Raw genomic sequence first — 54,902 nt, 5'->3', positions numbered from 1 at the left:
GCCCCAATCCTCTCACGTTCCCGGAGAAGGCATCCTTTAGTAAATCTTGCCCGGCACCATACAGTTTCATCTCCTTCGCAATTTCGGCAGCTTTTTCGAACGTTTCCCAGGCAAGTCTGTGGATTTCTTCATTATCAACACCTTTTGTGTGGGTCATCAGCAGCTCAAGATCATCTCCTGCATTAAAGACTCTGAAATCAACAATTAACCCACTATCAACAGCATCCTGAAGACTCTTCTCTGCAACCTTCTTCAGCTCATCGGGCACAGTTGTGTGCCCAGCAACACTGCCGACATCAGCCTTTATCAGAGAAACTGTTACTTTTCTCATGACACAATGATGATGCGTAAACAATTTAAACTTTAAGGTTTATCAAACAAAGACGTGATAACCATGCTGGAGCGTGCACCCACTGGGATACCGGGTTTTGATGAATTGTGTGAAGGGGGTCTTCTCAGGGATAGAAGTTATCTCGTATCCGGCCCGTCGGGTTCTGGTAAAACTATTTTCGCCATGCAGTTCCTCGTTAACGGCATAGAGAATTTTAGCGAACCGGGCGTCTTTGTTGCTACTGAAGAAAGACCCCAGCATCTCAGGGAGCATTTCCTCACCTTTGGCTGGGATTTAGAAAAGTATGAAGATGAAAACATGCTTGCAATAGTAGACGCAACTTCAACAAAAATTGGATTGCCATCGGATGAAAGGTATATTGATGTTAGACCCTTTGACACGAGGTCACTACTCGATCAGATAATAACGATTCAGGATGAAATCGGTGCTAGGAGAGCTGTTGTTGACTCAACAACTTCGATTGGGTTCACTATTGGAGACCCGGCAAAGTTCAGGGTAGAACTCCTCAAAATCGCAACAACCATGGAAATTCTTGGGTTGACATCTATCCTTACCTGCGAGGTTGTCGAGGGAGGGGGAGATAAGATAAGTCGCTTTGGTGTTGAAAATTTCGTTGTGGAAGGCACAGTAGTCCTTTACTACACGAGAATTGAAAACACGAGAGTGAGAAGCATCGAGATTTTCAAGATGAGGGGAACGAATCACAGCAGCAAGATTCATCCCTTCGAAATTACCGACAAGGGGATAGTCGTCTATTCAAAGGAAGAAGTGTTTGCTTAGCGCGCAAATCTCTTGATAACAAATTTTTTGAGGTTTAACGGGTCGGAAAAGTGAAATAGGTTAGCCTTTCCACTAAGCTTAGCTATGTTCTTGCAAAGCTCAAGAAATCTCCCTTCCTTTCCGAACATAATTACCTGCAGCCTTGCGTCCACATTTCTGAGTTTTTCAGCTTCCTTGAGGGCACACCTCCATGGGGTTAAGTAGGGGTTAAAACTTGAAGTTGGTTCACCGTCGGAAATAAGAAAAATGATCCCCGTTCCTGAGCTCTCTCTCAGGATATCCCTTGCCTTTTTCAAAGCCAAACCAATGTCTGTTCTGCCCCTCGGTTCGAGGTTGAGGATATCCCCCTCCTTTATTTCCCTGACCCTATGGTTGAAGGCAACAACCCTCAACTCGTCATTGCTACCCCCCCTCTTAATCGCCCTTTTCAGACACATTGCAGCCTCAATCGCCCCAACTATCTTCCTGCCCCTCATGGAGTCGCTAACGTCAATCAGCATGACGTAAACACACTTTTCAGAGTGCTTCGGCTGTCTTGCGACCATCTCTCTCTCCTCAAATTCGATCTCACCCCTTATTGCCGACTTAAGCAAACTCTCAGGAATGTCGAGGTTGTCAAAAGTGTGCAGATAGGGGTCAAACTCCACAAGTCTTTCGCTGGAGAAAATTGAAACACCAATTTTTTCAGTCTCATGTTCGCCATAATGCTTCTTTTCAAGATTCTGAAGACTTAAGGACAATACTTTTTCTCCAAGCACCTTCTCCGCCTTTGCGGTGTAACTTACTATTTTCCTGTGAAATCTGGTCTCGACCTTCTCGATGTATCCGAGGTCTTGCAATTCCTCAATGACTTCATCGAAGAAGTTATCAACAATTTGACTCATGCTCAACTGCTCCCTGCTGAGCATTTCCTGTCTAAGCATCTCTTTAAGCTCTTCCCAAGCCTTCTGCTTTGCCTCCTTAAGATCGGCAATTTTGTCCATCCAGTAGTTGCTTATGTATCCAAAGGTCTTTGTAAACTCTTTGAAGGTTGAAGAGAGCATCTCGAAGTCTTTAACCATCTCCTCGCTTATGTGCTTTTTTATCAATTCAGTAACATCAAACTCGCCCTGATCTCTGTTGTATGGGTTGAATAGGGAGTAGAGCAAGTCGTCAGCTATCTTCTCTATTCCACTCTCCACTCTCTCGCAGAGTCCGCATTCAGGTTTATCTGTCGTAGGCAGTGTAGACATAAACACCATCCGACACTCTCTCAACCAAACCCGTGCATCTCGCAATCGCTTCAAGGGTTATTTCGAATGCCGAATTCACTTCGCTGCTTTTTCTGCAGATTGATGACAGGAAAGTCCAGAGGTTTCTGTAACTCTTAAGCCCGTTCTCAGCATAGACGTCAATCTCCCCCATCTCGGAAAGTTCCTCCATCAAACCGCCAAAGATGTTTCTTGGAATTTCGGAGTAAATTTCTCCGCAAATCGTGTCAATCGAATCATTGACAACTCCGACAATCACGTCGTCCTTGCTAACTTCATCCTCGTAGTCAACTTCAAATCTGCTCTTTAAAGCCAGCTTTACATTAGAGTAATCTTTGCCGTAATCTGCGAACATTACAGCTTCTCTTCCATTTCTCAGAGCCGATGCGGCTACATGGTCAAAGGCTTTGATTGTAGCCCTGCAGCTTGGTTCAACCTCTATCCTTGCCGAATACCTACAATTTCTGCTTCTCATGCATCTTACAGCACCAGCGAGAATCTTGAGATGCCATTCCGGAATGATATCTTTCCTTATAGCCATATTTTTAAGTCCAATCGCTATTTCCTCTTCAAGCGTCTCTGGTGGGCCTATATCAATCTGCTCCATTCTGTCGAGCAGCGGCTCCTTGATGTCAGACACTCCCCTGTAGTTTGCCGGATTGGTTGAAGCTATGACAAGGGTATCTATCTTCATTGGGATTATGTCACCTTCTGGTGTTGTAATCTGCTTCTCCTCCAGCAGTTCATGAAGTAATGTCTGCAGAGATGATGGGATGGAGCCAAGTTCGTCGAAATAGGCAATACCCCGATGTGCCTTAAGCACCCTTCCGGGAGTGAAAACTTCTGGATGATCCAAATCGTAGCCTTCCTTTATCTTCTGCAGACTGATTCCACCTATTAGTTGTCTTGTTGTCATCATCGGGTCTCCTGCCACTCTTATCCACTTTTTGGGTATGAAGGTGAGTTCAACCTCCTCTTCCTCCAGCAGCTTTTTCTTACATGAAAAGCAGGTGGGCTGTGTGGGATCGTCATGGATTCTGCAACCTTTAATCGCCAGTATTTTTTCTGGTAGAAGCTTGGAGATGGTCTTGGAAAAGGTCGTTTTTCCATATCCCTTCTTTCCCTTAAACAGTATATTTGAACCGCTCATCAGAGCAGTCTTAACCATATCTTTTTCGATCTCTTTCCCAACGATTTCTGCAAATGGGTCTATACCTTTCTTCTCAAACTCAATTAGCTTGTCCCGGATATACTCCGATACGCTCTTTGAGTGGTAATTTATATATTCCTCGCTCCAAATGTCAATTTCCTCTCCTTCCAGTATGAATTTTGGAGAATTTCTTTCCGTAATCTTAACTTCTTCGAATATATACTCCATCGTTAAAGAATGGCATTTAGTTTATTTGATTGTTTTGGTTGTTGCGAGTTTTGGGACAAAACTACCCCACCACCCTCACTGCAAATAAGTTGTGCAACAGCCCGACAGCAAACAAAGCCATCTCTCTCCTGTCCCCCCTTCTCTGCCTTATCAACCATCCAAACCTTCTCTTATCAGCAGAGAATCCTGCTTCACTCAAATTCCTCTTAAAATACATCTTCAAAAACCTGTATGGCATTTCAACAATCCTCTCGATAACCCTCAACCACTCAAATCCTATTCTGGCAAGATTTCGCTTTGGAATGACGTAAACAGCAGTCTCAACGTCAAACATCCTCAGAACCTTTCTGAAGCTGTAAATATCTACCGAGAGAGATCGAGTTGATCTTTACATCTACGTTTTTGAGCATCTTCATCGTTTTCTCAAAGGCGTCCTTCTCCGATCTGTTTGAATAACCAAGTCCAACGTATATTCCTTCTCAATATTGGTTATCCTAAAGACGTCGTAATTTGAATTAAAAGTAAAAGATTAAGTGTCTGTTTTCTGAATGGGATTTATGGAAAGACAGGTGGTCAGGGGATTTATAGACGGTGCCCTTTCTGTACTCGGGGTTGTAATAGGAGCTTCAAATGCTGAAATTAGCATTGTCATTTCTGCCGGAATTGGTGGAGGCATAGCAAATGCAATTTCAAATGCCTTCGGTGCATTCTCTGCTGAAATGGTTGAAGAGGAAATAAAGCTCAGCGAAGTTGAGAAATCAATGCTTTTAGACCTCAGAAAAACGGAAATTTACAAGGAGATCAGAAAAAAAGTCATGTTGAGGGGGATTATAGATGGAACATCAACTGCATTCGGCAGCTTTCTTCCTGTATTTCCTTTCATTCTGTCACTGATAGTTGGATACAGCGTCAACCTCGCTTTAGCCCTTTCTGTTGGATTGACAGCGACATCACTTTTCATAATTGGTGTGTACTATGGAATTGTGTCGAAGAGAAACATCCTCATTTCAGGAGCCAAAATGGGCCTGATGGGAGTTGTAACAGCCATTGCAACTTTTGCTATCGAGAGAGGTTTAAGACTTATCTGATGGTATTCTGTGGATCTTGACAGTATGGGGCAATTTAATAACCTGACTCCTCAATTTAACCCTCTCTATCTCCTCTGCAATTTCATCCGGAACTTACAGAATTTCCTGCAAACTTCTTTGTCACCCCGAATCCAAGATTCATACTCAAATTTGAACTAAAAATATTTAAGTATTTCTATGAATATACTAAATACGAGAAGGATGAAGTTAAGAAACGTGACTTCGTGTTGAAAGAAGAAGTTGAGGTTGTTTTTGAGAAGAGGGTTACTCCTTTCGGCAATTCAGCAAAGGTTGATGTTCCAAAGAGGTATATCGGGTGGAGGGCCTATGTGATCGTTGTCAGGGATTAAGGGAATTTTGTCCCAAAACCGGTTGTTGCGGGAAAAAGTATTAAATCATAAAATCCACCAGATATCATGGTAATTGGAGTGACAATGGTAAATGTGGCTCCAGGAAAGGAGAAAGAAGTTTATCTTGAGATTAAAAAAAAGAAGGATGTAAGAGAGGTCTACCACGTCTTTGGGGAATTTGACTTTGTTGTAATCATTGACACTCAAAGTTTGTCAGACTTGAACAGGCTTGTTGATGAGATACGGGGAATTGAGGGTGTTACAAAAACCCAAACCGTCGTTGGAGCGGAGATATGACGGAGAGCAAGCACAGAGAGATTAGCGTTGCGGAGTTCTTCGAGAAGAACAAGCACATACTCGGCTACTCCAACCCCGCCAAGGCTATCATCACCGTCGTCAAGGAGGCTGTTGATAACGCCCTCGATGCGTGTGAGGAGGCGGGGATACTACCTGACATCTTTGTCAGAATATCAAAGGTTGACGATCACTTCAGAGTCGTTGTTGAGGACAACGGACCGGGAATTGAGAGGAAACAAATACCCAAAGTTTTCGGGAAGTTACTATACGGGTCGAGATTTCACGAAATAAGACAGAGCAGAGGTCAGCAGGGGATAGGAATATCCGCCGCGGTATTGTATGCTCAGCTAACAACTGGAAAGCCGGCAGTAGTGATATCGAAAACAGCCGATGATGAGAGGGCAACTAAGATGGTGCTGTACATCAATACGAAGAGAAACGAGCCAGAAATTGTTGAAGAGTGTGAGGAAGACTGGTATCTTCCAAGCGGGACAAAAATCGAGCTTGAAATTGCCGGAAATTACGTGAGAGAGAGAAAGCAAAGTGTCCTTGAATACCTGAAAGAAACTGCGGTTATAAATCCACACGCAAAAATAACCTTTGTAGAACCAGATGGAGCTATACACGAGTTTGGCAGGGTTACCGATGAAATTCCACCCTCACCAAAGTCAATCAAGCCCCATCCCCATGGTATAGAGCTTGGAACCCTTATGAACATGCTCAAGGCAACAAAGGCGAATACGCTTAAAAAATTCCTTAAGGAGGAGTTCGTAAGGGTTGGAGACAAGATAGCGGAAGACGTTCTTAGAAGGGCAGGATTTGGCGGAACTGAGAAACCACAGGAAATGGGGAGAGATGAAGCCGCTAAGCTTCTCGAAGCCTTCCGCAGCACGGATTTTCTGCCACCCCCGACTGATTGTCTGTCTCCAATAGGGGAGAAGATGATTTCAAGGAGCCTGATGGCACAGTATTCTCCGGAATTCGTTTATGCTGTAACAAGGAAGCCGAAAGTTTACTCTGGTCATCCGTTCCTCGTGGAGGTCGGAATCGCGTATGGGGGGGAGATAAAGACAGAGAAGGTGATGCTGCTAAGGTATGCGAACAAGATTCCCTTACTCTATCAGCAGGGAGGATGTGCTTTGACAAAAGCAGTTGAGAATGTGAACTGGAAGACCTATGGTTTGATGCAGAATAAGGGGGAACTGCCCTCAGCCCCTGCCGTCATCCTCGTCCATGTTGCCTCGACAAACATCCCTTACACTTCAGAATCGAAGGAGGCTGTGGCAGCAATCCCAGAGATAATTGACGAAACACGTTTAGCTCTGCAGGAGGCAGGGAGGAGGCTTAAGGAGTATATAGATAGAAGAAGCAGACAGCAGAAGAAGAAAAAGAAGGAGGAGATGATAAGCAAGGTTTTACCACTCATCGCTCGTAAAGTCTGCGAGGTTCTGGAGAAAGACCCCATCGAGGTGGACAAGATAGTCGCGAGGATCATGGGGTATCTACACATCGAGAGGGATGTGGCGGAGCAGAACGGAATCAAGGAAGTCGTTCTGAGAGTATCGAACTTCACGAAGTCCAAGAAAGAGTTAAAGGTGTTTGAAATGTGCTCTGGGGAGGTAAAGGCTGATGGTGCGAAGATAACGTCCTCCGGATATACAACAGTCTCATGGATCGTGGCACTGAAGCCCGACGAGGAGGTCGAGCTGAGATATTCCCTCAGGGGTAGAATACTCAACAGAAAACCGCTTGTTGAGGGTGTGGAAAAGGATATTCTAAGTGGTGCAGAGATTATGGCTCTGGAATGACTCAGCAGGTAAGATGAGCTGCCAGAATTACCTTTCTATTCTTTTTCAGCAATTCGTTGTAAACTTTGACCGCCTCACCCGTCATCGCCACTATGACCTCCTTTCCCCTCTCTTTAAAAGCCCTTACCACTTCATCGTCAACTCTAACCCTTCCATTCGCCCCTGTACCGAAAATTATAACCTCAAAGTCAAGATCGAGTATGCTGGCAACATCCTCAAGCTGAACTCGGTGCCCCTCCTTTCTCCACCATCCATCCCTCAGATAGCCTGAACCCACTATAACATCAGAAGTGTATTCTTTTCCATCAATCCTTATCCTGCCGAAGGAGTAATGCTCAACCTTCATGGTTTTCAACTCACCCACACTTCATATAATCCTTTAACCTGTCCCGCCTGCAACCCTCGCCGCTATTACCTCAAAAATGATTTTGGCAGCTAAGGTTTGGGTGATTTTATTCTGGTCTGGAACAACTTCACATACGTCAAAACCGACAACTCTGTCAGCAATCCTTTCAACAAGTCGCAAAAAGTCTAAAGGGGCTAAGCCAAAGGGCTCAGGAGTTGATACTCCGGGAGCAAAGGATGGATCGAAGACATCCATGTCTAATGAAAGGTATATCCTGTCGTAGCTCTTCAAAAGTTTCAATGCCATCCCAATGTCATATCCCCAAGAGTAAATCCATTTCACATTGTCTTCAGCAAACTCCTTTTCCTCCTTTGTCCCGCTTCTCACTCCAAGAATTATCACATCCCTACCGCTCTCAAGAACTCTTCTTATTGTGCATGCATGGTTGTATCTGCTACCATCAAACTCATCTCTCAGATCGAAGTGGGCATCGAAAACAACATAACAGGCATCATCGAACTTTTGTGATGCTGCAACGCTCACGGTGTGTTCGCCGCCGATTGCAATTGTAAAAGCCCCAATTCCAGACGTAAGTTCGTTAACTCTCTTTAGTATATTCTCAAAGGGTCCATCGCAGTTGACATTTCCTGCATCGCATACTCTAATCAAACTCAGCTCAACATCAAAAAGATTAGAATAGCTTTCAAGATTCCAGCTTGCCTCCCTTACAGCATTCGGGGCAAATCTCGAACCTGACTTGAAAGATTGTGTGGCGTCGTATGGTATTCCGAATATAACGTATTCAGCTTCTTCCAAATTCGAATTGGAAATTGAGAAATAGGAGTCAATGTGCATTACGCCATTCTCTCAATCTTTCTCTTTCCGAGAGACTCAAGATACATCACTTCTCTTCCCGGTTCTATTTTGTCCTTGAGCTCCTCTGGGATCTCAAGTTCAAAGGTCTCGTAGGTTTCCATGTCCATTAGCTGGGCTACGTTACCCGTAACGCTGATGATCTGAGCCCTCTTCCGTTCGACTATCGGAACGTAGATTTTTGCTGTAACGGGCTGAACTATACTCCTCTTCTGCGAGTCGAAAATGCCGATAGCATCAATTCTTGCCTTTGCAGCACCATGTTTACCGGGCTTACTCACAGACATGCTGATAATTTCACAAGGCTCGTCATCAATAACCACGTATCCCCCCTCTCTGAGCTGTCTAACCTCAACCTGCTGCCTCATATTCAACCCCCTTCGCTGCTTTCTTTTGTGTAAATTTAAACTTTTCCCATATGTTATTAAATCCCAATCAAATTAGTATCAGTATGAGTTGGAGAAAAGTGAGAAGGATCGTTCTGTTTTACTCGATGGTCGCCACCGGAATTGTTACAGCAATAACTGGTCTTGTCCTATACTTCTGGCCCCATGGCCCTAAGGCAGGGCAGTTAATAATTTTCGGCTTTCAAAAGCAGTTCTGGCAGGACATCCATACCTATCTTGCCTTGACGGCAGCAATCCTCATCATCCTGCACGTCATCGAGAACAAAGCCTGTGTGAGGATGTACATAAGGGAAACCCTTAAAGGTTGAATTTTTCAATTGCCATCTTGACTACCCTTTCAACACTTTTTTCCGGCTTTATGGTTATCACTGGCACGTCAACAATCTTCTCGACGAGACTGCTGATTATTGGTGCACAAATAATCGCTCTCGCTCCATCTTTCTCAGCTCTCACAACCGCAACTATCGCATCTTCGAGCGTGGTAGCAGGGTAAACCCTAACTCTTTCATCAAACCTCTTTTCCTCCACAACATACCTTGCGGCGATCAGGGCAACGAAGTTTCTTTCCTCATGCAGAGCGGAGAAAATTTTAGCAAGCGTATCGTATCTCGGCTTGTAACCTCTTAGAATCTTGTAAAGCGTTGATTGAGGAATGTCAGCTTTTCTCGCAAATTCTGCAGGCGTCAGACCTTTTTCAGCAAGCACCCTTCCAAGGCATCTCCCAAAATCTTCGCCTCTCGCGATACACTCCACAAGTCTTGATATCATGACCAAAATAGAGTATTAATAAATAAAATTTTTCTGATTTGGATAATATCAAGCCAAATGGGAAAGATTATAATCAAGGAGAGTTATGTTAAGGCATGAGAAGGTTGATTATCCTCGCAGTGGTATTTGCGATAATCCTCGCTGGATGTCAGCAGACTGAAATGGAGAAGAAAAAGGTCAAAGTTGTTACAATGTCTCCTCGTGATATGGTGGAGCAACTTAAGCTTGGGGAGATTGATGCTTTCGTTGCGTGGGAGCCCTTTGTAAGCGAGGCTGTTGTGAATGGTTTTGGAAAAATAATATCTACCTCACACGATATATGGCCGAATCACCCATGCTGTGTTGTCGCGATATCAGACAAATCAAACAGGGATGTTGCTGTTGCCCTTGTCTGGGCACACGTTAAGGCAACAAGATTCATAAATTCAGAGGAGAACAGAGAAAAAGTTCTTGAATATGCCTCAGAATTTACAGGCAAAGATAGGGAGGTTATAGAGGAGGCTCTGGAGAGGATAAGGTTTGTCGAGTATCCAGACAAAGAAGAGTTTGTTAAATACTATCGGGAACTCGAAAGGGGAGGGTATCTGACGAAAAAGCCAAGAGACCTCGGATATGACAGTGAAGATGAATTTTTGAAAGACCTTCTCTACAGCGAGTTTTACAACTATGTCTTAGAAAGGTTGAAGGAGAACGAGAACTGGGTGCCTGAGAAGGTAAACAAGAAAGTTAGAGTGGGATATTTGACAGCCGACTTGCACCAGCTTGCCTTTTACGTTGCGATGAAGGAGGGTTACTACGAGCAGGTTGGATTGGAGGTGGAAGCGAAGGAGTTTGCGAACGGTGTGATGGAGATGGAGGGATTCAAGAATGGGGAAATTGATGCAGGATATCTCGGCGGCGCTCCGGCTACTCTGAAAAGGGTTAATGATGACATCAGCATCAGCATCATTGCGGGGGCGAACAATGAGGGTTCAGCGATCGTGGCAAAGGATGCAAAGAGCTTGGAGGAGCTTGCAGGAAAGAAGGTCGCCATACCGGGTTTCGGCACTGTACAGGATTTCTTGCTAAGGATTGCTGCTGAAAAGGCAGGTTTGGAGATAGGCACATGAGACTGAAAAGTGCTGCCTTCTTTATCTTTCTATGGTATGTAGTGGCATTCTTTACTGAACTACCTCACCCCCACGAGGTGGCTGAGAAGTTCTTTTATCTCCTTTTCACTCCCGAACCCGTTCTCGGAAAAACACTCCTTGAACATGCGTGGGCAAGTTTGCTTAGAGTCATTTTTGCATCATCAGTAGCCTTCAGTATTGCCATTCCGCTCGCCATTCTGACAGGCTGGAACAGAAATGTAGGAGAGATTTTAATGCCTGCAATCGAGGCAATTCGCCCAATCCCACCTTTGGCATGGATTCCTCTCGCTTACATCATCTTTGCACCTTTCCCCAACACTGTTCAGATTTCGCAAATTTTCATAGTCTTCGTCGGGTCTTTTTTTCCCTGTTTGATTTCGGTCTTTGACTACGCAAGAAACGTCCCTGAGGAGTTTCTTGAGATGGCGAAGGTATTCAGAGCCAATGATTTGCTCATTCTGAAGGAGATTGTTGTCCCCCACTCTTTGCAGGGTATAATGACAGGAATAAGAATAGGGCTTGGCGTGGGGTGGATGAGCATAATTGCTGCCGAGATGATTGCAACATCGGGTGAGGGGCTTGGATACTTCATCATGACGATGTATCAGGTTGGTGGGAGGGTTGCGGAGATCGTTGCAGGGATGGCCATGATCGGGATAGTGGGGTATCTTATGAACTCGGTGCTGCTCAGGGCTGAAAGATTGGTGATGCCATGGCGTTGAAGGTTCTGAACGTTTCGAAATACTACGGAACTCTGAAGGTTCTTGATGGAGTTACCTTTAGCGTTGATGAGGGAGAGTTCTTGTGCATAATCGGAGAGAGCGGATGCGGTAAAACCACAATACTCAAAATAATAGCGGGGATCGAGAAAGCAGACAGTGGAGAAATCGTTTTTGATTCCGGAGGCAGGATAGGGTTCGTTTTTCAGGATGATAGACTTCTTCCTTGGAAGACTGTTTACGAAAACGTGATGTTTGCGGTAAAGGCTACGGGATTTGAAGTGAATACTCCAGCAGTGAGAGAGACTATAGAGCTTGTCGGTCTCTCAGGATTTGAGGGTTACTATCCAAAGCAGTTGAGCGGTGGCATGAGACAGAAAGCCGGAATTGCAAGGGCATTGGCGGTTCAGCCGGATTTGTTACTGATGGACGAACCCTTCGCCAGTCTCGATGCACGGACAAGGGAAAGGATGCAGGAGGAACTTTTGAAGATAGTTAAAGGAAAAACTGTTGTTTTCGTCACTCACAGCATTGATGAAGCTCTCTTTCTTGCGGACAGGATTGTGGTATTTTCACCACGCCCGGCAAGAGTTGTCAGAACGGTTGAAGTAGACCTACCAAAGCCGAGGGATAGAACTTCGCAGGATTTTGCTGAACTCAGGGTGGAGTTATACAGGAGTTTGGAGTAGCTATACGCCCGACAGTAGATGGTTCAACACTTCGTCCGACCTTATTTCCCTCTCAAGTCTGTTCAGTAACCTCTTTTCCTCTTCCGTGAGTTCAGACTTAGATTTCAATTCGACGTATCTTTCAGCCTTACGGTATTTTGTGTATGCCTCCATCGTCTTACGCAGGAAATGTATTGCTGCTTCACCGCTATTTCCCTTGCCATTTAGCTCCGAAATAAGCTTTGCAATCTTCTGATCTATTTTCCATCTGTAGTCTGTGTAAACTTCATCGGTTACAGTGTAGACAGCATAGCTGCAGCCATCAAACCTCTTTCCATCCTCGTGAACAACCCTGAGATTTTTGTCCAAATACAAATTTTCGTCTTCAGCGTCTATACTCTCTCTGAAGCATACAAAATGTCCTGTTTGCAGTATCTTTTGTCCGGTTTTAGGCTCTGCAATTGCAAACCTGACTCGCTCGTCAATTATCCTGTCGTGGGTGTCCAGAGAATCTATAAGCCTCAAAATTTGATCCGATATGGCTGAGCCAAATGCCATGTAGGGCAGAAGAGCAGGGAAAATCAAACCAACATCGAACTCTTTGAAGACCTTTTCGACAAAATCTTTGTATTTGTCGTATTTATCCAGATCATACACCTGCACTCTCAGCGTTATGTGGTCAGAAGTGAAATCATCTTCAGCCAAGACAACGTTGCTGAAAAAATCACCGTGCCATCCGATTTCAGCATTCTCCTTGATGTAATGCACGGTTGTAATCGTTGGCTCCGTCCCTACCTGATACGTTGTTGCAACAAACAAATCGTTTGTGTCTTTGCTGCCGAAAAGCCTGTTGGCATCGTATTTCTCAAGAACCATTACACCACTTAGAAAAACCGTCACCTGACCTGCTTTTTTTATTAAATTTGACCCTTCAAATCTTTCCACCGGAGATTTTAGTTCAGCCTTCTCTGCAATTTTTTCAGGTGCACCCCACCAGTGTAGTTTCATAACATGCTTGCCACTTGAGCACATTTATCCTTTACGCTGACAAAAAGCTTAATTTATTTTTCAGTAAATTCAGAAATCATGCGAAGTAACTGGCTTGCGTTGATCCCAGTTGGTCTTGGTCTGTTTATGGTTCTTCTCGATGTCAGCGTTCTAAACGTTGCATTGCCGAGAATTGCAGAGGATTTCAACGCAAAGGCTTCCGATGTGCAGTGGATACTCAACGCCTACACAATCACAATGGTTGTTTTGCTCGTTCTCGCAGGTAAGCTCGGCGACATGATGAGGAGAGACTATTATTACATGGCCGGGATGGTTTTATTTGGCCTCAGTAGTTACCTTTGTGCAGAATCTTGGGATGTTGGATCTCTCATCGGTTTTAGAGTTTTGCAGGCCTTTGGAGGTGCAATGCTCAGTGGTAACATTCTCGCAATCATGGTAGAGTTGTTTCCACCGGGTAAAAGGGGAGCTGCAATGGGTCTAAATGCAATTTTAACCGCATCTGCGTTCTCACTCGGTCCGATAATTGGAGGGTGGTTGACAACAAATTTGAGCTGGCACTGGGTTTTTTACATTAATGTTCCTGTTAGCATAGCTGCAGTTGCGATGGCGTGGCTTTTCCTACCTCCAATGCCAGCTAAAACCAAGGAACCAATTGATTTTGTTGGCTTGATTCTGCTATCTGTCGGTCTCGGCGCCTTAACGCTGGGTATAATCAAAGGACAGGACTGGGGATGGTGGAATCAGAAAACGCTTGCATGCTTCATCATTGCTTTTCCCTATCTACTGGCATTCATAGTCAGGGAAATGACGTATCCGTATCCATTGCTCGATGTGAGCTTATTCAGAGTAAGAAATTTCACTGTAGGGATAACGGCGTTGTCTATCCTTTTCCTTGGTCTTTCAGCCAGTCTTTTCATTTTGCCCTTCTTTCTTCAGGGTATTAAGGGGTTGACAGCAGAGGATGCTGGTTACTGGCTCGTCGCCATACCTCTGACAAATGCCGTGGTAGCACCAGTTGCCGGAAGGCTCAGTGACAGGATAAACCCGAAATACATGATGACCATAGGCCCAATTTTTTTCTTCATTGGCTTGTATTTCCTTTCGACAATTGACTATGATACTGAGTATTGGGAACTGTTTCCGAAACTGATGACACTCGGAGTTGGAATCGGTCTTTTGATGCCTCCAGCCTTCAACGTCATCATGGCATCAGTGCCACCCCACAAGGCAGGAATGGCTAATGGTGCGGTGAGAACTATAAACACCCTTGCTCAAGCTCTCGGAGTTGCAATTGGAGGGGTTCTGCTGACGGAGAAAATGAAAGACCTCATTCCGGGCTACGGTAATCAGCTGCCCGATCCGGGAACGATGGGGATGCTGAAATTCTTGGCAGTAATGGGCAACCCTGTTCCACTCGTAGTGATGTCAGACTCCTTCATTGAGAGTCTTCATTATCTATTCCACTCAGTTCTATGGCTTCCAATTGTCAGTCTTATTGTTATTGTGCTGTTTCTCAGTGGAGAGGAGCATCTGAGGAGGGTAGCCGGTTAAATGATGGTGGAAAAATTAAGGCGAAAGGAATGACAAAGAAAAAAGTCGTATTATTGATTTTTGCTGCTGCGATAACTCTGTCTTTCCAGTCCACGTATCTGCAAGTCTCAGGTGAAAGAGGTAGCTGTATAATTCCCTCTTCTGATTTTTCGGTATCATTCGTTCATTCAGTCGAACTCTCAAAGGAAATTGACTTCTACAGGGTTTGCGAAACCTCCCTTTTTCTTTACAAAACGCTTGTAAAGTCTGCAGGATGGGGACTGCCAAGCACCGAGAAAAACTTTTCAATAGTGCGCTACAAAGGAGACGAGTGGTTTGAGTACAGAATTAAAAGGCACGTGGATGTGCTCAGGATTTCAACAAGTCCGGTTAACCGATTTACCTTGGAGAGCGATAACCTCAACATAAGTTTGGAAAAATTCGGGGATTTCGTTGAAATAAGGGTTGTTAAGAAGAACCCTCTGATGGCCATGTTTCATAGGTGGTGCGATGGATGAGGAAAGTATAGATGTAACGGAACTTGAAAAGAAGTTCCTCCACGAAAGAGAGCTAAAGGGTTTATACACCGTCATAGTTTCGATTGTTGCGATAACATTCTCAACTTTTCATGTCGTTAATGGCTCATTCACCGGACTTCTGCAGCACGACATTGTTAAATCCATCCATCTTGCCTTTGCCATTGCCCTATCCTTCCTTATTTTCCCGCTTACAAAGAAAAGAGTTGAGGATAAAATTCCTATTTACGACTTCATCCTTGCACTGATTGGATTTTACGTAGCTTTTTACCTTGCCATGAATTACAGGGAAATTTTGTTCAGGGCTGCGATAGGATTTACACCCTTTGACTTCCTGATTGCTTTCTTGGCTGTGATTTTTGTTCTGGAAGCCACGAGAAGGGCGATTAACCCTGCTTTAGTTGTAGTGGCCATTGTGTTCATACTCTATGCCAAATTCGGTTCTGGATTGCCCGGTGCTCTCTCTCACCCAGACTATGAATGGACAGAGATTCTGGAGCATCTTTACTACACTAAGGAGGGAATATTTGGAACGCCAATAGCAGTTTCATCAAGCTTTGTAGTGCTCTTCGTCATATTTGGCGCATTTCTCGAAAAATCAGGTGCTGGAAGGTTCTTCATTGACCTCGCCTTCTCTCTAACCGGTTGGATGGTCGGTGGGCCGGCTAAGGCAGCGGTGGTATCTTCAGCACTTATGGGAACAATATCTGGTAGCTCTGTTGCGAACACCGTCACAACCGGAGCTTTCACGATTCCCTTGATGAAAAGAGCTGGATATAAGCCCGAATTTGCCGGTGCGGTTGAGCCAGCTGCATCAACCGGAGGGCAGATAATGCCGCCAATCATGGGTGCTGCAGCCTTTATAATGGCGGAGTTCGTTGGTATGCCCTACATCAGCATTGTGTATGCTGCGATAATTCCTGCCTTCCTATACTTCTTTGGGGTTTTTTCCGCTGTTGATTTTGAGGCAAGGAAGGAGAACCTGAGGGGTTTGAGAAGAGAAGAACTGCCCTCTCCCCTTCAGGTTTTGAAAGGGGGGTGGTATTACCTGATCCCCCTCTTTGTAATCATCTACATGCTTGTGAACGGCTATACACCGATTCTTGCTGCAGTGTATTCTATATATACTGTAATTATAATAATGGTTCTTGAACCTATCCTTAAAAACATTAGAAGGCCGAAAGATTCGAGATACCCCTTTTCAGAACTGCTGAAAAAGTCTTTGTTGAACATTCTATCTGCCCTTGAGCATGGCGGGAGAAGCGCGGCAACGGTTGCGATGGCATGCGCCTCTGCAGGCATAATAGTCGGGGTAGTCACCCTCACAGGACTTGGATTCAAAATCGCAGCCTCAGCCATAGCTCTATCCCACGGATATCTACCAATAATCCTCCTGCTTACGATGGTAGTTTCCCTTGTTTTGGGGATGGGCGTTCCGACGACCGCTAACTACATTATAACGAGCACGATTGCAGCACCGGCGATAATAACTTTTGTGGCAAAGGGGTATGGTATGAGTGTTATTGACTTTCTCGAAGCATATCCTGAGCTTGTTCTTCCTGCACACATGTTTGTGTTCTACTTTGGAGTTGCTGCCGATCTCACACCACCGGTGGCACTTGCAGCCTACGCTGGCTCTGCAATAGCCGGCAGCGATCCTTGGAAGACCGGAATAAATGCCGTAAAAATAGGAATAGGTAAGTATCTCGTGCCTTACCTTTTCATATTCACTCCGGCACTGCTGCTTATTGGTATCAAGACACCTGCAGACATTCTAAACCTTCTTCTGATTGTTATCTCGGTCATGCTGGGTATAATGGCGATAAATGCGGGGACAATTGGCTGCGTTCTCAGACCTATTAGCAGAACACTGAGGATTATTTCCTTAGGTGCGGGGGCACTCCTTCTCATTCCCGACTCGATGTTAAAGATTGTTGGTTTCGTAATTTTTGCAGGAATCTTTTTAAAACAATATTACAGTTTACATGATGAGGTGAATTAAATGAAAAGATGGATTGTTCTGCTGGTGCTGACATCAGTACTTTTTCTTGGCTGCGCTCAACAGCAGGTGGAGACTCCAAAAACGCCGGAAGCAACAACAACTGTGGCTGAAGTGCAGGAAATAACGATTGTAACCGGAGGCTCTGCTGGAACCTATTACCCAATTGGAGGAGCAATGGCTCAGGCCATAACCGAGTACGCTCCGGGAATCAAAGCCACAGCTGTGACGAGCGGTGCTTCAGTTGTCAATGCGAGGAAGGTTGGCAACCTTGAAGCTGAATTTGGTCTCATGCAAAATGATGTAGCCTACTATGCCTATTACGGCATTGAGATGTTCAAGGACGCAAAGGTTGACAAGCTGAGGGGGGTTGCAACCCTTTATCCCGAAATAATTCAGATAGTAACTTTGAAGGAGAATGGAATAAAGACTATTTACGACCTCAAAGGAAAAAGGGTAGCTGTTGGCGCCCCCGGCTCCGGAACGGCTGTTGACGCTTTGCAAATTCTGAATGCTGCTGGAATTGATGAATCCAACACGGAGATAAGGTACCTGGACTTCAAGGAGGTTTCAGATGCTCTCAAGGATAGGACAATAGATGCTGGATTTATCGTTGCTGGAATTCCAACTGCTGCTGTAAGCGACATCGCTGCCGTGAGAGATGTGGCCATCGTAGAAGTTCCTGATGAGATATACCAAAAGCTTAAGGATAATTACCCCTTCTACACCCAGGTCTCAATTCCTGCCGGAACCTACAAGGGTGTTGATGAGGATGTTAAGACCGTTGCAGTTCTTGCGATGCTCGCAACCAATGCTGATCTGTCAGAAGACCTCGTTTATGAGGTTACAAAAGCCATCTTTGAGCATAGGGACGTTCTTGAAGCTGCTCACAAGAGAGCGGCAGACATAACGCTTGAAACCGCTCTTGAGGGAATGCCAATCCCCCTCCATCCGGGAGCAGAGAAGTATTACAAAGAAAAGGGATTAATTTAATTTTTTCCTACCTTATTTTTGACCTGAAGGGAATCAAATCGGCCATAGTTTTAAGTCCTGCCTCACAGCTGGCAACGCAGTCCGCAAGATTCACGATTACCGCTGCTGTGCCGAGGTCTCCCTTAGTCCCTGTTGATCTCCATTTTACGCTGTTATCTCCCTCTATAATTATCTCCTCATACTCCTCTGCCTTCGCATAGGCGTGAAACTCTACCCTTATCCTCTCCTTCCCTTGCTTCAGCGCGCTTCCAAATCCAATAGCTCCGATAACTTTATCGTCCTCTCCAGTTACAAATTTCTGCCCCTCTCTTACTTCATCCGGCTCGAAGCTCAGCGATTTTGATATCAAAAGAACGGACTCGGCGTAGCCCACGTGTCCTGTAATCTCACCGTTTCTCAGCTTTTTTTCAGCATCGTCAACATTGAGACCGATTCCAACCTTCTTCCTGAAGGGTCCTCTCCTCTTCAACGCATCTATACTCCTAACTGCTTTAATTCTCTCGATTTCTACGAATGGGGCTGAAAGAGTGATTACAAGAGCATCGAGTAGAAATCCGGGGTTTATGCCCGTTCCAACAACAGTCTTTTCGCACTTCTTTGCCATTTCGTCAATTTTTGCTGCAAGCTCGGGATATCTGTAGAACGGGTAGCTTAATGTCTCGCATGTGCTCAAAACATTGAAACCTCTTTTTAAACACTCCTCGATTTGTGGATAGACTCTGTCGAGATAGGAACCGGTGCAGATAAAGGCAACATCCCCTTCAAAATCGAGACTGTCCTTCACAATTCCACTGGAGTCAATACCAAAATCGCTAAGTTGCCTTCCTTTGAGCTCGGGGTTGATGTCTACAGCTCCAAGAACATTGTATCCTCTCTTTACACAGCACTCGGCAATAGCCCTACCAATCGGACCGAATCCGTAGATGACGACATCCATAAAGTAGATGGTGAAGAAGATATTAAAGCTTTCAAGTAACTTTTTTAATCTACGAGGAGTTGTGGTTTCATGCTTCCCGCTAAATACTCACCCAAGAATGTGGAATCCGAGATTTTCAGGTTCTGGAAAGATAATGAGGTTTATAGAAAGGTAAAGGAAAAGGGGGGTAAAAAGTTCTACTTTGTTGACGGCCCTCCTTACACAACGGGCAGAATACACCTCGGAACGGCGTGGAATAAGGTAATCAAAGATACTATTCTGAGATACAAGAGGATGAGCGGCTTTGCTCCGACGGATACTCCCGGCTGGGACATGCACGGATTGCCGATTGAGGTTAAGGTAGAGCAAGAACTCGGATTCAGGACGAAGAGAGACATTGAGGGCTACGGGATTGACAAATTCATCGAGAAGTGCATGGAATACGCTCTGAAGAACAAGGATGCGATGACCGAGCAGTTCAAGATGTTGGGTGTGTGGATGGACTGGGAGAGGCCATACATGACGATAAAGGCAGATTACATGAATGCAGCATGGTTTGCGATAAGGAGGGCTTACGAAAGGGGGTTGCTTGAGAGAAAGAAGATGGTAGTTAACTGGTGTTACCGCTGTGAGACCGCACTGGCAGATGCTGAGGTTGAGTACTGGGATGAGGAAGACCCTTCAATCTATGTCAAGTTTCCGGTTAAGGGTGAAAAGGACACCTTCATTGTAATCTGGACAACCACGCCTTGGACTCTTCCAGCTAATATGGCCGTTGCCGTCCATCCTTCCCTTGAGTATGCAAAATTTAGGGCTATTAGAAACGGAAAGGTAGAGTATCTAATTCTCGCAAAAGAGCTCGCTGACAGTGTGCTTGGAAAGGGTGATTACAGCAGCTGGGAAGTGGTGGAGACGTATCTGGGGGAAGACCTTGAAGGGCTTGAGTATGAGCATCCTCTGAGCAGTGAAGTGCCCGCCCAGAAAAACTGGAAGCATCAGGTCTTCTTCGCTGATTTTGTTACAGCAGAGAACACAGGCTGTGTCCACATAGCTCCAGGGCACGGTGTTGAGGATTACGAGCTTGGTATTGAAAAGGGACTTGAAGTCTTCAATCCCGTTGATGATAGAGGGGTGTTCACTGAAGATGCCGGGAAGTATGCGAGGATGCACGTCAGAGAGGCTAACGACCAAATTATTGACGATCTCTATGCAAAAGACCTTCTGCTTGCTGAGGAGAGGGTTGTTCACCGATACGGGCATTGCTGGCGCTGCAAGACTCCCATAATCTACAGAGCGACGGAACAGTGGTTCATAAAGATCACCGGACTGAAGGATGAGATGATCAGGGAAATAGACATGGTTCGGTGGATTCCGGAGTGGGCGGGAAGTGCGAGGTTTAAGGACTGGGTGAGCAACGCGAAGGACTGGTGCATAAGCAGACAGCGTTACTGGGGCATTCCTTTGCCAATATGGATTTGTGAGGAATGCGGCAAAATCAGGGTTGTTGGCAGCATAGAAGAAGTTCCTTGGGAGAATGACCTCGATCTTCACAGACCGAAGATTGACGCTGTCATCTTCGATTGCGAGTGTGGGGGGAAGATGAGGAGGGTTCCGGACGTCTTTGACGTATGGTTCGACAGTGGAGTTGCGAGCTGGGGGAGCATAGGATACCCGCTTAAAAAGGATGAGTTCGAACAGCTTTGGCCTGCTGATTTCATAACAGAGGGACATGACCAGACGAGAGGTTGGTTCTACTCTCAGCTCGGCACTTCGGTGATCTGCTTTGATAAGGCCCCCTACAAAGCCGTTCTGATGCACGGCTTCACCCTCGACGAGCAGGGAAGGAAGATGAGCAAGAGTCTCGGCAACGTCGTTGAGCCTGAAGAAGTGGTCGGGCAGATTGGTGCTGACGGCTTCAGACTTTACGTACTCTACTCAGCCCCTTGGGAAGATTTGCGATTTAGCTGGGAAGAGGCGAGGAATGTAAACAGGATGCTCAACATCGTCTGGAATGCCGTAAGGTTTGCCTACACGTACATGAATCTCGACAACTACAGGTTTGACGGTGAGGCGGGAGAGCTGAAGATAGAGGACAGATGGATTCTATCGAGGCTTGAAAGCTTCTGTAAGGAAGCAAATGACGCGATGGAGAGCTACCAAATACACAGGGTTGTGAGAGCCTTCTTCGAATTCTTTGTTGAGGACTTCAGCAGGTGGTATATCCAGCTCATAAGGCCAAGGGTGTGGGAGGAGAGGGATTCTCCGTCTAAGATCGCTGCATATTCCACGATGTTCAGGGTTATTGACAAGTCAATAAGGATAATTGCTCCCTTTGCACCCTTCATATCAGAGTGGTTCTACCAGCACGTCATTAAGCGATTCAGGGATGGTGAGGAGTCCGTGTTCTTAGAGAGCTATCCTGAGCCTGAGATTGAGTTCATTGACACACAGCTTGAAGAGGCAATGAAGATTGCAAAGGATGTTGTTGAGGCAGCAAGCAATGCGAGAAACAAGGCAAAGAGAAAACTCAGATGGCCTCTGAGAGAGCTTGTTGTTGAGAGCGAGAATGAGAAGGTAAGGAAGGCGGTGGAAGCACTTGAGGAAATCATAAGGTATCAGTGCAATGTTAAGACCGTTAGAGTGGTAACCTCTTTTGAGAAGGAACTTGTCATCAAGCCCAACTACAAAGTTATCGGGCCGCTGCTCAAGGACAAAGTCGGGAAGTTTGCCGATTACGTCTCAACTCTGAAGGAAATCCCAGAGAAGATTGAATTTGAGGGAGTGGAGATTGATGGCAGAGAGGCTTTGGTTGTGGATTACAAGCTTCCGGAGGGGTATGAGTATGCAGATTTTCCCGGAGGCTTCGTTTACATCTACAAGGAACTCGACGATAAGCTGATAAGGGAGGCGTATGCGAGGGAGCTGATCAGGAGAATTCAGGAGATGAGGAAGGAACTCGATTTGGATGTTGAAGAATTCATTGAAACGAGTGTGGAAATTGATCCTGAGCTTGTGAAGGGTTGGGAGGATTACATAAAGAGTGAAACGAGATCAGAGAAGCTGGAGTTCGGAAAGGCTGAAGGATACGTCAGGGAGTGGGATGTTGATGGCAGGAAGGTGAAGATTGGGGTAAAGAGGAAGTTGTAGGATTTACCCGGTGCAGTGGATATGCTAAAATCTTCAGAAGTTCCATAATCCTTGGTTAAAAACTAAAGAAAGCATCAAAAGTTACTGCCTGCTAACCATCATCGGATACTTCACAACAGCAATGCTTGCATCTCTCCCGTGCTGCTCTTGAGCAATCTCAACTGCCTTTTCTACAGTGGGCGTATGCAGGAAGCCGAGGTGTTCAGCCAGCTCTGGCTCCTCTATACCTGCGACTATAACTCTGCCCGCATGGTTGAGCCTTTTCAGCGGGTAGGTGGCCATCAGACCATGAACCGGGTGGAAGGCGTAATTGTAGCGATACTTTGCAATGTACTCGGTATGGTCGGCATAGTATCTCTCGTACCTCTTCATAATCTCGTTTGGCTCCCTAAGCTCACCGAGAATCTCCCAGACTTCAGGATAAGAAGCATGTGCAGTGAGGTCCCACTGGTTCGGGCAGGGGGTAGCCATTATAACATCGCAACCCTTCTTTCCAATGCCCTCGATGACCCCTCCGAGATACCCCAGTCCGGTAGATACGAGTGTAAGCAATGGATTCATTTTCGAAAAAGCTGCATAGGGGCTCCAGTTGGGGACACCATAGCAGACAACATCAACTTTCTTCTCAAGCAAATCCCTCCTTCTCTTTGCCCTTTCCCTCCAAATCTTCATAACTTCCTCTCTACATCTGTCAATCGTTCCCGCGAAGACCTTTGAAACCTGAAAAGGATTGGCCATAACCGTCTCAACTTTGAAAATCTCCCTTTTAATCTCTGATTTGACAACTTCTCCCATTCTGTTTAAAATCTCGTGCATCGGGTTTCTTTCAGCGGACATAGACATAGCATCGGGCGTGTGATGACATCTGATTGTATTCCATGTCGAGAGTCCTACGCAGATGGACTTCCAGCCTCCGTTGAAGGCTGAGGCGAAGACGTTTATGTAGATCGTAAGGTCGGAGTCAATCAGAGCTTTGTTGACCTCAACCGGATAGCCCTCAGCTGTCTCTCCTAATTTTACCGTGTTTTGTTTATCCTCTGCATCATGACACGATATTTGGCCTGAAAAAGCTTCAACAATTTCCTTTCCCAGAATTCTCTCAAGCTCTCCCAGTCTGAACTTTCTATGAAGAGCGTTCGCACATATCAGCTTTATATTGCTCTTCGGCACTCCAGCTCTCTTAAGCTCATCAATAACAGCACGGAAAGCCATAACCCAAACAGGACCAAAGCAGGGAACGGTAGGATCATCAAAGGCTATCGTTATCTTCCAGTTCTTGCGGACAAAATCACTGATTGGTTCAATATCGAGCGGGTTCCTCACCCCATTCTCAACTGCTTTTTCCTGATTATCCGCAGGCTCAAGCTTCGCCAAACCGTAGCCGGGACTTACAAGCTCGGCTGTGTCGGGAAACTCGACCTCAATCCATCTATCACCAAAAACAATTTCTGTTTTCATCACTTATTTAACAATTTTGAATTATAAAATCCTTTTCCAAAATACATGCAATTCTCACTTAAACCGAGAGACCAAAAACTTATTATTTCTCCAAAAAGAGAGTGGGACATGTCACTCAGAGAGAAGGTTGAAGAGGTTATCGAAAAAGATATAAGACCGGCTTTAATGAGGGATGGGGGCAATATAGCGGTAGTTGACGTTGATGAGAGCTCAGGAACTGTTAAGGTTCAGCTTCTCGGTGCATGCGGTGGTTGCCCGATGTCAATGATTACTCTCACATCCTTCGTGGAGAGGTATCTGCGAGCTAAAGTTCCTGAAGTGAAGAAAATAGTCCCAGTGTAATATGATCAGGCTTGTAGAGCCTTTAAAAAAGGTTATTTTAGAAGACACTGTTTATTCCGGTGAAGAGGTTGAAGAAGAATTCTTTGGTGGATTCTGTAGTTGTGGAGGGTTAATGATTCAAAAGCTATGGATTAAAAGCGATAGCAAAAAAATTCTTGTTTGTGAATGTGAAAAATGCTGGAAAAACGAAGCTATAATTTTCAATTCCTATAAATTTGAAACGAGACAGGATGTTGAGGTTCTTGGACGATACGAGTTCATGAATTACCTCAAACAAATTTTGACAGGTTCGGAATTTGAAGCCCTTTTGAAGAAAGCACAAAACAAAGAATTTCAGCCTATAGCATATTCAAATGCTAAAAAGAAACTCTCCAAGATGAACTTCGAAATTGAGGAAATTCTCGATATACTGCGATGAGAGACAGAATAAAGAAGTTCAAAGGCGAGTTAGAACTTTATAGCAGAATGACAGACATAGCCTCAGTTTCTCGAAGGTATTTTGTGATAGGCTTCTTTGATGGCGTTCTAACAATTCTTGGTATGATCATCGGAGCACATATGGCTGGTGAGGCGAGTTCAAGGCTGATTCTCTCTGCTGGTGTTGCAACTGCTTTAGCTCTTGGGATTTCAAGTTCATGGGGTGCTTTTGAGGCTGAAAGGATAGAGCAAAAAATAATGAAAGACAGAAAGGAAAGAGCTCTGCTAATAAACTCCAAAGAGTGCTCTATTGACAGGGCGCATCGGTTTGCGGCTTATGTTTCTTCAATAATTCATGGAGTAGCTCCAATTGTCGCCGCATTCATACCTCTTCTTCCCTACGTTTTTCTTCCGATAGAGGAGGCCTTTACTGTGGCTGTATCCCTCGGTTTCGCAAGTCTTTTCGTTGTTGGGTCAATAATGGGACGGGTTGCAAAATTTAATATCGTGTTGAGTGGGTTGAGAATGCTACTGGCAGGTATCTTCACAGCTTTACTCGTGACCATCCTTAGCCCAAGTCACTTCATCTGAAAACTTTTTTAATTCTTCCCCAACTTAGCTCATGGGAAGAGCGTGGAAGTTTGGAGATGATATTGACACGGACGTTATAATTCAGGGGAAATATTTGGTCATCAACGATGCTGAGGAACTTGCCAAGCATGTTTTTGAGAATTTGAGGTCTGAGTTCGTTAAAGGGGTAAAAAAAGGTGATTTTGTCGTTGCTGGTGAAAATTTCGGGTGTGGGAGCAGCAGAGAGCATGCACCACTTGCTTTAAAGGCTACAGGTATTGAGGCAGTCATAGCTAAGTCATTTGCCAGGATATTCTTCAGAAATGCGATAAACATCGGTCTGAAGGTTATTGAGTGCGAAGATACTGATAAAATTGATGATGGGGATGAGCTTGAGGTGGATTACGGGAAGGGTGTGGTTTACAACAAAACGAAAGGGGAGGAGTATAGAATCAGCCCAATGCCGGAATTTCTGAGGGAGATTCTGGATAAAGGGGGACTGGTAAATTACGCAAGAGATCTGAGGGGGAAGGCATGAAGAAGATCGCAGTAATTCCGGGCGATGGTATTGGAAAAGAGGTCATGGATGCGACGATGCACATACTGGAAAAACTGAACCTACCCTTCGATTACAGCTTTTACGAGGCTGGTGATGGTGCTCAGGAGAGGTACGGTAAAGCATTGCCGGATGAGACCCTTGAAGCCTGCAGAGAGAGTGACGCGGTGCTTTTTGGTGCTGCCGGTGAAACTGCAGCAGATGTTATAGTGAGGCTGAGACAGGAGCTGAACACCTTTGCCAACATAAGACCCGCAAAGGCTTTGAGAGGGATAAAGTGTCTCTATCCCGGTCTCGATATTGTGATTGTAAGGGAGAATACGGAATGTCTGTACAGAGGCTTTGAGTTTGAATTTGATGGTGTAACTGAGGCAGTTAGGGTAATAACGAGGCAGGCATCGGAGAGAATAGCAAGATACGCCTTTGAGCTTGCAAGACGGGAAGGAAGGAAAAAGGTAACAGCGCTGCATAAGGCGAATGTGATGAAGAGGACTTGTGGACTTTTCAGGGATGTTTGCAGGGAAATTGCTGTCGAATACCCTGATATTGAGTTTAACGACTACTACATTGATGCGGCATGCATGTATCTCGTTATGGACCCCTTCAGGTTTGATGTTATAGTTACGACGAACATGTTCGGGGACATTGTCTCGGATTTGGCAGCGGGACTTGTAGGTGGACTTGGTTTGGCACCTTCTGCCAATGTTGGGGAGAAAAACGCGATTTTTGAGCCTGTACACGGAGCGGCTTTCGACATAGCTGGCAGGGGCATCGCCAACCCTACAGCAATGATTCTAACTGCATGCATGATGCTCCGCCATTTTGGATACTCGGATGAAGCGAAAAAGGTCGAGGAGGCTGTTGAAAGGGTTCTTGAAAGTGGAAAAAAGACCCCAGATTTGGGCGGAAATCTTACAACAATGGAGTTTGCTACAGAGGTCGCATCCCTTCTGGATTAGATTTAAATAGTAAAACCTGACTAATTTTTTTCATGAGCTACGAAACTTTAATGACGAGACTGGGGTTTCCGGATTCAGAACGGCTGAGGAAAATTCTGGAATACCTGATGAATGAAGAGGAAGCGAAGGTTGCTGCAGCGCTACCGGGCTCTCCTGAGGAGGTTGCTGAAAAACTGGGAATGGATGTTGACAGGGTGAAAAGCATCCTCGAAGACCTCTTTTTCAAGGGTGTAGTCTTTCCCAAGGATTTCCAGAACAGGAACTACTACAGGTTCGCGAGAGATTTGATTCAGCTTCACGATGCAACTCTTGCATCTGTCCACATGAAAGACCCTGAATACGCACGGATGTGGAAAGAGTTTGGCGAGAAAGAGGCTCATGCAAGAATGGGACAGCTTCTATCCTTAGCTGACTTCAAAGTATGGAGGGTTGTACCTGCGTATGGTGCGATAAAGGACTTACCTGATGTGCTGCCACAGGAGAATATAGTGGAGATGATTAAGGCTCAGGAGAAGATTGCAGTCGTTCCCTGTTCATGCAGAAACGTTACACACCTTGCTGGACAAGGCTGCAATTACACCGATGAGATGGCCTTGTGGCACTGCATCCAGTTTGGTAGAGGTGCTGAATACGTTATAACGAGGGGTTCTGGAAGGGAAATATCGGTAGATGAGGCATTGGAGATAATAATGAAGGCAGAAGAGGACGGTTTAGTTCATACATGGCCAAATACTGGGAAAATAGTGGATAAAAGGGTTACTGTTAACTGCAACTGCTGTGAAGACTGCTGTGAGTTTTTCCTTTCTGCCAAATACGGAAACGTACCAATGGAGACGATGCTGGAAAAAAGCAGGTATGTTGCCTATGTTAATGAAGACTTCTGCATAGCATGTGGAGTTTGTGAGGAGCGCTGCCCCTTTAATGCCATTGAATTAGATGACGTGGCGAGAGTTGATGAAGAGAAATGCTTTGGATGCGGTGTTTGTGTCGTTGGCTGTGAGCAGGAAGCGATGAAAATGAAAGTTGTAAGACCACCCGAGCACATCCCATCTTAACTTTTATTTAATTTCATTTAACGTCCAACACTTGATTCTCTCAGATTCGAGATATCTTGTCAGCGCCTTTGAAGGGTTTCCGTGGTAGAAAACCACCGCCTCTGGATTGCAGTGGTGTATCATTTCCAGCAACCCCTCGTAGTCAAGATGGTCGCTGAGCGTAATTTTTGGCCATCTGTAAAATTTCTGGGCAGTCAGAACATAGCCTCCACCATAACTGGCGAGGTTTCTTGGGGATACTATCAGTGGGCCGCTTTTGCTGGGTTTTATGCCAACGGCACGGCATATCCTCTCAATTTTCTCCTCTGCTCTGAAACCAATATTACCAGTGAGAATCTCAGCAACTCTCTGTGCTTTCCCTATCGGATAGGCTCCAAATACAGCCCCATCGGATGCGGCGTCAAGAAGTTTATCTATTTCATCCTCAAAGACCTGTGATGGAAAACCGTATGTGGCTTCTGTCACCAAGATTTGGCATTCCGGTAACTCACGATAGTCCTTCACATCTCCAGTTATTAGCAATTCAAAATCCCTGAAGAAGAAGGCTGTGGAGCCGTGAATGTGGTAGGTCGGAAAGGTTTCAACTCTTTGCCCATGAATCCTCACTTTCTCACCCGTATGGAAGGTCAACCCTTCATACTCTTTTCCTGTTGCAGCCTCGAGGATTCTTGCTGTCTCAATGCTCGCAACAGCGTGCGGATTCTCCATATTCCTCTGCCCGTAGTGGTCAGAATGGGCGTGGGTGATGAGGTTCCATCCGCTTTTCCCGGGTGAGGTGTCAACGTGAAACTCTGAACCATCCAGAAGGAGTGAGACATGTGGTCTGAACCCTCTGCCGTATTTTCTTCGATAAAGCTCAACATCTCCTATTTCCACATCTTCGTATCGTCGGCAAGATTTATAACCCCTTTGCGTTAAGCATGAGTAAATGAGTTTGAAGGAGTTTGAGGAGGAAGTAAGGAATCTGTTTGATGCTGATCTTGTTGAGAGGGCGAAGAATTTGAAGAAGAGCGGCAATATATTCAATCCTATTTTCTACATTTACTTCACAAGGCTTGTTGAACTCTCTGCGATTATAAATGGGGTTGTGCTGCCGAATAGGTATGAAATTGAGGAACTTTTCAGAACGAGAAAGGACTTCTTGCAGATTGACTATGGCACCATCGGTGAAGTGCTCAGAAGGGCGTGGCTTTTTGAGAGGGAGAGAGGAGTGGAGTTCACCTTCAGCAACAGCGTGGAGGACATGCTTTACATCCTCTACAGGATGGGAAAGCTGCAGGGAAAGCTGGACGGAATCATACTGAAATACGCCGAGTGGAGTAAGGAGAAGCTCGCTGAACTCTACTTTACTATCCTCTTGGTCCTTCTGGAGCTTGAGGATAGGATTAACAGGGAAATTCAGCTGAAAAAACCTTAGATCATCCCAAGCTGTTTCAGCACTTTCTTCTTTTTCTCCACAGCCCTTCTCACAGCTTCATCAACTCTCTGCCTCATTTCCTCGAAGTCTGGCGGTTCCTCCTCCCCAACGACCTTTTTGAGGGGTGTGTAGGCAGACTCCCTGAATCTTGGCTTAATTTCCTTTCTTTCTCCGTTCTCAACTAAAAACGCTCCCGGTTTACCGCTTGCATCCTCAACCCATCCTACCTCCTGTATCTGAACTCCCACACCTTTTACAGCCTTTATCACATCCTTTGCTACATCTTTGTCGCACACGATCATGAGAGAGTCTATCGAGACACCCATGAAATCTATCTCAAGTTCTTCGAGCATTTCCAGAACCCTCGGATTCACACACTTCCTAAGCTTCTCATACTCGAAAACTAAGGACTTGCCCGAGACCTTTGAGATTTCTTCGGCATCTCCTCTAATACCTCCATTCGTCACATCACTCATTGAGTGAACTCTTTCAACCAACCTGTTGGCGAAAATCGCTTTTACAGCCTTTATAAAATCGAGGTTTATTGTTTCCTCTACGATCTCGTGCATTCCGTAATAAATGGCTGTTGTAGCTACCGTTCCTCCTCCTGCTCCCTCAGTAAGTAATATGACATCTTCCTCTCTCACATTTTTGCGAGGAGTGATATATTTCGAAACACCCACACAACCCACTCCTCCAGTCATTCTCTCTCCGATAACCATATCACCACCGATTCTGAGGGTGCTACCGCTTATCAGTGGAACACCGGTTGCATCACATACAGCAGAAATTCCCGCGAGATGGTCAAAGATTTTGCTCACATCCCCATCATCGGCAATGTGTATGTCTGAAAAAACCGCTACAGGCTCCGCACCCATTACGTAAACATCTCTCATCGCCGCTCTGGTAACGTGAAAGCCAGCTATGAAGGGAAACTCGCTTAATCTCGAATGTATCCCGTCAATGGCGACAGCAATGTAAAAGTCACCATGACGCACAACACCTGCATCATCCAAATCCTTTGATGAGACCACCGCTGATGAGACCACTGCACCGCTCTCTCCGATCACCTCTGCAATCTTTTCATGCACGTAAAAGTCCCCCCTCCCCCTTGACCCGACTCCGAAAGCACCCATCGTAACTCCCGATCTGTAGTAGTCGAGCAAATCGCTCTTTTTGCTGTAAGCATTTTTAACTTCGACGATAACAGCTCTTGCCCATCTTTCAGCCTTTTCCAAATTCCAGCCTTTGATTTCTGCTATTCTTTCAGCAAGAAGCTTTTTTACTTTGGTTTCGTCAGTTTTCTCAAGCATTCTACGGGCATAACCTTCTATGTCCATTGTTTGAAGTAGGTATGGTGGATTAATAAGATTGCTTGTTATCATATCAAAATAAGTGCGGCCGCCGGGATTCGAACCCGGGCAACGGGCTCGGGAGGCCCGTGCGACCGCTCGGTTTTGAAGAGAAAGCCATCGACGAACTGAAGGCAGAGCTAAAAACGTTGCCCAAAGCAGAGAGAATCGCAGCGGCAAGGCTTGCGGCAATGGAGTGGAGAGTTTTGGTGTGTGGAGGCTGATGCGTGATGTCAGAGATATTCTTATTCGCAAAAGACGAAGAGGCTTTCAAGAGATTCTACGAGCTGTTTAAGCAAGATTTCTTGGAAAATGTAAACAAAACTCCATGGGCAACTCTTCTGCAAAAAAGGAGCAGTTGCGGGAGAGTTCGTTTTAGCATGCACTTCCTTTGAGGAGGTCGAGTCTCAATGAGGCTACAGTGCTCTAATTGCAAATCAAACTCTGTGTTTGTCAGTTGTGGCTATCCTGGAGAGGTCATGCTGCAATGTTCAAAATGCAATCATTCTGAAGTAAAAGCAATCAAAGACCTGGCAATAGAAGAGCTCACAGAAGCAATCAAAATGTTTGCTGACGAGATAGTTTCGTTCTACAAGCTTTGCACAGAGAACACAGATTATGTTGACGAGTACACAGATTACCTGCTTTGGAGCTTAAGCGACTTCGAGGAAGCGTCAAACTGCCTATTGCAGAAATTCAAAATCTTGCAGAGGTGTTCGTAATGCCCATCCTCTTCTGCGAACGCTGCAGTAAAACCACCACGTGGACTTACGGCGACGTCGTCGTATGCAAGTCGTGCGGCTGGCAAATGAGCATCGAGGAGTTCAGGACCTACCGCAGCAAAATCCTAAGGCAAGAGTTTCAGCGCTTCCTGCAGAAGGAGCGAGCGAAAAAGCCAGCAGACTACTTCGACGAACTCATGAACGAGCTTGAATCAACAATCAAGAGCAATCCAGAGCTGGCCGAGGAGGTCCACCGCAGGAACATGATGGAGCTTGAGAAATTGATCTCAAATAAAGGAGGGTCCATGTGAGAGAAAAAAGGAAGCAAGAGATACTTAAACTTCTACTCAAGGAGGGGGAATTGAGAACAAGCAAAATTGCAGAGAGGCTTGGAAAGAGCAAGAGCTACGTCCGCAAGCTGCTCATCGAGCTACGCAAAGAGGGCCTAATCGAATCAGTAAACCTTCACATAGAGAAGGTGCACAGACTGACCCCTAAGGGAAGAGCATTGTTAGGTCAGCAACCTGATATCGTAAAGGCCAGAGTGCACAACGTGCGTCTGACCTGTCGCGTTTTACAAATAGATTGGGCCAAGATCGCAGAAGTAGGAAGAAGAATTAAAATGAAGAACTGGGACGCATACGTCGTCAACCTCAAAGACCTCGTCAACCTGCCTAACATCCCTGATGTCAAAATCCAGTTCAACGACGCGAACATTCCCACAGCTTTAATATACCTACCTGAGTTCTACGCTTCCAGCAAGTGGGAAGCTGCAAAGATCATCCAAAACTACTTCTGCAAAATAGCTAGAGCTCTACAGGTTGCGGGCATAATCCTAGACCAGGATTGGATAAAGGAGCCAAAATGCGTTTACGGTGAGTACGCTTTCAAGACTCAAGAACCGCTCGACCCAGGATATGAGTTAAAGCTGGGCCGTCCTGCAATGGATCCCTACGGAAACACGCTCAATGCCGAGGCAAGGGCTTGGGTTGACGAGAGCAATGGACGAGAGGCAGAAACTAACGATGCTGACTACACTCACAAATACCTGATGATGCCAGAGTACGTTGCAGAACTATACAAGGATTTCAGAAGCCTTAACGGGTTTTTGAACAAGTTCGAAAGAGTTCTTGATAAACAGAGTGAGATAATTGAAAGGCAAAACGAGAACCTGAGCAAAAGCTCAGAGCTACAGCTCGTTTTTGCTGAAAACATCAACTCACACATACCGTACGTACAGAATGCAGCAAAGGCTCTCGAGAAAATAACTGAAGTAGTTGAGGTGCAGCATAAGCAGCATACACAATTTATCGAAGCAGTTAAGCAGATGAACGGAAGCATGAAATATTTTTTCCTAGCATTTGCCATTCTGGTTTTGGTTTTGTTGGTTAAGGAGGTGGTAGCATAAGGGCTAAAGTACTTACGCTGAGAGTTATGGACGCAACACTCCGAGAGTGCGTAAAGCTCCGCGGCGATGAGCACGAGGTATTTCCACAGCTTTTGAGAGACATAAAAAACGGACCGGTTAGGGCTGTCGATCTGGAAAGCAAGTACGGAATAAGCGTTTACAACCTGCTCAGGAAGCTCGTAAACTCTGGTATGGTGGAGAAGACCGAGCAGGGCTATGTTCTTAGCACTCGCTTTTCTCAGCTCTTGAGAAGCTTTGCTGATGAGTGGGAGGAATACGTTATGGGGGTGATAGATTGAAAGAAATCGAATTTTACCTCGATGTGGATAAGGGCGCCCTTACAGAGGAGAGAGTGGAGGAGTATAAGCAGCAATACGACGAAGAAGGTTACCTAATCACTGGAGATATGCAGGTTGATGAGATTTATGTGGACACAATAGGCAGCCCAACAATAACCATCAGAGCTTACAACGACGAAGTGTATACCTCAGCCTGTACATCTCGCTCGGAGTATTCCTCTTCAAACTCCTTGAGCGCAATGATTTCATGAGGATCATTCAACTGCTCGAAAAAGAGAAGACGGACATGGAGAAGATCATCGAAGATCTTGAACGGCTTGATTCTGCTGCCAAGTCCAGACTGATTCAGCTTCTGGTTTTGGGAAATTGTGAGGGAGGTGGTGAGATTGGAGATTAGAAACCTGGTCGGAAAGGTAATAGGAATTAATCGAACGGAAAAGATAAATCGCGATGGAGAAAGCGTGGAAACCTATAAAGTTACGATCGAGTTCGACAACTCAGATTACAAGGTCAAGACAACGATAACGACCGAAGATGCCAGAATAATCGAGAATTTTCACCTGAACCAAGAGTTCAGACTCAGCATATCGCCGGCTAACAGGAGATTGAGCGATTTTTGAGGTCGGTTTACAGAGACTTAAAGGAGGCTGATGCTCAATGAAGGCTTTACTATTCTTGTTGTTGGCGGCATTACTACTCTCTGGCTGCGTATATGTTAATGATCTGAAGAACAAGACGGTCAAAGTCGGAGTGGGTATCAAGGACAAGGTTCAGGGCTTCAAGGAGAGTGTGCAGCAGTACTGGGCATGCATGGAAGGCTGCTACTTCATGCAGCAAATCCACGAGCAGAGATACCACATCAACATAACAAAGGAAGACCACGATGCCTGTGCGGCGATGTGCTGGAGTCAGTACGGAGGTAGTTAAATGTACTTCGGCCCTCGCGACGTAGAGTTTTTCTTGGTGTCCATTGAGGCGCGAGAAGCCACTAAACAAGACTACAGAAAGAAGCTTCTCCAGTTTTACAAAACAACAAAAGGCGAACTCACACCTGAGAGAGTACTAGAATATGTTATAGATCGCAGCCAAACGGCTGACCCATCCCGCTACTTCACAGTCGTCAAGATCTTCTTAAAATGGCTCGCCGACTTCCGAGGCCAAGATTACAGTAACCTTATTAATTTATTAAACAGCCACAGGAAGCGCAAAACTAAGAGACTTTTCGCTCATGAAAACAGCCTTTACGATGTAACACTTGAGGACGTGCACGACCACATACTGAGCCTCTACAAATCAAATCTTAGAACGGTCGTAAAGCTACGCGCTATAACGGCATCTACCCTCGCCGCCACTACTGGCTTACGACCAGAAGAGCTCAAGCGCTTGGAGCCCTCGGACCTCAACCTTACCCAGGACTACTTCATCCTGCCGGCGGAGAAATCAAAGACCTGGACCGAAAGAGTCATCCCTCTGCATCCAGACGTAAAAAAGCTGCTAAAGCTCATGTTTTGCAACAACTCAAAGCTGTTCACTGACGGCTCCATCCGCCACGCTTTTTCCAAAGCAGGCAAGCTACAGCTCCGCCAGTTCCGCAAGTTCTTCGCTATATACAGCGCTAAGGTTGGGCTGCCAGAGCCAGTAAGGGTGGCGATAATGGGCCACGACACCGAGGAACTTGAAAAACTTCTCAACGTCCTTAAGACGCCGGTAACGGACGAGTTCTACCGCAAGTTTACCCCAGATGCAATTGTTAAGGAGTACATGCGGACGTGGGGAGGTGTCGAGATTGTCCCCAGCTCTGTACAATTCTCGTAAACCGCATTGGAGAACGGGCCTGTTCAAAGAAAATAGCAGGTGTGTGAGATGCGGCAGGAAGCTAAATCTTGTTTCAAAGATATGTGATAGCTGTGTGGTTGAGATCTACATAATTAGCATGCTCACTGGAGAGCCGGTTAAGTCAATCGCAAAGCGCTACGACATAACAGACAGAATGCTCCGCCGCAGGCTACATATAATAAGAGAGAAGGGAGACCTCCTCGAATTATTGTGCATGGTAGTGGACAACATTCGCAGGATAAGCCCATAATAATAACGGTCCAGAAACCGACACAGGGGCACCATAAAAAAGAGCGGATGATATAGTATCATCTACATTTTTTTCAAGGCTAAGAAAACCGAATAACTAAGCTTATTCAAATATTTCATTACTCTTGAACCTTCTTTTTCTTTAAAATCCGTTATATTGGCTTTAGATTGAAAAAGAAACGAGGGGCTTCTTTTTTCTGCCAGCAGTTCGAACAACAATTCTGAGGGCGTAGAATAATATAGTAATTACAGAGGGTACTAATAGAACCGTTTTAGGTAAATATCATTTCTTAAATATTTTTGTTCCACATTATTTTTTGGTGATAGCATGTCGGTGTTGGTGGCGGCCCTGGTGGCGGTGTTTGTGGTAGGGGTTCCATTGCTGGCAACGAGGAGGAAGTACTGGGAGCTGTACGACGTCGGAGCTAAGGCGACGCACGGCTTTCTCATGAGGCTAGTAAAAATCCTACCGACCAGCAGACTGATAAAAGTATTCCCCGAAGCAGCTCCGAGGTTCCTCGGAGACTACAGAGCTGCAGCAAACATCCTGTACCTAGTGGTTCTACTTATAGCAGCTGGACTCGCTCTGAAGCTCGGCATCGGAATGATGGCCGAGGCTGACAACACCATTACAGCTCCGGACGCAAACAACACCGAAGCCTACGACGCATACACCAAGACGACCAACACTATATGGAAGAGCTTCCAGATGGCGCCAATGGCCCTCTACGCCACGGTGTTCGGTGTGGTAATTGGAGCAGTGGTTGCAGCGTTCGGAATATTTGGCGGCAGAGGCGGAGGAGGACTCTAAACCTACAAACGAATGAATTCAGCAGCCCGCAAGGGCTGACACTATTTCTTTTAAGGTGGTACGATGATGCTTGAGGTATATATTGCAGTATTCGCATCTGGGACAGCCCTTTTCGCCCTCAGCTTCATAGACAGCACAAAAAATCCAATGCTCGCCCTCATAGCTGGCCTCTTTTTCGGTCTCTTAACATACAGTAACTTCAAAATTGATCGCTACGAGATTTTGTTCAACACCACAAGCGGCGCTCCACAAGTAGTGGTTACAAGCGCTAGTGAACCATTACTCTCGTATCTCACAGCAATTCTTGCGATTGTGGGCTTTGTCCAGTTCTTTTACCTTATGTGGGCAAAAGCGGGTGAGGTGATAGAGGATGCAGGAAGGAATTCCTCCGAGTGGTGAACAATATTTTGATCCGGCCCAAGCATTTATGATGCAACAGCTTTTCAAGGAGAACGACATCTACAATTATCTGTTCGCAATTGTTGATCTGTATGCTCCTGATGAGATTAAAAAGCAGCTCTGGGTTCTGATAGAGAACACGAGGTTCATAGCAACCTCGAACATAAGAGAGAAGGACATTTTCATATACAAACGCAGAATAAGCGAGCAGATAGACCAGATAATGGAGAGCATTCCCCCTTACAAGCTAACCTACAGCTTCTACATAGTTCTTGAGAATATTGAGCTCCTTCTCCACTTAGCAGTTGACAGGGCTATAAACGGCTTCGAGCGCAGAGCTGAAACAACTCAAATTAAGCACTTGATAATGTCACAGGAGGCAGACGGCTTTGCAGCTGCGCAGCCCAAGCGGGGGATAATGCGTGCATTTGGTAAGTTGTTTGGTTGAGATGAGGTGAGTGTTTATGGCAAACATCGTCCAGGAATTGATCCAAGTTTTGGTGTTCTCAGCAGTTCTGAATGCCCTACTCCTCGGATTTATAGTGTGGTTGTACAGCTGGAGCAGACCTTTATTCACACACTTTGTGGCAAAGCTCAAGAAACAACCAATCTTGATGGTTGAGAGAGACGATGGGCGCTGGGGATGGGTGAGAATCGACTACAAACACGGCTTCTCCCAGCACAAACACTATGGAGACTTCATGAACATCCCTGGAAGTTTTAAGAGTTTGGCAGGAGTGCCGGTTGCGGTTGCGTACGAAAAGAACGGAGTTACAATACCACTCGAATTTGCAGCAAAGGCGACACTGCTCAAAACTCTCGGCAAGAAGCTCAAAGACTTCGTGAAAATAAAGAAGTCGGACAACGCGCCAGGTTACGAGGTCGAGGAAGTACAGGATGTAAAAATGTATTCTTATGAGGTTGTTGATGATGAAAAGCGGGAACTCCTCGAGGCGTTTGCGGATGAGAAGTGGGAGGAGGAAAGGGAGATCTCAGGAGTGAGAATGAAAGTGAGAGGTTATACGATTAGAGTGAAAGACACGATAGAGTACATGCTTTTCTCAATGAACCCAGTCAATCTGAGGGCTAGAACGAATGCGAGGGTCGCGGAAGAACTTGCAGCAAGAGGAAAATCTGATGCGCTTAAAACAGCATTCGCAGTATTCATGGTTATAATGGGTGTAGTTTTTGGGCTCGCTCTGCTGGAAATTGTATTTGGAGGAAACGGAAGCTCTGCAGCGAATGTTGCTCAGCAGGTTAATGACATTCTGCCAGTTAGCATCAGCCAAGGGGTAAGGCCATGAGTGAGCAGATGCTAAAACGCTACATCGCCGAGCTCGTTGGCAGCCTCACAAATCTTGGCGATGGGATAAGCGACTACCTTCAGAAGCTCAACCACCTTAGCTGCATCGTATCAGCAGCTTTGAAAAAATACCACAAAGAAGACGGAAAACTCCCGAAGCTGAGAAGTGAACTTAACGCGGCAATGATCATGGTGTATAGCCCGAAGGGCTTAAGCCAGGCGTGGGTCACTGCATCAAAAATCGAAGAAGAGCTGGTAAACATAATCTTCGAAAAAGACCTTGTAGACTACACAGCCCTGTTAGACTTCCAGCAAAAGCTTAATGAAAAGTGGAAGAGGCGTGGTGGTTCTCATGAGTCTTAAAACAATTTTTGCTGAGGAGTTATTATGGAAAATAACTGACGGTAAGCACGAGTTCCAGCAGGGTGTAACAGCTCTCCTTAGTGGCGGAATGGGTTCTGGGAAGACAACTCTCCTCTTGCATCTGCTCGACTACCTATATGCCGACGGCCGAGAGGTTGTGTTCTGGAGAGGAAGGGAGATCGATCAGTGGCACCATGCAGATCACAGGGTGGAGTTCAGAATCTTCCACCACGTTGACGACCGCATTCAATTCGAGGCCGATTCAGAAATAAAACAGTATTACGAATTATATCCGTACAAAACTATTAGAGAAATAATAAGGAATGCCGACAGCGAGATGGTAAACGTTGTGTACCCACCTTCAGCAGACTGGAGGGCCGAATACAGCGATCAAAACCTCGTTACGATCTACAAAGAGTACAAGCAGGCAAGAATCCTCGCAGCAAACGAGCTCAACACAACCCGCCACGCTTTCTGGTACTCATTCATTTACGAGATGCTAAAGCTGAAGAGTTTTGCCAGCCTGTTCTTCGACGAATTTGACGATATCGCCGAGCGATATGCTAAGGGGTACAAGTATTACATGCTAAACTTCCTAATGAACGCCCTAAGATACTTCAGGCAGCGTAAGCTCAGCCTCTACGGAGCCACGCAGGTTGTGACTGACATAGACTCCAGAATACTCGGAAAGATGATGTTTTACCTCTACATGGCGGGATCCAAGGTGCACAGAGACAGCATTTTGGACCCCAAAAAGGTCAAGTTTGCGGAGCTGGGCCACGCCTTTATCGAGGAAAAGAACACAGGAACTTGGGCGAAGTTCAGCTTCCCAGACAGAGGTATAATCACCACACTCCTCGTCACACTCAGGGGAATACAGAGTACCGAGGACGACGATTTTGAGATGGTAGAGGTTGAGGGGGTGATGTAATTGGCCCTCTCCGCCTCTGGAAACAGGGGTAGATATGGGGTTGAGCAGGAGGACAGTGGTTACAGTTTGGATGGTGCCTTGAGGAGGGCAGCGCAAGAGTCGCAAGACAAAGAGAAAGAAGCCTACGCAGAGCATAGGACAGCAACGATAACACCCGAACAAGCGAGGAATTTATCAGAAAGAACACGTCCACAGGCAAAGCCAACCAGAGCCGAAATTCCAGAAGCCAGACCTTCAAGCTCTTCAAGCAGTTCGAGGCACAGACACCACTCAAGCTTAAAAACAGGCAAAACTCCACCACAGGCAAAGCCAACCAGAGCAGCTCTGAAAGAAGCTCAAAAACAAAAAGAGGAGCAGATAGTCCGCGAGTTCAGGAAAGCTATAAGCGAGGGCAAGAATCCTGAAGAAGCAGCTAAACAAATCGAGCAGAAGTATGGTGTGAAAGTTGAAATCAAGGAAGTAAGCCTAGAGTCAGAGAGCCGTGAACCATTAGACAGAGCCGAAGCTATTGGCCAGAGCAGACTACATCCTCAGGAGCCTGAACAAGAAACACTGTTCGATAAAGCCAATGAGGCGGTAGAAGGATTTAAGGAACAACTAAGTACTAAGAGGCTTGAGCTGCTTAAAACCGGCGATAGAGCTGGACCGATAGAGAAATTTGGCGTTGGCGTGGGATTGTTCGGTATTGGCTTGGCAGCAGGAGCTGCAAACATCGCTCAGTCAACTGTTCAAGTAGCAAAGACGGCCATCGATAAAGGCCCAATCGAGGCGGGTAAGGAACTCGCTTATGGGACCTACGAGTGGGTAAAGAACATCCCCAACAGGCTTCTAACAGGGCTTAGAGGTGACCCGTTCATAGCAGGTGAGCTCGCTGGAGAAGTAGTGGGTGGTTACTACCTGGGCAAAGGAACGGCAAAGGTTGTTGGTGGTCCGTTTGGCAAGTTTAGAGTCATCACCGAGCAGAAGATAGGCCAGATAAAAGGGACCTACGTTGAAGAGCCGGGAATAAAGTTTGTAGAGAGCTATACATACGAACCCGTTAGTGGTGACGTACTTGTCCAGCAGGTTGCCGGCAAAGAAGCAACTCTAGTGCACATGACCCAGCACAAAGCCTTCAACGTGAAGCCAGGAGAGCAGCTTCTCCTTGAAGCCAAGCCCGAACAGGCTGCTGGATTCCGCAAGCAGTTCGACGCCTTACACTGGTATCAGTCCGCACCAGCTCCGACTGGGGAACCTCTAGGCTACCTGGCATATGTGGGTATAGGCGAGGGAGTCAGCGAGTCGCTCAAAATCACTATCAGAAAACCAAAAACACAAGCCGTAGTTACACATGACGTAATTCAGTTCGTGAAACCAAGACCTGGAGAGACATTTGCAGAATACCAGGTTAGGACCGGCCAGATGAGCGGAAAGACGCTGATACCAGGCGAGAACGTTTTCGGTTACAGCACGGAAAGGCAGGTAATAACTCCAGCTCACTTCGAGTCGCAGCTAGTTCAGGGGCTAGAGTATCCCGGAACGTACTTGCGCAAAGTTCGCGATGTAGGATGGACGCATTACAGGCAGGTGACCCTGCCCAGGTGGTTAAGGGATACTAGAGTCGGCAGATTTCTGCAAAAGCTCGGTTACGGCGAGAAGTACCACAAGATCCACATCTCCGAGTGGGAGAAGATTCCGGTCGAGACTGCAAAGAGGGTGGAAAAGCTAGCAGAGGAATTCGAAGAACGAGCTAAGACGCTAGATTTAGCTAGATACAACGAGGAGTACGGCAGGGTACGTTACGTCAGTGTGTCGGAAATAATCAGCTCGATCGCCAGAACTGGTCTGTTCTTAGGGTACTCCGTAGGAAGCTACTCGAGGAGCGGAGGTTTCAGCATCCCGAGCTACGTGTCCTCTTTTGGCGAACTGAGTTCAGCTCCTAAGCTAGCCTCCAAAGGAGTAAGAAGCTCTGGCTCTGGTTCTACCGGCAAGTCAAAAGGTAGTGGCGGAAGCGGTGGAGGCTCGATGGGCGGTTACAGCGGGGGTAGCGACTACTCAGGCTACGGTTTGGCTGGTTACACGGGTTACAGTGGCAGCGGCGGCGGTGGTTATTCAGGATACGGAGGCTCCGGCGAAGTATTCAGCGGCGGAGGAAGGACGAAGATGCCAATAGGCGCCGGTAAAACGGAGCGCAGGTATCGCCGCCCGAAGGAGCGCTTCAGGTTCTGGCTTTACGTTAACCCGGTCGCGACGCCGTACGAACTCCTGTTTGGACGTAGAATACGTAGCCGAGGTGGTAGGCGTGCCCGTAAGAAGGTTAAGCGCTCTCGTAGAAGATAATAGGGGCATAGCCTACGCCATACTCGTCCTGATCGTATCTCTGTTCGTCTTTTACTTCGCCTACCTACTAACCTACAACTTCATCATGGTCGAATCGAGTGACACCTTCAGCAACACCGCCCCTCCAGATGTAAACGAGACCTTCGACCGACACTGGAACCTGTTGCCGTACGTGGTATTCGGCGGACTTAGCATATGGTTCGTAGCCTATGCAGTACGCAAAACAGGGAGGTGGGGCGGAGGATGAGGTTTCTGCCCCTACTTTTGCTTCTGCTGATTTCCACCGCTGCGGCGGTTCCAGTACCGCCGCTCGCCGACGACCCCTCGCTCGTACTTCGCTTCAGCTTCGATAAGAAACCTACGCTGCAGCAGAAGTACAGCTGGGAAGGTAGCTGGGAAGGGTGGAGTACAGTAAACCCGAGCGGAAACTGCGGTTCGGGCCCGTACATAACGGGTGTGTGGAGCACGGACGGACAGTACAGCGCTGCGCTGGATGCAACAGGACAGTCTGGAGCTACAACATGCTATGAGCCGTACACATACATGTACATCTCAGCAGACGATTACATACATCAAATACAGGTTGACATAAATGTAACGATTAGTGGCACAAGTGGAAAATTCAGCATTTATGTTAATGCTCAAGAGGTCTGGAATACTACAACGAGTTATTCTGGCACTGTAACGGTAGCACTTGATAAAACGGTTAATGAGATAAAGTTTTACGTTAGTGTTGCGGACGGCAGTGCTGACAGAGTCACAGCATACATTGATAACTTACGCATAACTTTCAAAGTTCAAGACGACAGCGGAAACGGCAACGATGGCACGATTTACGGCGCTCAGTGGGTTACGGGCAGGTATGGGTATGGTTTGCAGTTCAATCCAGACACACGAGATTCTGTAGTCGTCTCGTACTCGCCAGAGCTTAATATTTCAGCTACAGGCGAGTTTACACTCACAGCAATAATTAATTTTCAAAGCAAGCCAACTGCATCTCCTTATTATAACTACATAGTTGTCTATGAAGGTGGAACAGCTGTTTGTGCAGTGATAGATAACTATCAACCAAATGCAATTTACTGCTACGTATATCTTGAATCTGGCGCTACAAGAACTGCTTTATTTAGCAGTACACAAGATGGGCACACTTATTTCATTGCTTTTACAGGTAAATTGAATGAGTCTGTTAAACTATATGTAGTGGATTACACAACAGGAGAGTACTACTACAAAGAAGGAGGAGTTATTGATCAAACACTGCGAGCGTGGGTTAGTACTCAAGTAATCTATATTGGTGGCGTTCAGGGAGTGGATAGAACAGTTGATGGCTGGATTGATGAAGTCCGCATCTACAACCGTGCCCTTAGCGAGTCGGAAATCCGCCAGATGTACGAGGCTCTGCGAGTCAAGTTCTACGATGAATCGACAGGCGAGAAGATTGCGGCGAATGCTACGATTTTCAATGTGAACTATTCTATTAGCCTGCAGACGGACGAGGTGACGAAGGAGGCGGTGCTGTTCAATTCTCAGCTTCCTGAGACAGGGGATTACTTCATCAGGGCAGAAGCTAGTGGATATTACGATAGGACGTTTTACACGACCCTGGGGGATAGCTTAGTAGAGAAGGATGTGTTACTACTGAGTCAGAACGAGCAAGCAGTTTTGGTTTCCTTCATCCTGAATGACATCGCTAACTTATACGAAGAGGCCCTGCTGAGAATAACCAAGTTCGTAGGAGGCGCGAAGTACGACATAACCATAGACAAATTCGACATAGAGAACAAAGCTTCAGCCATCCTGAGGTTCAACGACAAGTACTTCATAAGCATAATAGACTCGCAAACATCAACGGAAAGGACGATAGGTGAATTCACGGCAGTGGAGAGCACCGAGAAAGTCATAAACGTGATGCCCAACCTCGAGCCGTCCACGCCGCTCAACGTCAGCTACGATATTGACTACTGCGACGACTACATTATCGTGACCTACAACGACGTCGAGCAGAAGACTCAGAGCTTGCAGGTCTTGATATACAACGAGACTGGGGCTCTGGTTTATAGTGACAGCACCACCGCCAACGACTACGCTCTCTCGCTTTCCAAGCCCGATAACAGCACCTGGTACACCGTCGTCCTGAACATTACCAGAGACAACATTACCTTCACGCAGTCGAAAGTTGTGGGCAGCATCGGCGGGGGAATTCTGAAGGACGTAACTTACCTGCTACCCGGCGAGGACGTTCTCGGATACAAGCCCGAGTTCGTCATGGCCGCTGCGAGCTTCATCATGCTGACGATTTTCGGGGCATTGTTCAGCAGACGTCACAACCGCATAGGTGCCCTCGCTGTAGCCATAGGCGCCGGTATGCTCACGCTGTTCGGCTGGCTTCCTATCGAGGGCACGGTAATCATCGTGGTTCTGTTTCTGGCCGTGCTGGGCAAGCTCGAGGAGGGGTATAAGAAGGGGTGATCGGATGAGCAAGTTCTACCTGATAGCCGGAACACTGTTCGTGTTTAACCTCGTGCTCGGGCTGCTGAACGCTTTAGATTTAGGCTACAGCGGCGCCTATGACCCGAAGTGGGCCAGCACGGTTAAAGAGCAAATGGGCTCCATCAACAAATACGGGCAGAACGTCATAACGGACGTAATCTACGCCATAGGAGACTACATTCGGACTCTGCCGATATTCATCCAAGCCCTGAGTTACGCCACCGTCCTGTTGCCGGTGATGCTCAGCAACTTCTACCTTCCAGACTTCCTCGTCTGGACGATTACGCCAGTAGTATGGCTAAGCTACGTCGCCGCCGGAATTGAGTTCATCTCCGGAAGGGTAATCGAGAGGTGATTCTATGCCGATAAACGCTACTCTGGCTCAGGAGCTCTGGAACATGACTCTGAATGCAACATACCTCCCCGCAGCTTTCAAGCTCTTAAATTCGTTCATACCATTCGCAATACTCCTCTTTTTCGGACTGGTGCTGTTAGGCATATACCTGTGGACCGAGGACGGCTTACTGCCAAGCGTGCTTGCTTTGCTTTACGTGGCTTTAGCAATAGCTCCAGTCACTCCTCCTGACATCAAAGCAAGCATGATCCCACCGATGGCCAAACCCCTCATTTACACCCTTGTTGCTCTGTCCATCACGGCTGTGATTGTTAACCTGATAATACGTAACAGGGGGTATTGAGATGCCGAAGAAGAGACCGGTCTGGGGCACGTTCTGGCTGGATCCTGATGGCTTCTTCGGATTGAAAGTAAACAACAAAAGAAAGCTCGTCCCCACTTTGGAAGATCTGCTGGATGAAATAGGTAAGGAGGTTAGGAAAGTTAGAAGGAGGTGAATTATGGGTAGGAAAAGGAATGTGTACCTCGGAAAGAGGGTAAAGGATGTTGGCATGGAAGGCCTCGACGACCCAAGAGAGTTCAAGGGAATCATGAGGGCCATAGAGAACGACCTCAAGAACAGGAGAATAAGCATCCAGGAAGCGAGAGGCAGGTTGCTTTTGCTGTATCGCCTCACCGATCCATCAAAGAATAGCAAGGTCAGAAACTGGAGCAACAAAACAAGATCTCAAATCCAGCAGGAAATAAGAAGGAAGATGAGCCAGCTCGACGATTTCAACTTCTTTTGGAACCTCTAAGTATTTATTTAACCTAAATACAAAGATAGATGTGAGGGTAGAGCTGGACATAGATGACAGAATCTACCATGAGGTCATGAAACGAAAGCTCGACCTCAAAACTTTTTTGGAGATAAAGCTTTATGAGTACTTCAAGGGAATAGATTCTTACTTTTCAAGCTTTAAATCCACGTTTTATGAAATTAGAGATGATTTTGAGAAGTGGCTTAAAGAGAGAATGAGTGAAGAGACCGCCAACCGTTACATAACCATCCTTGAGAATTTAAGTGAAATCTCTGAAGACTCAATCATAGAGCTTTACAGAACAAGACCGACCAATAATGTCGCCAAGGCGTTGAGAAATCTCGTTAACTACTTGCTTGAAAAAGAGGTGGTAGATGAGAGGACCGCGAGCAGGATAAAGAAAAGGCTGCCGATAAAGAAAGGGAACGGAGACAAGGTGATCCCTACAGATGATGACATAAAAGAGGCCTTTAAGCACTATAGTAATCTCGATGAGCCTTATTACCTGGTGGCCTTAATATTGCTGTACAGTGGGGCTCGTCTTCGCCACGTCCTGAGAATGCTTGAGGAGTGGGACCCTAAGTACCTTGAGGCTAATGGATCCTTCGCCAAGTACGAGATAGGCCACTTCACAAAGGGGAATAAGGAAGGTTTTTACATCTACATGCCCGTCTGGCTTGCTGGCAAACTCAGGCGGATGAGTTTATCTGAGGAGACTGTAAAATCAAAGAAGATAACCTACAAAGCTAGCAGCGGAAGACCAGTAACGGCAAAGTACATTCGCAAGTGGTTTAACAATTTACTTGCAGACATCTGTCCCGACAAGGATGTGAGGAACTTCATCATGGGTCGACCCGGCGAGATAGAGAAAAGTGTTGAAAGTGAGTACTACCTGGAGCTTAAAAGAAGGGCTGACAAAGTTTACAAGTTAGTCCTTGAGAACTTCCCTATAGACATTGTAGCACAACCCGTTCCAGTACCAAGGAACGGGTAGGAACGCGTCTATTATTTAATATTATTAGCAGCATGACGAACCACTACCTCTGTGCCGAATACAACATCAACACCGAACCCAGAAACGCAACATGAATCCCAGTACCGATGCTCCATATCTCCATGAAACCAGTCTTAACATGAGATGCTAACCCAATTATACTGATGTAGGCCAAAAAGGAGAACAGAAGACCGAGAACACCACCATAGCGCGTGTAAGCAACTCTTCCATTCACGAGTCCGTAAAGTGAGGAGATCAACCCAGCAAAATAAACCACTGTCATTACGATGAGAATGGTCGGAAAAGTTTCTGAGATCGTGGAGTAAGCACTAATGAAAGCTTTTGGATCGATTATAAACCGACCTAAAATTTCGAGGGGTGCAAAGTACTGTTCTGAAGGAATGAATCCGAACTGCTTGACACCTACAGGTGTGAAAGCTGCCACTCCGTAAAAGAAGAATCCGATCCAGCCAATACCTCTCGACCTCATCTTTCCCCTCCCGATAGGTCTTGCTTGAGCACCCTTGCCGTTGGGCATTATGCCCCTCCTATGCGTTCCACTACCGAGGCGTTCCTGATCTTCGGTACGTTCGACCACCGAGCTCGGTACTGAAACGGGTCATGCTACACTTTATCAGAGCATCAGATTCAGCAATTTCTTATCCGCTCTGACGAACCTCTGAACGAGGTATCTGAAGTCATCATTACCAGATGCAATCGCAAACCTTTCAAGGCCGGATAGGTAGAGGTATGATTCTAAAGCGGATTTTCTAACATCATCCAATCCCTCATCCAGTATGAAAACTTCCACTCTGTAAGAATCGCCAATTTTCAGGACATTGACTATTGCATTATCGTAATCGGCTTTGAACTTCTTTTCAATCTCCTCCGCAGAGGATCCACTTACTTCAAAAATCCTGATCTCTTTGATGCCGAACCTGCGGAGTACGGAAATTACATCCTCAGCGATTTCCAACATGCCACTTTTCGACACTACCAACTACCTCCGAAACATTTTTAACTGTTCGATTCGTTAAGTAGGTTGATGATGGGGGTAGGGCAGTGCGGCCGCCGGGATTCGAACCCGGGCAACGGGCTCGGGAGGCCCGTGTCCTACCGCTAGACTACGACCGCTTGCTTTTAGCTCCTCCTCTCTCATGCAAATAAACATTTCGAATTTCAATATGTGATACCACACCGCAAGCTATATTAATTTGATGCTAACTCGTAGCATGCTTGAGGCTGCAATTCTTGGCACCGCTCTCGGGATTGTTGCTGGCCTAACACCCGGAATTCACAGCAACACCTTTGCCGCGCTCATACTACTTTACGCTGCAAGTTTTGAGAATGCAGGAGTTATTGTAATCTGTTCTGCAATCTCTTACACGATCGCCGACATAGTTCCTACAACCATCCTTGGAGTTCCGGATGAGGAAACTGCTGTTGGTGCATTTCCGGCTCACGAGATGGTGCTTGACGGCAGAGCCTTTGAGGCAATCTCCCTTTCTGCTCTCTCCTCATTTCTGGCGTTATTGTTGAGCATACCTTTATTTTTCACAGTTTTGGCCATCAGCTCCAATTATGATTACGTGAGGCTGGTAACACCTTACATCCTCCTCCTAATATCTGCCTTCCTAATCCTGAGTGAGAGGGCAGGAGAATTTGAGGGCAGTTTGGCATCATGGAGAAAGAGGCTCTATGCTTTTCTTGTGTTCTCACTTTCAGGATTTGCTGGAGTTGTCGCATTCAATAATTCCCATTTGGCAGAGGTCAATCCGGCTGGTTCTGTTCTTCTCCCTCTTTTAACAGGCCTTTTCGGAGCTCCAATTCTGATGCAGTCTCTGGGTGGTAAAATTCCAGATCAAATTTTGACAATTAGGCTTCCGGACATGAATTCTGCAGCTAAAGGTGCACTTTCAGGGTTCTTTGTCTCCCTTTTCCCCGGCATCAGCAGTGGCATTGCCACCGCAATAGCATCCTTCAGTGAGAGAAAGAGGGAGGGATACATTGCAGCGATGAGCGCAGCTAATACCTCAAACGCCCTTCTTTGCCTCTTTATGTTGATGGCGATGGGAAAGACAAGAAGTGGTGCAGCTGATATACTCAAAAGGCTTGCTGTCATTCCAACTTTTCAGGATGTGATACTTCTCTCCTTAATTTCTGGTTTAGTAAGCCTTGCTGCAACTCTTGTCATCTCTTATCTGGTCATCTCTAAAATTAGAAACGTGAGTCTTCTCCCCGTTTCTGTAATCGTCTTTGTATTCCTGATTCTGATCGTTTACATCTTTACTGGATTCTTTGGTCTTGCAATTTTCTTTGCTGCTGTCCCGATTGGCCTTTCTGCAGTCTTACTGGAGGTAAAGAGGGTTAACTGCATGGGCTGCCTGATTTTACCCATTATGCTTCGCTACTTTCCCTGAGTCTCTCTTATTCTGACTTTCTTATTCTGGCAACAAAGAAGCCTGAGCAGCGGTGTTTGTGGGGGTAAAACCTGCTTGCCTTTTTAATCTCCTCAGGATTCCTGAGCTTCAGTTCGGGCAGAGTTAAAGCCTCATTACCAAAATCAACCTTTTCAAGCCTTGCATCGCGACTTTCGAGCAGAAAATCAATGACCATCTCGTTCTCCTCTGGAGTTAGGGAGCAGGTTGAGTACACCATCACCCCACCCTCCTTTAAACAGTCGAATCCTGCAAGAATTAGCTCTCTCTGAAGGTTGGAGCAAAACAGAATATCCTTCTCACCTCTATCCGTCTTTCTTGATGGGTCTTTGTGGATTACCCCCTCTCCCGTGCACGGAGCGTCAAGCAGAACCCTGTCTGCCCTCAGCTTCAGCTTAACAACATCCCTGCCATCCATCTTCAAAACCGCAACATTCATCGCACCCATTCGGTGAATGTTGTCTATCAGCGGTTGCAGCCTCTCTTTCTGCGGTTCTACAGCCAAAACGACTCCCTTGTTCCCCATCAGCATTGAAAGAAATGTCGTTTTACCGCCAGGTGAGGATGCAAGGTCAACTACAACCTCACCCGGCTTCGGGTCTAAAACGATGGGTGGGATGCATGAAGCTTTGTCCATGATGTAGTAGTAACCCATCAGGAATTCAGGTGTGGCCCCGACAGAATAGGGCTCCTCCCTAACCTCGTAGCAGTATGAAATATCTGTTTTTTCAAGCTCAAAACCCCTATCCCTTAACCTTTCGATCAGAATATCCTCCTCAATCTTTATCGTGTTCACTCTGATGTATTTAGGAATCCCTTCTTCAAACGCCCTGACAATTTCCATTGCCTCCTCTCCAAAGAAGTGCATCCACCTCCTCAGGATGAATTCATCGTAACCGTATTTTCCCGCAATGTCCCTTAATTTCTCTGAAGAGGGAAAATCAAGAACTCTCATCTTTTATCCTCGATTTTCCTGGCGGTAAGAACTTCATAATCTCATCCGGCGTTGCTACCGCTCTCACCACATGCCTTTCATCTCTGGCTATCTCTGTCAGTTTCTTGGCAATCTCAATGCTCAGTTCGTTGGCATCTTTATCTCCAATTTCGATCTCCACGTAGTAGTCCGCATGCTCCTTTATTGCTGAAGTTGGCCCTCCAATAACTCTGAGTTTTTCCACCTCAACCCCTACGGCACAGTTCAATTCAACAGTGAGGTAGCTCCTCTTACCCGTGATGTAGAAACTGCCCTTCGGCAAATACTCTCCCGCCTTTGCAGCCTTGGAAACCTGCTCCGGCAGGACGTAGTAAACCTCCCCAGCATACTTCCCTTCTTTCCACAAGGCCGAGTAGCTTGCAGCAAATTCTGCAGCCTCCTTTATGCTCCGCTCTCCAGCCTCCTGCCCCATTTTCATCACAACTGCAGGAGCTCCGGGAGTCTGAGTGTGGAAGAACAAATCCTTGCTCTCCAGATGTTTTGAGACGATCTCCTCATTCATCTCTGCCGTTCTACCACCAATAACCAAAAAACCTTCGCTCGTGAAGAACCAGCGGTAGTTCTCGTACCACTCTCTTTTTCTCCTGACCTTCATGCTTGTAACGAGCTTTTTCTCCAATTTCTCCTCAACCCCTTCCATTTCCATGATTGTCTTCTCAATCGCCTTTTTAACTCCCTCTGCCTTCTCCCTCGCTTTTTTAGCCTTCTCGTAGTAGATATCGGCGTTATCGTGGATGCTTTTTCTAATCTCCAGCTCAATGTCGAGACCTCCAACTCTGACGACTATACTGTTCTTTTCCGGTTTAATCCTCTTTACGAGCTTTTTCAGCTTTTCATCCCTTTTCACTATCTCTGCTATTTCCTCCCAGCTTTTGTTCTGTCTTGCAGCGTTAAAAGCCTGGATAATCCTGTCAATAAGCTGATAGTTCTCGTAAATCGCATCCCCTATCCTCCTGTAAAGTTCCTCCTCTTCCTGAAATCTTCTCAAGCTCTCTTTTTGAATTTCAAGTCTTCTTTTCAGCTTTTCGAGCTCCTCACTTTTCTGACTTTCCAGTTCGTCGCTCTCACTGATCTTCTTCGAGAAGAAATCGTCGAGGGCATCGTTGAAACTCTTGAAGTACTTTTTTTCCAGATTGGAGTAATAGAGGAGGTACATGGGGATGACATCATAGTAATCCCCATCCTTCAGCACTATCTGGGGTCTGGGGGTGAAGTTTATCAGCCTCTCAATTTCCCGCTCAATCCTTTTCCTTTCCTCTTCACTCAGCTCCGAATACTTCTTCTTTTTGTCAACCTCCGCTCTCAAACAGATTTCCTCGGCATACAGCCCTCCAAGACCTGAAGTGGCAAGGTACCTGACAGTTTCCCTGCTCTCATCCCCTTTTTTAGGTTCAGGGAATCTATACACATCCCCAGCTTTTATAGTGTGCTTGAGTGGCATTATAACCCGATTTTCGGAATTTAGGAGGATAACGTTGCCCTTCGAGAAAAGTTCAGCGACGAGCCTTTTTCTCTCTCCACCCCTCTCAAAATCAATTACGACAACTCTGTCAAAGTCGTACTGCTCTATGCTCGTAATCCTTGCCCCTTCAAGGTGCTTTCTGAGCAGCATGGCAAAGGCTGATGGGAACCGGGGTGCCTGCCTAGGGAATTTTGTTAGATGGATCCTTCTTCCAGCCTCGATAACGAGATCAACCTTCCTACCAGCGTAGATTCTGATTCTGATCTCGTCGGGTGGGTGGTGATATATTTTCTCAACCTTTCCACCCACGAGTTCCTTCAACTCTCCCACGCAGGCTTTAATGTCGAACGAGCTTAGCTGTTTCACGGTTGGAGTTAGACTTCGTGGTTAAAATTCTTTAACCTTGGTGAAAAATAAGGACATGGAAGAAGTTCTCAAAGCTGCAGAGAAAATCAAAAGCATGGAAGTACGGGGGGCAGCGAGGATTGCAAAGTTCGCTGCTGAAACGCTTCGAGATTTTGCGTTGAATGCAGATACAAGAAACTTCGACTTGGAGATGAGGAAAGCTGCCGACATCCTGCTGAACACCCGCCCCACGGCTGTTAGCCTTTACAACGCGATAAACTACGTGATGAAGTACTCGGGGGAGAGTGGAGAGGAAAAGAGGGAGAGCGTGGTAAGGAGGGCCGAGGAGTTCATAAACTGGGTCAACACGGCCCAGCAGAGGATTGGGGAGATTGGAGAGAAGAGGATAAAGGATGGCTACACTGTGATGACACACTGCAACTCCTCTGCAGCTCTGTCAGTGATAAAGGCGGCACACGGGAAGGGGAAGGATGTCAGAGTTATAGCAACCGAGTCGAGACCAAGATGGCAGGGTCACCTTACAGCCAGGCAGTTGAGGGAAGCAGGGATTGACGTCACTTTGATCGTGGATTCTGCCGTGCGTTATTTCATCAATGACGTGGATTGTGTTATAGTCGGGGCGGACACGATCACTGCCAACGGGGCGTTGATAAACAAAATTGGCACATCTCAGATAGCCTTAGCAGCTAAAGAAGCGAGGGTTCCATTCATGGTTGCCGCCGAAACGTACAAGTTCAGCCCGAAAACGTTGTTCGGAGAGCTTGTTGTCATTGAGGAGAGGGATGCGAGCGAGGTTGCTCCACAAGAGCTGCTCGAAATGGGTGTCAAGGTTAGAAATCCAGCTTTCGATGTTACGCCGAGAGACTATATTGACGTTATCATCACTGAAATTGGTGCGATACCGCCCGAGATGGCGTACATCGTAATAACGGAGAGGTTAGGATATGCGGGGATAAGCGAGGAGGAGATAACGGTGGATTCGAGGCACTTCGATTAGCATGGAGTTCTACAGGGCTAAGAAAAGAAGTAGTAAAAAGATGCCTATAGTTTTCCCTTTGTTCTACTTCTCATTCTATCGCGTTCTCTAAGGTGTATCAATGATTTCAGGGTTTACGTCGTTGCTTATAGTATTCTTCTCATGGTTTTATCTATGGTTAACGCTATCTCGCTTTCGGGGGCGAGTGAGTATGAGAGGGTGAGAGCGGAGGTTCTTTGTGAATCAAGGCTTTGTGGCTCGGAGCCAATCTATCATCAAATCTGATTTTAATGTCTTTAATATATTTATGTTCTATCTCCTCATATTTTCATTGTCGCTCTGTGGGTTAGCTCAAAACAGATACTTGGTAACGGAAAAAGGCATTGCTGACGCGAGTAGCAGGTCAATTGTTTTGTGGGAGGAAATAAAAGGCTTTGAAATTAAAGAAAATACTGTTCTTGTTTTCAGGAGGCAAAGAAGGTTCTGCAATTCTCCAACTGCAAGTTGAATGTTGGGTGAAAATAATTTTAGGATGAGACCACTATCAAACCTTTGATAAAAATGTTAATACGTTGAGAAGTTAAGAGTGAAATAATGACCAACTGGGCCAAAATAATAATAGGGGACAGTCGAAAAATGATAGAAGTTGAAAATAACAGTATAGATTTAGTAGTTACATCCCCACCTTACTGGCACATTAAAGATTACGGGGTTGAGGGGCAAATTGGATACGGACAAAGTCTTCATGAGTATTTGAAGGATCTCTACAGAGTGTGGAAGGAGTGCTTTCGCGTTCTCAAGCCGGGACGGAGGTTGTGTATAAACATAGGAGATCAGTTTGCCCGTTCCGTGATTTATGGTAGGTATAAAATTATACCATTGCATGCCGAGTTCATAGCCCAGTGTGAGGACATAGGTTTTGACTATATGGGTTCGATAATCTGGCAAAAAAAGACCACGATGAACACCACGGGTGGGGCAAATGTGATGGGTTCCTACCCCTATCCTCCCAACGGAATGATCGAAATAGACTACGAGTTTATACTTGTTTTCAAGAAACCCGGAAAAGGCGGGAAGATACCAAAGGAAATTAAAGAGAAATCTAAGCTAACCAAAGAAGAGTGGAAGGAGTACTTTTACGGGCACTGGTATTTTGGTGGGGCAAGACAGATAGAGCATGAAGCCATGTTCCCCGAAGAGTTACCGAAAAGATTGGTAAAAATGTACACTTTCGTGGGCGATACTGTTCTTGATCCATTTCTTGGAAGCGGAACCACTGTAAAGGCAGCTTTAAACCTGAATAGAAATGCGGTAGGTTACGAGATAAATGAGAAATTCTTAGATGTGATAAAAGAAAAACTTGGACTGAAACAGAGTTTGCTACAATTCAGCGAAAATGTTCAGATAATAAAACGACAGAGTCCGATAGAGGTTGATGAGGTTGATTATGTTCCAAGGATTAAAGACGCTAAGCCAAAAGTAGATCCCAAGAAATTCAATTTTAAAAACGACAAGCTTTACAGAGTTGTTGATATCGTAGATGAGCAAACTATAAAACTGGATACAGGCTTACTCGTCAAGTTTTTGGGGGTAAAAATCATTAACAAAGAAAAAACCTTAGAATACTTGAGAAACCGGATTTTGAAAAAAGAGGTCTACCTTAAATTCGATAATGAACCCGTTTTGGATGAAAATATGGTTAGTGCCTACGTTTACCTAAAAAATAGAATATTCGTGAATGCATATCTAATAAAATCCGGAATGGCTATGGCTGATAGGGCAAGGGAGTACAGATATAAAACAAAATTCATTGAGTTGGAGAAAGGGGTGAAGTGATGGCTAAGGAATGGATATTGAACATGGCGACAAACAGGTGGGGATTGAACAAGAAGAATAGTGTAGGTCCCGTATCTCAGTGGATTCGAGAATGCAGCCCTAAAACGATTGAAGATTGGGAACGGTTTTACTACAAAAAACTCGCCGACTTTCTCAAAGACAGGGGTATTTCTCTGTCTCCTGTGGAATATATTGGGGACTTAGGGAGGAAGTTGTATGTAAAAATTACTGAGGTTATTCAGGCTGAAATTGAGGAGGTAACGGAGGAGGACTGTATCCAGTACATCTACAATCTTGTCATTAACAGAACCTATGACGGCTACATGACGGAAATAAAAACGATATATGGGAAACTGCAGAGGGATTTGGGTGTTGAGATAAAGCCCGCTCCTGATGAATGGGATAGACTTTACAATGTTGATTTTTATATTCAAGTTGGAGAGAAATATATAGGTCTGCAAATAAAGCCCATAACCTACGAACAAACACCGGAGATATACAGGTGGAAGGAGTGGCTTGGTAAAACGCATAAGAAATTTGAGGAGAATTTCGGTGGAAAGGTGTTCATTGTATTTTCAGTCAAAAAAGATAACCGAAAAGAGATTTGCAATCCCGATGTAATTGATGAGATAAGGGAGGAAATCAAGCGGCTTAAGGAAGGCAATTAGATTTAGAAAAGAATTTATCCGAAATTGAAGACGTGGCGATTCTCTACTGCGAGAATATAAGGGATTGATAGCTGTGGCGTTTGCGAAGTGCTTCAAGGATGAAAAAGCGGGAAGCTTTGAGTGGTTACGACGAGCTGAACGTTGTTGGCTTCGCAAGCTGCGGTGGCTGCCCCGGTCTTGTGATTCTGAAAATGAAGCTCTTCCTCATGTCTGCAAAGCTTGGAGGGACTACGACTCCATTGATACCCGCGTTAAAGCAGCAGTGGAAACTGAAAATTGCCCAATCGGACAAACTAAACTCACAGAGTTAAAGTTCAGTAAGAAAGTTGTAATCGGAATGGTAAAGAAAAAATATAATTTTATTCAAACCTCACATCGAAAGCCGGCTCAACTCCAAGCAGATCGGATAAT

68 protein-coding genes, 1 tRNA gene and 1 pseudogene (2 of these 70 running past the window's edge) are annotated in these 54,902 nt (G+C 45.9%); 51 read left to right on the top strand and 19 right to left on the bottom strand.

The genetic code is table 11. The features are described 5' to 3' along the window. A protein-coding gene (gene fbp / locus BP688_RS00735; RefSeq protein WP_290597952.1) for a fructose-1,6-bisphosphate aldolase/phosphatase crosses the window boundary here: on the bottom strand, positions 1-331 show its beginning. It extends 782 nt beyond the left edge of the window; the window shows 331 of its 1,113 coding nt (coding positions 1-331); the start codon lies at positions 329-331; its stop codon lies off the left edge, out of view. Positions 332-394: 63 nt separating this feature from the next. Here fbp and BP688_RS00730 point away from each other — a divergent pair, with 63 nt between their 5' ends. After that, entirely contained in the window at positions 395-1,132 is a 738-nt protein-coding gene (locus BP688_RS00730; RefSeq protein ID WP_290597951.1) for an ATPase domain-containing protein, read from the top strand. Here BP688_RS00730 and BP688_RS00725 read toward each other — a convergent pair. The 3 genes and pseudogenes from BP688_RS00725 to BP688_RS00715 form a co-directional block, all read right to left on the bottom strand. Beyond that, positions 1,129-2,364 (bottom strand): VWA domain-containing protein, encoded by a 1,236-nt coding sequence (locus tag BP688_RS00725; protein ID WP_290597950.1) that lies wholly within the window; start codon positions 2,362-2,364, stop codon positions 1,129-1,131. The two genes, BP688_RS00730 and BP688_RS00725, sit on opposite strands and share 4 nt — an antisense overlap. Continuing rightward, entirely contained in the window at positions 2,339-3,760 is a 1,422-nt protein-coding gene (locus BP688_RS00720) for an ATP-binding protein (RefSeq protein ID WP_290597949.1), read from the bottom strand. Before BP688_RS00720 ends, BP688_RS00725 begins: the two co-directional genes overlap by 26 nt. A 61-nt stretch (positions 3,761-3,821) precedes the next feature. Beyond that, a pseudogene (locus BP688_RS00715) lies at positions 3,822-4,262 on the bottom strand (ISNCY family transposase); the annotation flags it as partial. Positions 4,263-4,317: 55 nt separating this feature from the next. Here BP688_RS00715 and BP688_RS00710 point away from each other — a divergent pair. The 4 genes from BP688_RS00710 to BP688_RS00695 all read left to right on the top strand — a co-directional run bounded on the left by BP688_RS00710 (position 4,318) and on the right by BP688_RS00695 (position 7,303). Next, positions 4,318-4,848 carry a TIGR00267 family protein gene (locus BP688_RS00710; RefSeq protein ID WP_290623753.1) on the top strand — a complete coding sequence of 177 codons (531 nt, stop codon included), beginning with the start codon at positions 4,318-4,320 and terminating at the stop codon, positions 4,846-4,848. A gap of 74 nt (positions 4,849-4,922) precedes the next feature. Continuing rightward, a complete protein-coding gene (locus BP688_RS00705) occupies positions 4,923-5,198 on the top strand; it encodes a DUF2080 family transposase-associated protein (protein ID WP_349681798.1) in 276 nt (91 codons plus the stop codon). Between the two features lie 66 nt (positions 5,199-5,264). After that, positions 5,265-5,495, top strand: coding sequence for an Lrp/AsnC ligand binding domain-containing protein (locus tag BP688_RS00700; RefSeq protein WP_290598211.1), 231 nt, complete (start codon positions 5,265-5,267; stop codon positions 5,493-5,495). Further along, positions 5,492-7,303, top strand: a complete 1,812-nt coding sequence (locus tag BP688_RS00695; RefSeq protein ID WP_290598212.1) for a DNA topoisomerase VI subunit B — start codon at positions 5,492-5,494, stop codon at positions 7,301-7,303. The genes BP688_RS00700 and BP688_RS00695 overlap by 4 nt, the downstream gene beginning before the upstream one ends. A 1-nt stretch (position 7,304) precedes the next feature. On the opposite strand, the gene BP688_RS00690 is transcribed toward BP688_RS00695, so the two are convergent. Genes BP688_RS00690 through eif5A form a run of 3 tightly spaced genes read right to left on the bottom strand, consistent with a single transcriptional unit; the run spans position 7,305 to position 8,890 of the window. Then, complete coding sequence (locus BP688_RS00690) at positions 7,305-7,649, bottom strand: Mth938-like domain-containing protein (protein WP_290598213.1); 345 nt, start codon at positions 7,647-7,649, stop codon at positions 7,305-7,307. A gap of 33 nt (positions 7,650-7,682) precedes the next feature. Continuing rightward, the gene (gene speB / locus BP688_RS00685; protein ID WP_290598214.1) at positions 7,683-8,504 is read right to left on the bottom strand and encodes an agmatinase; all 822 of its coding nucleotides are present in this window, start codon (positions 8,502-8,504) and stop codon (positions 7,683-7,685) included. Beyond that, on the bottom strand, positions 8,504-8,890 hold the full coding sequence (gene eif5A / locus BP688_RS00680; protein ID WP_290598215.1) for a translation initiation factor IF-5A: 387 nt from the start codon (positions 8,888-8,890) through the stop codon (positions 8,504-8,506). Before eif5A ends, speB begins: the two co-directional genes overlap by 1 nt. An 83-nt stretch (positions 8,891-8,973) precedes the next feature. On the opposite strand from eif5A, the gene BP688_RS00675 reads away from it, so the two are divergent. After that, on the top strand, positions 8,974-9,237 hold the full coding sequence (locus BP688_RS00675) for a DUF4405 domain-containing protein (protein ID WP_290598216.1): 264 nt from the start codon (positions 8,974-8,976) through the stop codon (positions 9,235-9,237). Here the strand turns inward: BP688_RS00675 and BP688_RS00670 are convergent. Then, positions 9,227-9,697, bottom strand: coding sequence for a helix-turn-helix domain-containing protein (locus BP688_RS00670; protein ID WP_290623751.1), 471 nt, complete (start codon positions 9,695-9,697; stop codon positions 9,227-9,229). The genes BP688_RS00675 and BP688_RS00670 overlap by 11 nt on opposite strands. Before the next feature lie 95 nt (positions 9,698-9,792). Here BP688_RS00670 and BP688_RS00665 point away from each other — a divergent pair, with 95 nt between their 5' ends. The 3 genes from BP688_RS00665 to BP688_RS00655 are packed head-to-tail and all read left to right on the top strand — an operon-like array spanning position 9,793 to position 12,235. Then, the gene (locus BP688_RS00665) at positions 9,793-10,806 is read left to right on the top strand and encodes an ABC transporter substrate-binding protein (protein ID WP_290598218.1); all 1,014 of its coding nucleotides are present in this window, start codon (positions 9,793-9,795) and stop codon (positions 10,804-10,806) included. Next, a complete protein-coding gene (locus BP688_RS00660) occupies positions 10,803-11,549 on the top strand; it encodes an ABC transporter permease (RefSeq protein ID WP_290598219.1) in 747 nt (248 codons plus the stop codon). Before BP688_RS00665 ends, BP688_RS00660 begins: the two co-directional genes overlap by 4 nt. Continuing rightward, positions 11,540-12,235, top strand: coding sequence for an ABC transporter ATP-binding protein (locus BP688_RS00655; RefSeq protein ID WP_290598220.1), 696 nt, complete (start codon positions 11,540-11,542; stop codon positions 12,233-12,235). Before BP688_RS00660 ends, BP688_RS00655 begins: the two co-directional genes overlap by 10 nt. Here BP688_RS00655 and BP688_RS00650 read toward each other — a convergent pair whose 3' ends face one another. Beyond that, positions 12,236-13,222, bottom strand: coding sequence for a hypothetical protein (locus tag BP688_RS00650; protein ID WP_290598221.1), 987 nt, complete (start codon positions 13,220-13,222; stop codon positions 12,236-12,238). Positions 13,223-13,300: 78 nt separating this feature from the next. Here BP688_RS00650 and BP688_RS00645 point away from each other — a divergent pair, with 78 nt between their 5' ends. The 4 genes from BP688_RS00645 to BP688_RS00630 are packed head-to-tail and all read left to right on the top strand — an operon-like array spanning position 13,301 to position 18,280. Then, positions 13,301-14,773, top strand: a complete 1,473-nt coding sequence (locus tag BP688_RS00645) for a DHA2 family efflux MFS transporter permease subunit (protein ID WP_290623749.1) — start codon at positions 13,301-13,303, stop codon at positions 14,771-14,773. Positions 14,774-14,802: 29 nt separating this feature from the next. Further along, a complete protein-coding gene (locus BP688_RS00640; RefSeq protein WP_290598223.1) occupies positions 14,803-15,270 on the top strand; it encodes a DUF1850 domain-containing protein in 468 nt (155 codons plus the stop codon). Next, positions 15,263-17,290, top strand: coding sequence for a TRAP transporter permease (locus BP688_RS00635; RefSeq protein WP_290623747.1), 2,028 nt, complete (start codon positions 15,263-15,265; stop codon positions 17,288-17,290). Before BP688_RS00640 ends, BP688_RS00635 begins: the two co-directional genes overlap by 8 nt. Beyond that, complete coding sequence (locus BP688_RS00630) at positions 17,291-18,280, top strand: TAXI family TRAP transporter solute-binding subunit (RefSeq protein WP_290623745.1); 990 nt, start codon at positions 17,291-17,293, stop codon at positions 18,278-18,280. Between the two features lie 7 nt (positions 18,281-18,287). Here the strand turns inward: BP688_RS00630 and BP688_RS00625 are convergent, their stop codons facing one another. Beyond that, positions 18,288-19,217 carry a dihydrodipicolinate reductase gene (locus BP688_RS00625; RefSeq protein ID WP_290623743.1) on the bottom strand — a complete coding sequence of 310 codons (930 nt, stop codon included), beginning with the start codon at positions 19,215-19,217 and terminating at the stop codon, positions 18,288-18,290. Between the two features lie 69 nt (positions 19,218-19,286). Here BP688_RS00625 and ileS point away from each other — a divergent pair, with 69 nt between their 5' ends. After that, a complete protein-coding gene (gene ileS, locus BP688_RS00620; protein WP_290598227.1) occupies positions 19,287-22,343 on the top strand; it encodes an isoleucine--tRNA ligase in 3,057 nt (1,018 codons plus the stop codon). A gap of 81 nt (positions 22,344-22,424) precedes the next feature. Here ileS and BP688_RS00615 read toward each other — a convergent pair whose 3' ends face one another. Further along, the gene (locus BP688_RS00615; protein ID WP_290598228.1) at positions 22,425-23,801 is read right to left on the bottom strand and encodes a lactate racemase domain-containing protein; all 1,377 of its coding nucleotides are present in this window, start codon (positions 23,799-23,801) and stop codon (positions 22,425-22,427) included. Positions 23,802-23,909: 108 nt separating this feature from the next. On the opposite strand from BP688_RS00615, the gene BP688_RS00610 reads away from it, so the two are divergent. The 6 genes from BP688_RS00610 to BP688_RS00585 are packed head-to-tail and all read left to right on the top strand — an operon-like array spanning position 23,910 to position 27,700. Next, the gene (locus tag BP688_RS00610; protein ID WP_290598229.1) at positions 23,910-24,143 is read left to right on the top strand and encodes a NifU family protein; all 234 of its coding nucleotides are present in this window, start codon (positions 23,910-23,912) and stop codon (positions 24,141-24,143) included. Between the two features lies 1 nt (position 24,144). Then, positions 24,145-24,561, top strand: a complete 417-nt coding sequence (locus tag BP688_RS00605) for a hypothetical protein (RefSeq protein ID WP_290623741.1) — start codon at positions 24,145-24,147, stop codon at positions 24,559-24,561. Next, complete coding sequence (locus BP688_RS00600) at positions 24,558-25,151, top strand: VIT1/CCC1 transporter family protein (protein ID WP_290598231.1); 594 nt, start codon at positions 24,558-24,560, stop codon at positions 25,149-25,151. Before BP688_RS00605 ends, BP688_RS00600 begins: the two co-directional genes overlap by 4 nt. Before the next feature lie 31 nt (positions 25,152-25,182). Further along, complete coding sequence (locus BP688_RS00595) at positions 25,183-25,668, top strand: 3-isopropylmalate dehydratase small subunit (RefSeq protein ID WP_290598232.1); 486 nt, start codon at positions 25,183-25,185, stop codon at positions 25,666-25,668. Next, on the top strand, positions 25,665-26,645 hold the full coding sequence (locus BP688_RS00590) for an isocitrate/isopropylmalate family dehydrogenase (RefSeq protein WP_290598233.1): 981 nt from the start codon (positions 25,665-25,667) through the stop codon (positions 26,643-26,645). Before BP688_RS00595 ends, BP688_RS00590 begins: the two co-directional genes overlap by 4 nt. Before the next feature lie 32 nt (positions 26,646-26,677). Continuing rightward, entirely contained in the window at positions 26,678-27,700 is a 1,023-nt protein-coding gene (locus tag BP688_RS00585) for an ATP-binding protein (RefSeq protein WP_290598234.1), read from the top strand. A 3-nt stretch (positions 27,701-27,703) separates the two neighbouring features. On the opposite strand, the gene BP688_RS00580 is transcribed toward BP688_RS00585, so the two are convergent. After that, the gene (locus BP688_RS00580; RefSeq protein ID WP_290598235.1) at positions 27,704-28,576 is read right to left on the bottom strand and encodes an MBL fold metallo-hydrolase RNA specificity domain-containing protein; all 873 of its coding nucleotides are present in this window, start codon (positions 28,574-28,576) and stop codon (positions 27,704-27,706) included. A 52-nt stretch (positions 28,577-28,628) separates the two neighbouring features. Between BP688_RS00580 and BP688_RS00575 the strand changes: the two genes are divergently transcribed. Then, positions 28,629-29,117 carry a hypothetical protein gene (locus BP688_RS00575; protein ID WP_290598236.1) on the top strand — a complete coding sequence of 163 codons (489 nt, stop codon included), beginning with the start codon at positions 28,629-28,631 and terminating at the stop codon, positions 29,115-29,117. Here the strand turns inward: BP688_RS00575 and BP688_RS00570 are convergent. After that, on the bottom strand, positions 29,114-30,457 hold the full coding sequence (locus BP688_RS00570; RefSeq protein WP_290598237.1) for an AIR synthase-related protein: 1,344 nt from the start codon (positions 30,455-30,457) through the stop codon (positions 29,114-29,116). The two genes, BP688_RS00575 and BP688_RS00570, sit on opposite strands and share 4 nt — an antisense overlap. 101 nt (positions 30,458-30,558) lie before the next feature. Between BP688_RS00570 and BP688_RS00565 the strand changes: the two genes are divergently transcribed. From BP688_RS00565 to BP688_RS00445, 25 genes are all read left to right on the top strand, one after another. Next, positions 30,559-30,693 carry a hypothetical protein gene (locus BP688_RS00565; protein ID WP_290598238.1) on the top strand — a complete coding sequence of 45 codons (135 nt, stop codon included), beginning with the start codon at positions 30,559-30,561 and terminating at the stop codon, positions 30,691-30,693. Between the two features lie 186 nt (positions 30,694-30,879). Further along, positions 30,880-31,191 carry a hypothetical protein gene (locus tag BP688_RS00560; protein WP_290624465.1) on the top strand — a complete coding sequence of 104 codons (312 nt, stop codon included), beginning with the start codon at positions 30,880-30,882 and terminating at the stop codon, positions 31,189-31,191. Next, positions 31,191-31,502 carry a hypothetical protein gene (locus BP688_RS00555; protein ID WP_290598240.1) on the top strand — a complete coding sequence of 104 codons (312 nt, stop codon included), beginning with the start codon at positions 31,191-31,193 and terminating at the stop codon, positions 31,500-31,502. The genes BP688_RS00560 and BP688_RS00555 overlap by 1 nt, the downstream gene beginning before the upstream one ends. Further along, positions 31,499-32,599 carry a DeoR family transcriptional regulator gene (locus BP688_RS00550; RefSeq protein WP_290598241.1) on the top strand — a complete coding sequence of 367 codons (1,101 nt, stop codon included), beginning with the start codon at positions 31,499-31,501 and terminating at the stop codon, positions 32,597-32,599. The genes BP688_RS00555 and BP688_RS00550 overlap by 4 nt, the downstream gene beginning before the upstream one ends. Before the next feature lie 26 nt (positions 32,600-32,625). Then, complete coding sequence (locus BP688_RS00545) at positions 32,626-32,898, top strand: helix-turn-helix domain-containing protein (RefSeq protein WP_290598242.1); 273 nt, start codon at positions 32,626-32,628, stop codon at positions 32,896-32,898. Next, positions 32,895-33,149 carry a hypothetical protein gene (locus BP688_RS00540; protein ID WP_290598243.1) on the top strand — a complete coding sequence of 85 codons (255 nt, stop codon included), beginning with the start codon at positions 32,895-32,897 and terminating at the stop codon, positions 33,147-33,149. Before BP688_RS00545 ends, BP688_RS00540 begins: the two co-directional genes overlap by 4 nt. After that, positions 33,146-33,295: a hypothetical protein gene (locus BP688_RS00535; RefSeq protein ID WP_290598244.1), complete on the top strand. Its 150-nt coding sequence runs from the start codon at positions 33,146-33,148 to the stop codon at positions 33,293-33,295. The genes BP688_RS00540 and BP688_RS00535 overlap by 4 nt, the downstream gene beginning before the upstream one ends. Continuing rightward, on the top strand, positions 33,285-33,518 hold the full coding sequence (locus BP688_RS00530; protein WP_290598245.1) for a hypothetical protein: 234 nt from the start codon (positions 33,285-33,287) through the stop codon (positions 33,516-33,518). Before BP688_RS00535 ends, BP688_RS00530 begins: the two co-directional genes overlap by 11 nt. 37 nt (positions 33,519-33,555) lie before the next feature. Next, positions 33,556-33,825, top strand: coding sequence for a hypothetical protein (locus tag BP688_RS00525; protein ID WP_290598246.1), 270 nt, complete (start codon positions 33,556-33,558; stop codon positions 33,823-33,825). Then, on the top strand, positions 33,826-34,713 hold the full coding sequence (locus BP688_RS00520; RefSeq protein ID WP_290623739.1) for a site-specific integrase: 888 nt from the start codon (positions 33,826-33,828) through the stop codon (positions 34,711-34,713). It begins immediately after the preceding gene. Then, entirely contained in the window at positions 34,685-34,984 is a 300-nt protein-coding gene (locus tag BP688_RS00515) for a hypothetical protein (RefSeq protein WP_290598248.1), read from the top strand. The genes BP688_RS00520 and BP688_RS00515 overlap by 29 nt, the downstream gene beginning before the upstream one ends. A 327-nt stretch (positions 34,985-35,311) precedes the next feature. After that, positions 35,312-35,794, top strand: coding sequence for a hypothetical protein (locus tag BP688_RS00510; protein WP_290598249.1), 483 nt, complete (start codon positions 35,312-35,314; stop codon positions 35,792-35,794). Positions 35,795-35,857: 63 nt separating this feature from the next. After that, entirely contained in the window at positions 35,858-36,193 is a 336-nt protein-coding gene (locus BP688_RS00505) for a hypothetical protein (protein ID WP_290598250.1), read from the top strand. Next, positions 36,165-36,641: a hypothetical protein gene (locus BP688_RS00500; protein WP_290598251.1), complete on the top strand. Its 477-nt coding sequence runs from the start codon at positions 36,165-36,167 to the stop codon at positions 36,639-36,641. The genes BP688_RS00505 and BP688_RS00500 overlap by 29 nt, the downstream gene beginning before the upstream one ends. Before the next feature lie 16 nt (positions 36,642-36,657). Next, positions 36,658-37,497 (top strand): hypothetical protein, encoded by an 840-nt coding sequence (locus BP688_RS00495; protein WP_290598252.1) that lies wholly within the window; start codon positions 36,658-36,660, stop codon positions 37,495-37,497. Further along, complete coding sequence (locus BP688_RS00490) at positions 37,494-37,859, top strand: hypothetical protein (RefSeq protein WP_290598253.1); 366 nt, start codon at positions 37,494-37,496, stop codon at positions 37,857-37,859. Before BP688_RS00495 ends, BP688_RS00490 begins: the two co-directional genes overlap by 4 nt. Beyond that, the gene (locus tag BP688_RS00485) at positions 37,849-38,790 is read left to right on the top strand and encodes a hypothetical protein (RefSeq protein WP_290598254.1); all 942 of its coding nucleotides are present in this window, start codon (positions 37,849-37,851) and stop codon (positions 38,788-38,790) included. Before BP688_RS00490 ends, BP688_RS00485 begins: the two co-directional genes overlap by 11 nt. Then, entirely contained in the window at positions 38,791-41,109 is a 2,319-nt protein-coding gene (locus tag BP688_RS00480; protein WP_290623736.1) for a hypothetical protein, read from the top strand. Beyond that, positions 41,072-41,356, top strand: a complete 285-nt coding sequence (locus tag BP688_RS00475) for a hypothetical protein (RefSeq protein ID WP_290598255.1) — start codon at positions 41,072-41,074, stop codon at positions 41,354-41,356. The genes BP688_RS00480 and BP688_RS00475 overlap by 38 nt, the downstream gene beginning before the upstream one ends. Next, positions 41,353-43,581, top strand: a complete 2,229-nt coding sequence (locus BP688_RS00470) for a LamG-like jellyroll fold domain-containing protein (RefSeq protein WP_290623734.1) — start codon at positions 41,353-41,355, stop codon at positions 43,579-43,581. Before BP688_RS00475 ends, BP688_RS00470 begins: the two co-directional genes overlap by 4 nt. Before the next feature lie 4 nt (positions 43,582-43,585). Further along, positions 43,586-43,957: a hypothetical protein gene (locus tag BP688_RS00465; protein WP_290597698.1), complete on the top strand. Its 372-nt coding sequence runs from the start codon at positions 43,586-43,588 to the stop codon at positions 43,955-43,957. Between the two features lie 4 nt (positions 43,958-43,961). Further along, positions 43,962-44,300, top strand: coding sequence for a hypothetical protein (locus BP688_RS00460; protein WP_290623732.1), 339 nt, complete (start codon positions 43,962-43,964; stop codon positions 44,298-44,300). A 1-nt stretch (position 44,301) separates the two neighbouring features. Continuing rightward, the gene (locus BP688_RS00455) at positions 44,302-44,454 is read left to right on the top strand and encodes a hypothetical protein (RefSeq protein WP_290597699.1); all 153 of its coding nucleotides are present in this window, start codon (positions 44,302-44,304) and stop codon (positions 44,452-44,454) included. A 3-nt stretch (positions 44,455-44,457) separates the two neighbouring features. Continuing rightward, on the top strand, positions 44,458-44,754 hold the full coding sequence (locus BP688_RS00450; protein ID WP_290597700.1) for a hypothetical protein: 297 nt from the start codon (positions 44,458-44,460) through the stop codon (positions 44,752-44,754). A 31-nt stretch (positions 44,755-44,785) separates the two neighbouring features. Next, entirely contained in the window at positions 44,786-45,751 is a 966-nt protein-coding gene (locus BP688_RS00445) for an integrase (protein WP_290597701.1), read from the top strand. A 43-nt stretch (positions 45,752-45,794) separates the two neighbouring features. Here the strand turns inward: BP688_RS00445 and BP688_RS00440 are convergent, their stop codons facing one another. The 3 genes from BP688_RS00440 to BP688_RS00430 all read right to left on the bottom strand — a co-directional run bounded on the left by BP688_RS00440 (position 45,795) and on the right by BP688_RS00430 (position 46,885). Beyond that, positions 45,795-46,349, bottom strand: a complete 555-nt coding sequence (locus tag BP688_RS00440; RefSeq protein WP_290623730.1) for a hypothetical protein — start codon at positions 46,347-46,349, stop codon at positions 45,795-45,797. A 36-nt stretch (positions 46,350-46,385) separates the two neighbouring features. Further along, complete coding sequence (locus tag BP688_RS00435; protein ID WP_290597702.1) at positions 46,386-46,745, bottom strand: hypothetical protein; 360 nt, start codon at positions 46,743-46,745, stop codon at positions 46,386-46,388. 69 nt (positions 46,746-46,814) lie between these two features. Beyond that, positions 46,815-46,885 (bottom strand) — tRNA-Gly (locus BP688_RS00430). Positions 46,886-46,983: 98 nt separating this feature from the next. Here BP688_RS00430 and BP688_RS00425 point away from each other — a divergent pair. Further along, positions 46,984-48,171: a tripartite tricarboxylate transporter permease gene (locus tag BP688_RS00425; protein WP_290597703.1), complete on the top strand. Its 1,188-nt coding sequence runs from the start codon at positions 46,984-46,986 to the stop codon at positions 48,169-48,171. 7 nt (positions 48,172-48,178) lie between these two features. Here the strand turns inward: BP688_RS00425 and BP688_RS00420 are convergent, their stop codons facing one another. Both BP688_RS00420 and rqcH read right to left on the bottom strand, forming a co-directional pair. After that, on the bottom strand, positions 48,179-49,144 hold the full coding sequence (locus tag BP688_RS00420; protein ID WP_290597704.1) for an NOL1/NOP2/sun family putative RNA methylase: 966 nt from the start codon (positions 49,142-49,144) through the stop codon (positions 48,179-48,181). After that, positions 49,131-51,011 carry a ribosome rescue protein RqcH gene (gene rqcH, locus BP688_RS00415; RefSeq protein WP_290623726.1) on the bottom strand — a complete coding sequence of 627 codons (1,881 nt, stop codon included), beginning with the start codon at positions 51,009-51,011 and terminating at the stop codon, positions 49,131-49,133. Before rqcH ends, BP688_RS00420 begins: the two co-directional genes overlap by 14 nt. 55 nt (positions 51,012-51,066) lie before the next feature. Between rqcH and BP688_RS00410 the strand changes: the two genes are divergently transcribed. The 4 genes from BP688_RS00410 (at position 51,067) to BP688_RS00395 (ending at position 54,802) form a co-directional block, all read left to right on the top strand. Next, positions 51,067-52,008, top strand: coding sequence for a ribose 1,5-bisphosphate isomerase (locus BP688_RS00410; RefSeq protein WP_290623724.1), 942 nt, complete (start codon positions 51,067-51,069; stop codon positions 52,006-52,008). A gap of 573 nt (positions 52,009-52,581) precedes the next feature. After that, positions 52,582-53,823 (top strand): DNA methyltransferase, encoded by a 1,242-nt coding sequence (locus BP688_RS00405; protein WP_349681796.1) that lies wholly within the window; start codon positions 52,582-52,584, stop codon positions 53,821-53,823. Continuing rightward, positions 53,823-54,491, top strand: coding sequence for an MjaI family restriction endonuclease (locus tag BP688_RS00400; protein ID WP_290623721.1), 669 nt, complete (start codon positions 53,823-53,825; stop codon positions 54,489-54,491). The genes BP688_RS00405 and BP688_RS00400 overlap by 1 nt, the downstream gene beginning before the upstream one ends. Positions 54,492-54,589: 98 nt before the next feature. Further along, positions 54,590-54,802 (top strand): hypothetical protein, encoded by a 213-nt coding sequence (locus BP688_RS00395; protein WP_290597709.1) that lies wholly within the window; start codon positions 54,590-54,592, stop codon positions 54,800-54,802. A gap of 48 nt (positions 54,803-54,850) precedes the next feature. Here BP688_RS00395 and BP688_RS00390 read toward each other — a convergent pair whose 3' ends face one another. Next, positions 54,851-54,902 carry the end of a Zn-ribbon domain-containing OB-fold protein gene (locus BP688_RS00390; RefSeq protein ID WP_290623719.1) on the bottom strand. It continues 473 nt past the right edge of the window, so 52 of the gene's 525 nt are visible here — the last part of the coding sequence; the start codon falls outside the window, past its right edge; it ends in the stop codon at positions 54,851-54,853.

The organism is Archaeoglobus sp. UBA230, assembly GCA_002507545.1.
Lineage (GTDB): Archaea > Halobacteriota > Archaeoglobi > Archaeoglobales > Archaeoglobaceae > Archaeoglobus.
The sequence above is the reverse complement of the archived record's forward strand: the minus strand, read 5'-3'. Positions and strand labels throughout refer to the sequence as shown.

Coding starts and splice junctions, on each gene's coding strand:
- BP688_RS00730 (WP_290597951.1), top strand. CDS start 395: ATGCTGGAGCGTGCACCCACTGGGATACCGGGTTTTGATGAATTGTGT.
- BP688_RS00725 (WP_290597950.1), bottom strand. CDS start 2,364: ATGTCTACACTGCCTACGACAGATAAACCTGAATGCGGACTCTGCGAG.
- BP688_RS00720 (WP_290597949.1), bottom strand. CDS start 3,760: ATGGAGTATATATTCGAAGAAGTTAAGATTACGGAAAGAAATTCTCCA.
- BP688_RS00710 (WP_290623753.1), top strand. CDS start 4,318: ATGGAAAGACAGGTGGTCAGGGGATTTATAGACGGTGCCCTTTCTGTA.
- BP688_RS00700 (WP_290598211.1), top strand. CDS start 5,265: ATGGTAATTGGAGTGACAATGGTAAATGTGGCTCCAGGAAAGGAGAAA.
- BP688_RS00695 (WP_290598212.1), top strand. CDS start 5,492: ATGACGGAGAGCAAGCACAGAGAGATTAGCGTTGCGGAGTTCTTCGAG.
- BP688_RS00690 (WP_290598213.1), bottom strand. CDS start 7,649: ATGAAGGTTGAGCATTACTCCTTCGGCAGGATAAGGATTGATGGAAAA.
- speB (WP_290598214.1), bottom strand. CDS start 8,504: ATGCACATTGACTCCTATTTCTCAATTTCCAATTCGAATTTGGAAGAA.
- eif5A (WP_290598215.1), bottom strand. CDS start 8,890: ATGAGGCAGCAGGTTGAGGTTAGACAGCTCAGAGAGGGGGGATACGTG.
- BP688_RS00675 (WP_290598216.1), top strand. CDS start 8,974: ATGAGTTGGAGAAAAGTGAGAAGGATCGTTCTGTTTTACTCGATGGTC.
- BP688_RS00670 (WP_290623751.1), bottom strand. CDS start 9,697: ATGATATCAAGACTTGTGGAGTGTATCGCGAGAGGCGAAGATTTTGGG.
- BP688_RS00665 (WP_290598218.1), top strand. CDS start 9,793: ATGAGAAGGTTGATTATCCTCGCAGTGGTATTTGCGATAATCCTCGCT.
- BP688_RS00660 (WP_290598219.1), top strand. CDS start 10,803: ATGAGACTGAAAAGTGCTGCCTTCTTTATCTTTCTATGGTATGTAGTG.
- BP688_RS00655 (WP_290598220.1), top strand. CDS start 11,540: ATGGCGTTGAAGGTTCTGAACGTTTCGAAATACTACGGAACTCTGAAG.
- BP688_RS00650 (WP_290598221.1), bottom strand. CDS start 13,222: ATGAAACTACACTGGTGGGGTGCACCTGAAAAAATTGCAGAGAAGGCT.
- BP688_RS00645 (WP_290623749.1), top strand. CDS start 13,301: ATGCGAAGTAACTGGCTTGCGTTGATCCCAGTTGGTCTTGGTCTGTTT.
- BP688_RS00640 (WP_290598223.1), top strand. CDS start 14,803: ATGACAAAGAAAAAAGTCGTATTATTGATTTTTGCTGCTGCGATAACT.
- BP688_RS00635 (WP_290623747.1), top strand. CDS start 15,263: ATGGATGAGGAAAGTATAGATGTAACGGAACTTGAAAAGAAGTTCCTC.
- BP688_RS00630 (WP_290623745.1), top strand. CDS start 17,291: ATGAAAAGATGGATTGTTCTGCTGGTGCTGACATCAGTACTTTTTCTT.
- BP688_RS00625 (WP_290623743.1), bottom strand. CDS start 19,217: ATGGATGTCGTCATCTACGGATTCGGTCCGATTGGTAGGGCTATTGCC.
- ileS (WP_290598227.1), top strand. CDS start 19,287: ATGCTTCCCGCTAAATACTCACCCAAGAATGTGGAATCCGAGATTTTC.
- BP688_RS00615 (WP_290598228.1), bottom strand. CDS start 23,801: ATGAAAACAGAAATTGTTTTTGGTGATAGATGGATTGAGGTCGAGTTT.
- BP688_RS00610 (WP_290598229.1), top strand. CDS start 23,910: ATGTCACTCAGAGAGAAGGTTGAAGAGGTTATCGAAAAAGATATAAGA.
- BP688_RS00605 (WP_290623741.1), top strand. CDS start 24,145: ATGATCAGGCTTGTAGAGCCTTTAAAAAAGGTTATTTTAGAAGACACT.
- BP688_RS00600 (WP_290598231.1), top strand. CDS start 24,558: ATGAGAGACAGAATAAAGAAGTTCAAAGGCGAGTTAGAACTTTATAGC.
- BP688_RS00595 (WP_290598232.1), top strand. CDS start 25,183: ATGGGAAGAGCGTGGAAGTTTGGAGATGATATTGACACGGACGTTATA.
- BP688_RS00590 (WP_290598233.1), top strand. CDS start 25,665: ATGAAGAAGATCGCAGTAATTCCGGGCGATGGTATTGGAAAAGAGGTC.
- BP688_RS00585 (WP_290598234.1), top strand. CDS start 26,678: ATGAGCTACGAAACTTTAATGACGAGACTGGGGTTTCCGGATTCAGAA.
- BP688_RS00575 (WP_290598236.1), top strand. CDS start 28,629: ATGAGTTTGAAGGAGTTTGAGGAGGAAGTAAGGAATCTGTTTGATGCT.
- BP688_RS00570 (WP_290598237.1), bottom strand. CDS start 30,457: ATGGACATAGAAGGTTATGCCCGTAGAATGCTTGAGAAAACTGACGAA.
- BP688_RS00560 (WP_290624465.1), top strand. CDS start 30,880: ATGAGGCTACAGTGCTCTAATTGCAAATCAAACTCTGTGTTTGTCAGT.
- BP688_RS00555 (WP_290598240.1), top strand. CDS start 31,191: ATGCCCATCCTCTTCTGCGAACGCTGCAGTAAAACCACCACGTGGACT.
- BP688_RS00545 (WP_290598242.1), top strand. CDS start 32,626: ATGGACGCAACACTCCGAGAGTGCGTAAAGCTCCGCGGCGATGAGCAC.
- BP688_RS00535 (WP_290598244.1), top strand. CDS start 33,146: ATGAGGATCATTCAACTGCTCGAAAAAGAGAAGACGGACATGGAGAAG.
- BP688_RS00525 (WP_290598246.1), top strand. CDS start 33,556: ATGAAGGCTTTACTATTCTTGTTGTTGGCGGCATTACTACTCTCTGGC.
- BP688_RS00520 (WP_290623739.1), top strand. CDS start 33,826: ATGTACTTCGGCCCTCGCGACGTAGAGTTTTTCTTGGTGTCCATTGAG.
- BP688_RS00510 (WP_290598249.1), top strand. CDS start 35,312: ATGTCGGTGTTGGTGGCGGCCCTGGTGGCGGTGTTTGTGGTAGGGGTT.
- BP688_RS00505 (WP_290598250.1), top strand. CDS start 35,858: ATGATGCTTGAGGTATATATTGCAGTATTCGCATCTGGGACAGCCCTT.
- BP688_RS00500 (WP_290598251.1), top strand. CDS start 36,165: ATGCAGGAAGGAATTCCTCCGAGTGGTGAACAATATTTTGATCCGGCC.
- BP688_RS00495 (WP_290598252.1), top strand. CDS start 36,658: ATGGCAAACATCGTCCAGGAATTGATCCAAGTTTTGGTGTTCTCAGCA.
- BP688_RS00490 (WP_290598253.1), top strand. CDS start 37,494: ATGAGTGAGCAGATGCTAAAACGCTACATCGCCGAGCTCGTTGGCAGC.
- BP688_RS00485 (WP_290598254.1), top strand. CDS start 37,849: ATGAGTCTTAAAACAATTTTTGCTGAGGAGTTATTATGGAAAATAACT.
- BP688_RS00470 (WP_290623734.1), top strand. CDS start 41,353: ATGAGGTTTCTGCCCCTACTTTTGCTTCTGCTGATTTCCACCGCTGCG.
- BP688_RS00465 (WP_290597698.1), top strand. CDS start 43,586: ATGAGCAAGTTCTACCTGATAGCCGGAACACTGTTCGTGTTTAACCTC.
- BP688_RS00460 (WP_290623732.1), top strand. CDS start 43,962: ATGCCGATAAACGCTACTCTGGCTCAGGAGCTCTGGAACATGACTCTG.
- BP688_RS00455 (WP_290597699.1), top strand. CDS start 44,302: ATGCCGAAGAAGAGACCGGTCTGGGGCACGTTCTGGCTGGATCCTGAT.
- BP688_RS00450 (WP_290597700.1), top strand. CDS start 44,458: ATGGGTAGGAAAAGGAATGTGTACCTCGGAAAGAGGGTAAAGGATGTT.
- BP688_RS00425 (WP_290597703.1), top strand. CDS start 46,984: ATGCTTGAGGCTGCAATTCTTGGCACCGCTCTCGGGATTGTTGCTGGC.
- BP688_RS00420 (WP_290597704.1), bottom strand. CDS start 49,144: ATGAGAGTTCTTGATTTTCCCTCTTCAGAGAAATTAAGGGACATTGCG.
- BP688_RS00410 (WP_290623724.1), top strand. CDS start 51,067: ATGGAAGAAGTTCTCAAAGCTGCAGAGAAAATCAAAAGCATGGAAGTA.
- BP688_RS00405 (WP_349681796.1), top strand. CDS start 52,582: ATGACCAACTGGGCCAAAATAATAATAGGGGACAGTCGAAAAATGATA.
- BP688_RS00400 (WP_290623721.1), top strand. CDS start 53,823: ATGGCTAAGGAATGGATATTGAACATGGCGACAAACAGGTGGGGATTG.
- BP688_RS00395 (WP_290597709.1), top strand. CDS start 54,590: ATGAAAAAGCGGGAAGCTTTGAGTGGTTACGACGAGCTGAACGTTGTT.